The 57,671-nt window shown below is 39.4% G+C and carries 56 protein-coding genes and 1 pseudogene (1 of these 57 running past the window's edge); 27 read left to right on the top strand and 30 right to left on the bottom strand.

The window, feature by feature from the left end; translation table 11 throughout:
* The 4 genes from xerD to thrC all read left to right on the top strand — a co-directional run.
* A protein-coding gene (gene xerD, locus ACT53H_RS09370) for a site-specific tyrosine recombinase XerD (protein ID WP_151964605.1) crosses the window boundary here: on the top strand, positions 1 to 337 show its 3' end. It extends 584 nt beyond the left edge of the window; the window shows 337 of its 921 coding nt (coding positions 585–921); its start codon lies beyond the left edge, outside the window; the stop codon is at positions 335 to 337.
* A 146-nt stretch (positions 338 to 483) separates the two neighbouring features.
* Positions 484 to 1,296, top strand: a complete 813-nt coding sequence (locus ACT53H_RS09365) for a DsbC family protein (RefSeq protein ID WP_004795153.1) — start codon at positions 484 to 486, stop codon at positions 1,294 to 1,296.
* A gap of 243 nt (positions 1,297 to 1,539) precedes the next feature.
* Positions 1,540 to 2,841: a homoserine dehydrogenase gene (locus ACT53H_RS09360; RefSeq protein ID WP_005301642.1), complete on the top strand. Its 1,302-nt coding sequence runs from the start codon at positions 1,540 to 1,542 to the stop codon at positions 2,839 to 2,841.
* A gap of 54 nt (positions 2,842 to 2,895) precedes the next feature.
* On the top strand, positions 2,896 to 4,035 hold the full coding sequence (gene thrC, locus ACT53H_RS09355; RefSeq protein ID WP_004795157.1) for a threonine synthase: 1,140 nt from the start codon (positions 2,896 to 2,898) through the stop codon (positions 4,033 to 4,035).
* A 106-nt stretch (positions 4,036 to 4,141) separates the two neighbouring features.
* On the opposite strand, the gene pbpG is transcribed toward thrC, so the two are convergent.
* On the bottom strand, positions 4,142 to 5,188 hold the full coding sequence (gene pbpG, locus ACT53H_RS09350) for a D-alanyl-D-alanine endopeptidase PBP7/8 (RefSeq protein ID WP_476009141.1): 1,047 nt from the start codon (positions 5,186 to 5,188) through the stop codon (positions 4,142 to 4,144).
* Between the two features lie 212 nt (positions 5,189 to 5,400).
* Between pbpG and gacA the strand changes: the two genes are divergently transcribed.
* Genes gacA through ACT53H_RS09335 form a run of 3 tightly spaced genes read left to right on the top strand, consistent with a single transcriptional unit; the run spans position 5,401 to position 9,058 of the window.
* Complete coding sequence (gene gacA / locus ACT53H_RS09345; protein WP_003654436.1) at positions 5,401 to 6,036, top strand: response regulator transcription factor GacA; 636 nt, start codon at positions 5,401 to 5,403, stop codon at positions 6,034 to 6,036.
* Positions 6,037 to 6,046: 10 nt separating this feature from the next.
* Complete coding sequence (locus ACT53H_RS09340) at positions 6,047 to 7,615, top strand: sensor histidine kinase (protein ID WP_476009140.1); 1,569 nt, start codon at positions 6,047 to 6,049, stop codon at positions 7,613 to 7,615.
* Positions 7,616 to 7,639: 24 nt separating this feature from the next.
* On the top strand, positions 7,640 to 9,058 hold the full coding sequence (locus ACT53H_RS09335; RefSeq protein ID WP_476009139.1) for a sigma-54-dependent transcriptional regulator: 1,419 nt from the start codon (positions 7,640 to 7,642) through the stop codon (positions 9,056 to 9,058).
* A 2-nt stretch (positions 9,059 to 9,060) separates the two neighbouring features.
* Here ACT53H_RS09335 and ACT53H_RS09330 read toward each other — a convergent pair whose 3' ends face one another.
* The 4 genes from ACT53H_RS09330 to lptF all read right to left on the bottom strand — a co-directional run bounded on the left by ACT53H_RS09330 (position 9,061) and on the right by lptF (position 14,105).
* The gene (locus ACT53H_RS09330) at positions 9,061 to 10,245 is read right to left on the bottom strand and encodes a S41 family peptidase (RefSeq protein ID WP_476009138.1); all 1,185 of its coding nucleotides are present in this window, start codon (positions 10,243 to 10,245) and stop codon (positions 9,061 to 9,063) included.
* A gap of 15 nt (positions 10,246 to 10,260) precedes the next feature.
* Positions 10,261 to 11,808, bottom strand: coding sequence for a 2,3-bisphosphoglycerate-independent phosphoglycerate mutase (gpmI, locus tag ACT53H_RS09325; RefSeq protein ID WP_049838283.1), 1,548 nt, complete (start codon positions 11,806 to 11,808; stop codon positions 10,261 to 10,263).
* Between the two features lie 126 nt (positions 11,809 to 11,934).
* The gene (lptG, locus tag ACT53H_RS09320) at positions 11,935 to 13,005 is read right to left on the bottom strand and encodes an LPS export ABC transporter permease LptG (protein ID WP_151744796.1); all 1,071 of its coding nucleotides are present in this window, start codon (positions 13,003 to 13,005) and stop codon (positions 11,935 to 11,937) included.
* Positions 13,005 to 14,105: an LPS export ABC transporter permease LptF gene (gene lptF / locus ACT53H_RS09315; protein WP_013199136.1), complete on the bottom strand. Its 1,101-nt coding sequence runs from the start codon at positions 14,103 to 14,105 to the stop codon at positions 13,005 to 13,007. Before lptF ends, lptG begins: the two co-directional genes overlap by 1 nt.
* A gap of 143 nt (positions 14,106 to 14,248) precedes the next feature.
* Between lptF and ACT53H_RS09310 the strand changes: the two genes are divergently transcribed.
* The 4 genes from ACT53H_RS09310 (at position 14,249) to ACT53H_RS09295 (ending at position 17,122) form a co-directional block, all read left to right on the top strand.
* On the top strand, positions 14,249 to 15,697 hold the full coding sequence (locus ACT53H_RS09310; protein WP_476009137.1) for a leucyl aminopeptidase: 1,449 nt from the start codon (positions 14,249 to 14,251) through the stop codon (positions 15,695 to 15,697).
* Positions 15,690 to 16,097, top strand: a complete 408-nt coding sequence (locus ACT53H_RS09305) for a DNA polymerase III subunit chi (protein ID WP_005301618.1) — start codon at positions 15,690 to 15,692, stop codon at positions 16,095 to 16,097. Before ACT53H_RS09310 ends, ACT53H_RS09305 begins: the two co-directional genes overlap by 8 nt.
* Before the next feature lie 37 nt (positions 16,098 to 16,134).
* The gene (blhA, locus tag ACT53H_RS09300) at positions 16,135 to 16,773 is read left to right on the top strand and encodes a cell division protein BlhA (protein WP_107882356.1); all 639 of its coding nucleotides are present in this window, start codon (positions 16,135 to 16,137) and stop codon (positions 16,771 to 16,773) included.
* A gap of 130 nt (positions 16,774 to 16,903) precedes the next feature.
* Complete coding sequence (locus tag ACT53H_RS09295) at positions 16,904 to 17,122, top strand: hypothetical protein (RefSeq protein ID WP_005301614.1); 219 nt, start codon at positions 16,904 to 16,906, stop codon at positions 17,120 to 17,122.
* A gap of 61 nt (positions 17,123 to 17,183) precedes the next feature.
* On the opposite strand, the gene ACT53H_RS09290 is transcribed toward ACT53H_RS09295, so the two are convergent.
* From ACT53H_RS09290 to glnK, 6 genes are all read right to left on the bottom strand, one after another.
* Positions 17,184 to 17,843: a riboflavin synthase gene (locus ACT53H_RS09290; RefSeq protein WP_002121149.1), complete on the bottom strand. Its 660-nt coding sequence runs from the start codon at positions 17,841 to 17,843 to the stop codon at positions 17,184 to 17,186.
* Between the two features lie 43 nt (positions 17,844 to 17,886).
* On the bottom strand, positions 17,887 to 19,179 hold the full coding sequence (locus ACT53H_RS09285; protein WP_005301611.1) for a DNA adenine methylase: 1,293 nt from the start codon (positions 19,177 to 19,179) through the stop codon (positions 17,887 to 17,889).
* Positions 19,176 to 20,261: a bifunctional diaminohydroxyphosphoribosylaminopyrimidine deaminase/5-amino-6-(5-phosphoribosylamino)uracil reductase RibD gene (gene ribD / locus ACT53H_RS09280; protein ID WP_476009136.1), complete on the bottom strand. Its 1,086-nt coding sequence runs from the start codon at positions 20,259 to 20,261 to the stop codon at positions 19,176 to 19,178. Before ribD ends, ACT53H_RS09285 begins: the two co-directional genes overlap by 4 nt.
* A 15-nt stretch (positions 20,262 to 20,276) precedes the next feature.
* Positions 20,277 to 20,735 carry a transcriptional regulator NrdR gene (gene nrdR, locus ACT53H_RS09275; protein ID WP_004795187.1) on the bottom strand — a complete coding sequence of 153 codons (459 nt, stop codon included), beginning with the start codon at positions 20,733 to 20,735 and terminating at the stop codon, positions 20,277 to 20,279.
* A gap of 164 nt (positions 20,736 to 20,899) precedes the next feature.
* Positions 20,900 to 22,294 (bottom strand): ammonium transporter, encoded by a 1,395-nt coding sequence (locus tag ACT53H_RS09270; protein WP_474772375.1) that lies wholly within the window; start codon positions 22,292 to 22,294, stop codon positions 20,900 to 20,902.
* A gap of 56 nt (positions 22,295 to 22,350) precedes the next feature.
* A complete protein-coding gene (gene glnK, locus ACT53H_RS09265; RefSeq protein WP_000780326.1) occupies positions 22,351 to 22,689 on the bottom strand; it encodes a P-II family nitrogen regulator in 339 nt (112 codons plus the stop codon).
* Positions 22,690 to 22,967: 278 nt separating this feature from the next.
* Between glnK and ACT53H_RS09260 the strand changes: the two genes are divergently transcribed.
* The 3 genes from ACT53H_RS09260 (at position 22,968) to ACT53H_RS09250 (ending at position 25,395) form a co-directional block, all read left to right on the top strand.
* The gene (locus ACT53H_RS09260) at positions 22,968 to 23,195 is read left to right on the top strand and encodes an accessory factor UbiK family protein (protein ID WP_004795193.1); all 228 of its coding nucleotides are present in this window, start codon (positions 22,968 to 22,970) and stop codon (positions 23,193 to 23,195) included.
* A 65-nt stretch (positions 23,196 to 23,260) separates the two neighbouring features.
* Positions 23,261 to 24,748, top strand: a complete 1,488-nt coding sequence (locus ACT53H_RS09255) for a YifB family Mg chelatase-like AAA ATPase (protein ID WP_174738851.1) — start codon at positions 23,261 to 23,263, stop codon at positions 24,746 to 24,748.
* Positions 24,749 to 24,849: 101 nt separating this feature from the next.
* Complete coding sequence (locus tag ACT53H_RS09250) at positions 24,850 to 25,395, top strand: NADPH-dependent FMN reductase (protein ID WP_476009135.1); 546 nt, start codon at positions 24,850 to 24,852, stop codon at positions 25,393 to 25,395.
* 24 nt (positions 25,396 to 25,419) lie between these two features.
* On the opposite strand, the gene pdxR is transcribed toward ACT53H_RS09250, so the two are convergent.
* The gene (pdxR, locus tag ACT53H_RS09245) at positions 25,420 to 26,853 is read right to left on the bottom strand and encodes a MocR-like pyridoxine biosynthesis transcription factor PdxR (RefSeq protein ID WP_476009134.1); all 1,434 of its coding nucleotides are present in this window, start codon (positions 26,851 to 26,853) and stop codon (positions 25,420 to 25,422) included.
* A gap of 111 nt (positions 26,854 to 26,964) precedes the next feature.
* Between pdxR and ACT53H_RS09240 the strand changes: the two genes are divergently transcribed.
* Complete coding sequence (locus ACT53H_RS09240; protein ID WP_476009133.1) at positions 26,965 to 27,741, top strand: aldolase; 777 nt, start codon at positions 26,965 to 26,967, stop codon at positions 27,739 to 27,741.
* A 15-nt stretch (positions 27,742 to 27,756) separates the two neighbouring features.
* On the top strand, positions 27,757 to 28,635 hold the full coding sequence (locus ACT53H_RS09235) for a dihydrodipicolinate synthase family protein (protein ID WP_476009132.1): 879 nt from the start codon (positions 27,757 to 27,759) through the stop codon (positions 28,633 to 28,635).
* Positions 28,636 to 28,677: 42 nt separating this feature from the next.
* Here ACT53H_RS09235 and ACT53H_RS09230 read toward each other — a convergent pair whose 3' ends face one another.
* Both ACT53H_RS09230 and ACT53H_RS09225 read right to left on the bottom strand, forming a co-directional pair.
* Positions 28,678 to 29,490: a TorF family putative porin gene (locus ACT53H_RS09230; RefSeq protein ID WP_049838290.1), complete on the bottom strand. Its 813-nt coding sequence runs from the start codon at positions 29,488 to 29,490 to the stop codon at positions 28,678 to 28,680.
* A 56-nt stretch (positions 29,491 to 29,546) separates the two neighbouring features.
* Entirely contained in the window at positions 29,547 to 29,717 is a 171-nt protein-coding gene (locus tag ACT53H_RS09225; protein WP_476009131.1) for a hypothetical protein, read from the bottom strand.
* Between the two features lie 723 nt (positions 29,718 to 30,440).
* Between ACT53H_RS09225 and ACT53H_RS09220 the strand changes: the two genes are divergently transcribed.
* Positions 30,441 to 31,757 (top strand): OprD family outer membrane porin, encoded by a 1,317-nt coding sequence (locus ACT53H_RS09220; RefSeq protein ID WP_049838291.1) that lies wholly within the window; start codon positions 30,441 to 30,443, stop codon positions 31,755 to 31,757.
* Between the two features lie 107 nt (positions 31,758 to 31,864).
* Here the strand turns inward: ACT53H_RS09220 and ppa are convergent, their stop codons facing one another.
* Positions 31,865 to 32,389 carry an inorganic diphosphatase gene (ppa, locus tag ACT53H_RS09215; RefSeq protein WP_004795210.1) on the bottom strand — a complete coding sequence of 175 codons (525 nt, stop codon included), beginning with the start codon at positions 32,387 to 32,389 and terminating at the stop codon, positions 31,865 to 31,867.
* 127 nt (positions 32,390 to 32,516) lie between these two features.
* Complete coding sequence (locus tag ACT53H_RS09210) at positions 32,517 to 32,915, bottom strand: MAPEG family protein (protein ID WP_009392286.1); 399 nt, start codon at positions 32,913 to 32,915, stop codon at positions 32,517 to 32,519.
* A 106-nt stretch (positions 32,916 to 33,021) separates the two neighbouring features.
* On the opposite strand from ACT53H_RS09210, the gene ACT53H_RS09205 reads away from it, so the two are divergent.
* On the top strand, positions 33,022 to 33,411 hold the full coding sequence (locus tag ACT53H_RS09205; protein ID WP_151964589.1) for a hypothetical protein: 390 nt from the start codon (positions 33,022 to 33,024) through the stop codon (positions 33,409 to 33,411).
* Between the two features lie 40 nt (positions 33,412 to 33,451).
* Here ACT53H_RS09205 and ACT53H_RS09200 read toward each other — a convergent pair whose 3' ends face one another.
* The 6 genes from ACT53H_RS09200 to ACT53H_RS09175 form a co-directional block, all read right to left on the bottom strand.
* Complete coding sequence (locus ACT53H_RS09200) at positions 33,452 to 35,131, bottom strand: long-chain-fatty-acid--CoA ligase (protein ID WP_004795215.1); 1,680 nt, start codon at positions 35,129 to 35,131, stop codon at positions 33,452 to 33,454.
* A 296-nt stretch (positions 35,132 to 35,427) separates the two neighbouring features.
* Positions 35,428 to 37,647, bottom strand: coding sequence for a DNA topoisomerase IV subunit A (gene parC, locus ACT53H_RS09195; protein WP_476009130.1), 2,220 nt, complete (start codon positions 37,645 to 37,647; stop codon positions 35,428 to 35,430).
* Positions 37,648 to 37,799: 152 nt separating this feature from the next.
* Entirely contained in the window at positions 37,800 to 39,119 is a 1,320-nt protein-coding gene (gene niaP, locus ACT53H_RS09190; RefSeq protein ID WP_476009129.1) for a niacin transporter NiaP, read from the bottom strand.
* Positions 39,120 to 39,198: 79 nt separating this feature from the next.
* The gene (locus tag ACT53H_RS09185; RefSeq protein WP_004795225.1) at positions 39,199 to 39,843 is read right to left on the bottom strand and encodes a trimeric intracellular cation channel family protein; all 645 of its coding nucleotides are present in this window, start codon (positions 39,841 to 39,843) and stop codon (positions 39,199 to 39,201) included.
* 45 nt (positions 39,844 to 39,888) lie between these two features.
* Positions 39,889 to 40,353: a YchJ family protein gene (locus ACT53H_RS09180; RefSeq protein WP_476009128.1), complete on the bottom strand. Its 465-nt coding sequence runs from the start codon at positions 40,351 to 40,353 to the stop codon at positions 39,889 to 39,891.
* Between the two features lie 72 nt (positions 40,354 to 40,425).
* The gene (locus tag ACT53H_RS09175) at positions 40,426 to 42,018 is read right to left on the bottom strand and encodes a TerC family protein (protein ID WP_004795227.1); all 1,593 of its coding nucleotides are present in this window, start codon (positions 42,016 to 42,018) and stop codon (positions 40,426 to 40,428) included.
* Positions 42,019 to 42,344: 326 nt separating this feature from the next.
* On the opposite strand from ACT53H_RS09175, the gene ACT53H_RS09170 reads away from it, so the two are divergent.
* From ACT53H_RS09170 to dinB, 4 genes are all read left to right on the top strand, one after another.
* On the top strand, positions 42,345 to 42,968 hold the full coding sequence (locus ACT53H_RS09170) for an LOG family protein (RefSeq protein ID WP_049838293.1): 624 nt from the start codon (positions 42,345 to 42,347) through the stop codon (positions 42,966 to 42,968).
* A 171-nt stretch (positions 42,969 to 43,139) separates the two neighbouring features.
* A complete protein-coding gene (gene mdtD / locus ACT53H_RS09165) occupies positions 43,140 to 44,531 on the top strand; it encodes a multidrug transporter subunit MdtD (protein WP_111855757.1) in 1,392 nt (463 codons plus the stop codon).
* A 77-nt stretch (positions 44,532 to 44,608) separates the two neighbouring features.
* Positions 44,609 to 45,367 (top strand): glycoside hydrolase family 25 protein, encoded by a 759-nt coding sequence (locus ACT53H_RS09160; protein WP_476009127.1) that lies wholly within the window; start codon positions 44,609 to 44,611, stop codon positions 45,365 to 45,367.
* Between the two features lies 1 nt (position 45,368).
* Positions 45,369 to 46,424, top strand: coding sequence for a DNA polymerase IV (dinB, locus tag ACT53H_RS09155; protein ID WP_151989346.1), 1,056 nt, complete (start codon positions 45,369 to 45,371; stop codon positions 46,422 to 46,424).
* A 4-nt stretch (positions 46,425 to 46,428) separates the two neighbouring features.
* Here the strand turns inward: dinB and ACT53H_RS09150 are convergent.
* Positions 46,429 to 46,545 (bottom strand): annotated as a pseudogene (locus ACT53H_RS09150) (hypothetical protein).
* A gap of 106 nt (positions 46,546 to 46,651) precedes the next feature.
* Positions 46,652 to 47,470: a hypothetical protein gene (locus tag ACT53H_RS09145; protein WP_238612791.1), complete on the bottom strand. Its 819-nt coding sequence runs from the start codon at positions 47,468 to 47,470 to the stop codon at positions 46,652 to 46,654.
* Between the two features lie 161 nt (positions 47,471 to 47,631).
* Here ACT53H_RS09145 and ACT53H_RS09140 point away from each other — a divergent pair, with 161 nt between their 5' ends.
* Positions 47,632 to 47,985, top strand: a complete 354-nt coding sequence (locus ACT53H_RS09140; RefSeq protein ID WP_174730889.1) for a RidA family protein — start codon at positions 47,632 to 47,634, stop codon at positions 47,983 to 47,985.
* Positions 47,986 to 48,132: 147 nt separating this feature from the next.
* Here ACT53H_RS09140 and ACT53H_RS09135 read toward each other — a convergent pair whose 3' ends face one another.
* The 4 genes from ACT53H_RS09135 to ACT53H_RS09120 form a co-directional block, all read right to left on the bottom strand.
* Positions 48,133 to 48,633: a DUF2726 domain-containing protein gene (locus ACT53H_RS09135; protein ID WP_004795239.1), complete on the bottom strand. Its 501-nt coding sequence runs from the start codon at positions 48,631 to 48,633 to the stop codon at positions 48,133 to 48,135.
* A gap of 314 nt (positions 48,634 to 48,947) precedes the next feature.
* Entirely contained in the window at positions 48,948 to 51,329 is a 2,382-nt protein-coding gene (locus tag ACT53H_RS09130; protein WP_174740452.1) for a YgiQ family radical SAM protein, read from the bottom strand.
* 212 nt (positions 51,330 to 51,541) lie between these two features.
* Positions 51,542 to 52,801 (bottom strand): esterase-like activity of phytase family protein, encoded by a 1,260-nt coding sequence (locus ACT53H_RS09125; RefSeq protein ID WP_476009126.1) that lies wholly within the window; start codon positions 52,799 to 52,801, stop codon positions 51,542 to 51,544.
* A gap of 147 nt (positions 52,802 to 52,948) precedes the next feature.
* Positions 52,949 to 53,353: a helix-turn-helix domain-containing protein gene (locus ACT53H_RS09120; RefSeq protein ID WP_004795245.1), complete on the bottom strand. Its 405-nt coding sequence runs from the start codon at positions 53,351 to 53,353 to the stop codon at positions 52,949 to 52,951.
* A gap of 81 nt (positions 53,354 to 53,434) precedes the next feature.
* On the opposite strand from ACT53H_RS09120, the gene ACT53H_RS09115 reads away from it, so the two are divergent.
* From ACT53H_RS09115 to ACT53H_RS09100, 4 genes are all read left to right on the top strand, one after another.
* Positions 53,435 to 53,920, top strand: coding sequence for a DUF2938 domain-containing protein (locus ACT53H_RS09115; RefSeq protein ID WP_476009125.1), 486 nt, complete (start codon positions 53,435 to 53,437; stop codon positions 53,918 to 53,920).
* 18 nt (positions 53,921 to 53,938) lie between these two features.
* On the top strand, positions 53,939 to 54,499 hold the full coding sequence (locus ACT53H_RS09110) for a flavodoxin family protein (RefSeq protein ID WP_476009124.1): 561 nt from the start codon (positions 53,939 to 53,941) through the stop codon (positions 54,497 to 54,499).
* Positions 54,500 to 54,509: 10 nt separating this feature from the next.
* Positions 54,510 to 54,722 (top strand): DUF2798 domain-containing protein, encoded by a 213-nt coding sequence (locus tag ACT53H_RS09105; RefSeq protein WP_004795251.1) that lies wholly within the window; start codon positions 54,510 to 54,512, stop codon positions 54,720 to 54,722.
* A 291-nt stretch (positions 54,723 to 55,013) separates the two neighbouring features.
* Positions 55,014 to 55,622 (top strand): lytic transglycosylase domain-containing protein, encoded by a 609-nt coding sequence (locus tag ACT53H_RS09100; RefSeq protein WP_174730909.1) that lies wholly within the window; start codon positions 55,014 to 55,016, stop codon positions 55,620 to 55,622.
* Positions 55,623 to 55,674: 52 nt separating this feature from the next.
* On the opposite strand, the gene cysK is transcribed toward ACT53H_RS09100, so the two are convergent.
* Positions 55,675 to 56,673: a cysteine synthase A gene (gene cysK, locus ACT53H_RS09095; RefSeq protein ID WP_174730912.1), complete on the bottom strand. Its 999-nt coding sequence runs from the start codon at positions 56,671 to 56,673 to the stop codon at positions 55,675 to 55,677.
* A gap of 277 nt (positions 56,674 to 56,950) precedes the next feature.
* Positions 56,951 to 57,493, bottom strand: coding sequence for a GNAT family N-acetyltransferase (locus ACT53H_RS09090; RefSeq protein WP_476009123.1), 543 nt, complete (start codon positions 57,491 to 57,493; stop codon positions 56,951 to 56,953).
* Between the last annotated feature and the right edge of the window lie 178 nt (positions 57,494 to 57,671).

Raw genomic sequence — 57,671 nt, 5'->3', positions numbered from 1 at the left:
CTGTGAATGGGTAGAACGCTATTTGAGTAATGCTCGGCCTCAGCTCTACAAAAGCTCGACTGACTATCTTTTTTTGACTCAACATGGCGGAATTATGAGCCGTCAGAACTTTTGGTATGCTATTAAACGCTACGCGCTTCAAGCCAATATTCAAGCTGAACTTTCACCTCACACCTTACGTCACGCCTTTGCGACACACTTACTTAATCACGGCGCTGATTTACGCGTAGTACAAATGTTACTGGGTCATAGCGATTTATCTACTACACAAATCTATACGCATGTTGCACAAGTGCGAATGCAACAATTACATGAAAAACATCACCCTAGAGGATGATAAAGCTTTAAAGCCCCAAGCAAGCATTTCATATCAATCGTTTGATTTCGTTCACAAAGGTTAAGAAAGTTTTAACAATACACATTAGATTTTTTGTTATGCTTAGCAGCTTCTGACTATAAATACTGATGAAATAAGGGTTATCTATGTCTTTTACCCGCTCTCAAATTTTTCTTGCCTGCGCTCTGGCATCTAGCCTTTTGTTCAGTGCTTGTTCTAAAGAAAACAAACCACAAAAAGAAGATGCGCTCACAGCGACTGCACCTGCTACTGGGGAAGCTTCAACCATTATCGAACGTAATGATAAGCAACGTTTGATCGAAACTTTGCAGAAACAATTTAAGAATGCAAATATCAACGCCAAAATTTTAGATATCAAGCCGACAGAAGTTCCTAATTTGTATTGGGTAAATCTCGAAGGGATGACATCAATTTATACAACCAGTGATGGAAAATATTTAATTCAGGGTGATGTAATCCGATTAGGAGGCAAAGAGCTTCATAATATTGGAGATAATCTTCAAGCTTCGGAAAATAAAAAGCATCTTGCTGCTTTAAAAAATGAAGATCTCATTGTCTACCCTGCAAAAGGTAAGGCTAAACACGTGATTTATGTGTTTACCGATGCAAGTTGTCCTTATTGCCATAAACTACATGAACACATTCCTGAAATTAATGAAAAGGGTATTGAAGTACGCTATATCGCTTGGCCACGTGGTGAGCAATTTATGCCGACCATGGAAGCTGTATGGTGTAGTGCAGATCGTAAAGCTGCCTTTAGCCAAGCAGTACAAGGTGTCAATATTCCGCCTGCTCAATGTAAAAACCCTGTTCGTGAACAATATCAACTTGGCTTAAACATGGGTGTAAATGGTACACCTGCTATTTATAGTGTTGATGGCGAGTACTTAGGTGGATATCTAACACCTGATGAATTAATTAAACGTCTGAATAAATAATCCACTTAAAGTTGATGAATGATTAATCATCCATCTCTTACAAAAAGCGCTGCTCTCATTGCAGCGCTTTGTTTTTTCAACAAATAATGCTTTAACTATCTGTGTTTAAAGACTGATCTACTCTTCTTTTCCAAACATCGCACTCTAATTCATTGAACAGGTACTAAAAGCGCTAGAGTCTGGCGTTTTTTTTAGCTATGATCTAGCTTCAACTAAATGATTAAATGATGAATGGAGTGTGACGTGAAACCAGTTCGCCTGGCAATACTCGGTCTAGGAACCGTAGGTGGAGGAGCCCTTAAACTACTACAAGAAAATGCCGCTGAAATTAAACGTCGCACCGGTCGAGAAATTCAAATTACCCACGTTGGAACACGTCGTCCTCGTCCAGATCTAGAATTGGAAGGGATTAAACAAAGCGCAGATTTACTTGATATCGTTCGTCAACCAGACGTTGATGTGGTTGTAGAAGTAATGGGTGGTATTCATCCTGCTTACGAAGTTATCATGGAAGCAATCAAACACGGCAAACAAGTCGTGACTGCAAATAAAGCTTTGCTCGCTGAACATGGCAATGAACTATTTAAAGCAGCTGAAGATAATGCTGTACAAATTGCTTATGAAGCAGCAGTTGCTGGCGGTATTCCAATTATTAAAGTGATCCGTGAAGGTCTTGCTGCAAACCATATTGAATGGTTGGCAGGCATCATTAATGGTACAGGCAACTTTATTCTGACTGAAATGCGTGAAAAAGGTCGTGCATTTGATGATGTATTAAAAGAAGCTCAAGAACTTGGTTATGCAGAAGCAGATCCAACTTTTGACGTTGAAGGTATTGATGCTGCGCACAAGCTTACAATTTTAGCGTCTTGTGCGTTTGGTATTCCTCTTCAGTTTGATAAGGTCTATACCGAAGGTATCAGTAAAATCACTGCACAAGATGTGAAATATGCAGAAGAACTTGGTTTCCGCATTAAACACCTAGGAATTGCACGTCGCGCTGAAAAGGGTATTGAACTACGTGTTCACCCAACGCTCATTCCAGATGAACAGCTTATTGCGAATGTAAACGGCGTTAAAAATGCTGTTTTAGTTCAAGCGCATGCTGTAGGCCCTACACTTTATTACGGTGCTGGTGCTGGTGCTGGTCCAACAGCTTCTGCTGTTGTTGCCGATGTAATTGATATTGTTCGTGACATCTCTTATACCGAAGACGGTGCAGGAACAATTCCTCAGTTGGCTTTTGAAGCATTAACAAATGTGCCAATTTTAAGCCGTGAAGAAATGACTACCGGTTATTACATCCGCTTAAATGCAGAAGATCAAACTGGCGTACTTGCAGATGTTACTACCATCTTAAGCCGCGCTGGAATTAGTATTGATGCCATCATGCAACAATCCCGTTTAAAAGACCTTATTCCAATCGTGATTCTGACCGATCCAATCGTTGAATCTAAAATGGATGAGGCTCTTGCACAAATCCAAGCATTACCTGCTATTCGTGGCGAAATCGTAAGAATTCGTTTAGAATCGCTCGATAGTTAATCAGGTTGAGGGAAAGATTCCCTCTCCCGCTTCACCTCTAATTGGAACACCATCATGTCTAATGCCAATCGTTATACTGGTCTTGTAGATCGTTATCGTGACCGTTTGCCAGTTTCGGCAACTACTCGTGCTATCTCTTTGGGTGAAGGCAACACCCCACTCATTAAACTTGAGAATATTCCACGTATTATTGGCAAAGATGTTGAAATTTATGTGAAATATGAGGGTTTAAACCCAACTGGTTCATTTAAAGACCGTGGTATGACCATGGCTGTAACCAAAGCGGTTGAAGAAGGCTCTAAAGCGATTATCTGTGCATCTACTGGTAACACTTCTGCTGCTGCTGCTGCTTATGCTGCACGTGCAGGTATCAAAGCATTTGTTTTGATTCCAGAAGGCAAAATTGCAATGGGTAAAATGGCGCAAGCGATGATGTATGGTGCAATCACTATGCAAATTCGTGGTAACTTCGATGATGGTATGCGTCTTGTAAAAGAAGTTGCTGATCAAGCGCCTGTAACGATTGTAAACTCAATCAACCCTTACCGTTTACAAGGTCAAAAAACCATTGCTTATGAAATCGTTGAAGCTTTAGGCCGCGCACCTGATTACCACTGCTTACCTGTTGGTAACGCAGGTAACATCACAGCTCACTGGATGGGTTATACCGAAGCTGTAGCTAACCAACCTGCAGATCAGTTTGAACAAGTGATTTATGATGCAGCTACTGATCAATTCACTGGCCCAAAACCTGAAGGTTTACCAACAATGGTTGGTTACCAAGCTTCTGGCGCAGCTCCATTCTTACGTGGTGCTCCAGTTGAAAGCCCTGAAACAGTTGCAACTGCAATTCGTATTGGTAATCCACAAAGCTGGAACCATGCAAAAGCTGTAGTACGTGACTCTAAAGGCTGGTTCGATGAACTTCAAGACAGCGAAATTTTAGAAGCTCAACGCTTACTTTCTATGTATGAAGGTGTATTTGTTGAGCCAGCATCTGCTGCTTCTATCGGCGGTGCGATTCGTGACATTAAAGCAGGTAAGATTGCTGAAGGTTCTGTCATTGTATGTACAGTAACTGGTAATGGCTTGAAAGATCCTGATACTGCAATCAAACAATGTGCTGATGCAGTGATGTTGTCAATTGATGCGACAATGAGCCAAGTAAAAGATTCGATTTTATCTAATATGTAAAATCTGAGTTTTCAAAAAACGGCTGTTCAATACAGCCGTTTTTTTATGTCTTTTTTATAGCCATAAAAAAACGCTTCTTGAAAGAAGCGTTTTTAGAATATTTAAATTAAATACGTTTTGGTAAATTACTTAACCAACCCAATAGGTTAGTTGCATCGTTATTACGTGCCTGCGTACTTGGCTCGCCAAGTAATACAATCACTGCTGGACGCGAGTTTACAGTCGTATGCATGACAACACAGCGACCTGCTTCATTGATATAACCTGTTTTAGACAAGTTAATATTCCAACCACCATTACGCACTAAAGCGTTGGTATTGTTAGATTTCAACACACGATAACCCAAGTTAAAGTCATAGGTCGGTGTAGTTGAGAATTGACGAATCAAACCATATTGAGAAGCTGTACTCGCTAAAATTCCTAAGTCACGCGCAGAAGATACATTGCGTGGATCTAAACCAGTTGACTCATAATAATGCGTTGCATTCATACCTAAAGCACGTGCTTTAGCGTTCATTGCCGCTACGAATGCAGAACGTCCGCCCGGATAAGTACGCGCTAAAGCTGCCGCTGCGGGATTTTCAGACTTCATCAAAGCAAACAACAATACTTCTGCACGGTTCATTTTATCGCCAACACGAAGTGTTGAACTTGAATTTTTACCGTTTGCCCCAGCAAAATCGATTTGCTCAAGCATAATTTCTTCTGACATGTTTAAACGAGCATCTGCTGTTACCACTGCTGTCATTAACTTGGTAATAGACGCAATTGGCACAGAAGCATTGGTATTTTTACTAAACAGCACTTCACCCGTTTGCGCATCCATCACTAACGCAGCTCGAGCACTTACGCTCGGCTGAGCATTGTAACCACTCGTATCACGAATTGGAGCAAGCTTAGGAGCAGATGCTATAACTTTAGGTGCATTACTACCACGTAAAGTTGTAGTTACAGATGTTGATCCTTGAATAGTCGGCTCATCATCTTCATCATTCAACAGTTGACTAACGTCAGCTGAAGACCAATTTAAATTTGCAGTCCCAGTACTCCCTGAGGACGGGTTATTGACGAGTTCTGCAAAGCTTGTTGAACTCAAACTAAGCAAAATAGACATGCTTAGCACATGTATTAAAGACTTTTTAGAATTTTTCACGGCACAATACTCGACTCAGGGTGATACACATTTGCGCTTACTATAATTATGCCTTACATTTGAGGTATAAGGTATAACGCTTTTACCGACACAATTGTGCACAACTATTCGCTCACTATATAAGAATAGGATTGCTAATTTTGTCATTCCATTGCAAGCTAATTTTGCTTTATGTAACAAAAAACTTGTTTTTTGAAAGAAAGGAGGTCTTCTTGATTACAGTTTTAGTTGTGGATGACCATGAACTTGTACGTACAGGCATTTGCCGTATGTTAGAAGATCATGCCGATGTAGAGGTCATTGGACAAGCCGAATCGGGTGAAGAAGCAATTGCTATTGTTCGTCAGAAACATCCTCAAGTTGTGTTGCTTGATGTCAACATGCCAGGCATCGGGGGCGTAGAAACGACACGTCGTTTACTACAAACCGCACCAGACACAAAAGTTATTGCTGTAAGTGGTTTATCAGAAGAACCGTACCCTTCTCTTCTGCTTAAAGCAGGAGCTAAAGGCTATATCACTAAAGGTGCTCCAATTACAGAAATGGTTCGGGCAATCAACAAAGTCATGCAAGGCGGCAAATATTTCAGTGCCGATATTGCTGAGCAGTTGGCGAGTTCCTATCTATCTGACACGCAGCAATCGCCTTTTGACGCTTTATCCGAACGAGAAATGCAAGTTGCAATGATGGTTGTAAATTGTATTAGCGCTCAGGAAATTGCAGACAAACTTTTTGTAAGTGTAAAAACGGTTAATACTTACCGCTACCGTATTTTTGAAAAACTAGCTATCGATAGCGACGTTAAACTCACTCATCTTGCAATCCGTTATGGTTTGATCAAGCCATAATTAAACTTATATGCAATTTCCCTTAAACTCATCGTTGTCCCATACGATTTTTCGTTTGGGCACGTGGTATGGTTTATATCGTCTTATTATTGCGGTTAGCCTCAATATTATTTTGGTTTTAACCGATGCTCAAATCGACAATAGTCTACAACAACCCGCTTTATATTCTTATACCCTGCTCGGCTATTCCATATTAAGCCTTCTTCAGCTTTTGTGTTTTAAGTTTGTTTCAACTCAGGCAACTAAGCAGCTTATTTTATTTTTTGTAGTTGATGTTATCTGTCTGAGTTTACTTACATTTTCTGTAGGCGAACCAAATTTACAACTCAGCTTACTGTATGTTATTGCTATATTTACCTCGGCAATTTTACTCAGCGCAAGAATGTCTTTACTCATTACATTACTTGCTGTCATTGCCGTTATTTACCAACGTTTTGTCGGTAGTTTGTTTGACTACAATAATCTCAACACGATTGGTAATAGTGCTTTATTAGCCTTCTTATTTTTTGTGGTGCACGGCATCGGGCAAATTGCGGTACAGCGCTTTAAACTACTTGAAGCACTGACTTTCCACCAATCTATAGAACTCTATCAACTGCAAAATATTAACCGCTATATTTTGGAACAAATTGAAGAAGGCTATTTGGTTCTAGATGAAAACTACGACATTGTTTTAAGTAATCCAGCTGCCTGCTCTCTGTTAGGGATTCCTCCTCAATTTGCTAGTGAAAAATACCCTTTAGCGAAATGGCACCCCGATTTATTTGAAATTCTTAAGTTTGATAACCTACAAGAAGGTGATCGTTTTATTTTTGAGTCTCGGCTATCGGCATATTCTATTAACATTAAAGTGCAACATCTTGTGGTGCCGCAACAAGCATTGACGCTACTCATCTTACAAGATGCACAGCAAATTAATCAGCAAGCTCAACAACTCAAACTTGCCGCTTTAGGGCAACTCTCAGCAAGTATTGCACATGAAATCCGCAATCCTCTTGCAGCAATTGTGCAAGCAAATGAGCTACTTAAAGATAGTGATTCAGAACAGCAAAATACTTTACGTCGTATGATTGGCAAACAAACAAAACGCATCGATAGTATTGTTCAAGACACATTAGGACTGGCCAGCAGCGAAAGAACTTACCCAATCCAGATTGAATTAAACAACTTCATAAAGACGTTATTAGACGAAGATCTATTAGATGTTAAACACGCTATACAGCTTAAAATTTCTGATTCATCCTTAAAATTATTATTTGACGAAAAACAACTTAGGCAGGTACTCATTAATCTTGTCAGAAATGCTTTGCGACATAATGCACCCGATTCACCCTATGTTCTGATCAACATTCACTCACAAACAAATAAAATTTATATTGATGTGATCGATTACGGCGAAGGGGTTTCAAAACGTGATATATCTCAATTATTTAAACCATTTTTTAGTACCGAAATTAATGGAACTGGTTTAGGATTATATTTGTCTCATAGTTTTTGTGAGGCAAACCATGCAAAGCTCACTTATGTAGAGCAAAAACAAGGGGCATGCTTCCGAATGGAATGCCCAATAATATATTGATTTTTTTATTAGGTTTTTGGGGAAATGGCAGAACAGCAACCACTGGTTTTGCTTGTAGACGATGAAGAAGATTTGTGCCTTTTAATGCAAATGACTCTTGCACGAATGGGGATTAAAACACATCTTGCTTATCGGGTTGAACAGGCCAAACAACTCTTTACTCAGTTTCATTACGATGCTTGCTTAACCGATTTAAACCTACCCGATGGTAGCGGTTTAGAATTGGTTAAACACGTTTCTCAAACTTACCCACACACACCCATTGCAGTCTTAACTGCATACGGCAATATGGATATTGCAATTGCAGCGTTAAAGGCAGGAGCTTTTGACTTTGTAAGTAAACCTATTAACCAAATTCATTTAGATCAGTTATTAAAAAAAGCGCTAAGTCAGCCAAAACCAGAGCATGAGTTTGGTGAAACAACTTTGGAAAATGACCTATTAATTGGTCGTTCTCCCCCAATACAAAACTTACGAACAGCTATTAAAAAAATAGCCCGCTCTCAAGCTCCTGTGTTTGTTACAGGCGAATCTGGTACAGGTAAAGAGGTTGTTGCTAATCTTATTCACCGCTTGAGTAATCGGAGCGAAGGCCCGTTTATTGCGATTAACTGTGGAGCCATCCCAACCGAGCTCATGGAAAGTGAACTTTTTGGACATAAAAAAGGAAGTTTTACTGGAGCGACCCAAGACAAACAAGGCCTTATTTTGTCAGCTCATGGTGGCAGTTTATTCTTAGATGAAATTGCCGAATTGCCTTTAAGTATGCAAGTTAAATTGCTTCGGGCAGTGCAAGAGAAAAAAATTCGTCCTGTAGGTTCAGATCAGGAAATTGATGTTGATTTTCGAGTAATCAGCGCCAGTCACCAAGATTTAGATTTATTAGTCCGACAAGGTAAATTCCGTCAGGACTTATTTTTCCGTATTCATGTGATGGATATTATTTTGCCACCACTACGTGAGCGCGGTGGCGATATTTTGTTATTAGCCAATCATTTTATTCAAAAAGTTTGTATGGAATGGGAAATTCCAAGCAAACAATTAACTACAACTGGTGAAACTTATTTATTACAGCAAGATTTCCCGGGTAATGTTCGTGAATTAAGAAATATGATTGAACGAGCTATTACCTTAAGTGATGATGAGTTTATTGATTTAACACATCTAGCACCTCTTCTTAGAAGCAGTAGTGTTAACTCTCAAATCACCACTCAACCATTGAATGACACGTCAACTGCGATTGCCCAAACTCGACCAAAACTACCAATGGAAGGTTTAGAACGCTACTTAGAAAATATTGAAAAAGATCTTCTATTGAACGCATTGGACATGACTCATTGGAACCGAACATTAGCAGCTAAAAAGCTAGGAATGACTTTTCGTTCTTTACGCTATCGACTAAAAAAGTTTGGCTTAGATACCGAATTGGGAGAAGAAGTATAAAACTACTTTTTCTTTAGAAATAAGTCTGCAACGCGATCTAAATAGACGTCTTCTTTCATTTCTGGGGGCAAAGGATAGGTCTGATTAGGCTGAATACCTTGCCCTTCAATCATATTGCCGTTTGGCGTGTAATAGTGTGAGACTGTCATTTGTAGTGCCGCACCACTTGGTAAAGGAAATAGTTTTTGCACTACGCCTTTTCCATAACTTTTTTCACCCATGACCCATGCACGCTGGTGTTCTTTCATCGCTGCGGTAAAGACTTCGGCTGCTGATGCGGAGCGATGATTAATTAATATACCTAATTTTATATTCTGAAATTCATTGCCGGGCAAAGCCTGAAATTGTTGATTACCTTCCGAACGGCTTTTAGTTGAAACAATAATTCCATTATTTAAAAATAAATCTGCTGACTCGACTGCTGCTGATAACAATCCACCTGGATTATTTCGCAAATCGATTAAAACGGCTTTTAAACGTGGTGAACTATTTTCTTCAATTAACCGTTTAATTTCATTTGCCGTATCTTGCTGGAATACTCTAATTTTGAGTACTAAAACCTGATTATGTAGCATTACAGGTTCGATATCGGTTTCTATTTTTTTATTACGAACTAAGTTAATGTTTCCACTTAACTCTTCTGTCTGTACTTGAAGCGTACTTCCAATAGAACCGTAAAGCAGACCAAGTACTTGATCTTGGTTTAAATTTTTTAAGTCTTGATTATCAATCTTGAGAATCGTCTGACCATTTCTCAAGCCTAATTTATATGAGTCTGAACCTGTTTTAAGATCACGAATTATCCATTTATGGAGATGTAATTCAGGGCTTAAAGCAAAATCAACCGAGGCAAGGTCACCTTCGGTATATTGAATGAGTTGACGATATTCTTCTGCCGACAAATAACGTGAATAACGATCTAGCCCACTCACTAACCCTTTAATGGCTTGTTGAAATAAGGCATCGTCAGACTTCACGTCGACATAGTTATCTCGAACGATTCCATAGATTTGTACAAACTGTTGAATCGACTCGATCGGCACCTCTGCATAACTATGTTCTGGTTCTTCCGAATCAGAATGCAAAGGTGACAATTTCTCTTTTACAACTGGTGCCGCAAAAGAAAATTGGCTGCAACACAGCAACATACTTACAATAAGTTTTTTATATTTAATGTGTTGCAGCATCCAATCACCTTTGGTTTATGCAGATAATGTAATCAGGTTACGTCCTTGCATTTCAGCAGGAACAGGAATCTGCATTAAATTGAGAATCGTTGGTGCTACATCGGCAAGCACACCACCTTCTGCAATAGTTGCTTGTGTTGGCCCAACATAGATAAACGGTACAAGTTCCGTTGTATGTTGAGTATGAACTTGACCACTCTCGTAGTCTTGCATCTGTTCAACGTTACCATGGTCAGCAGTAATGAGCATGTGGCCTTTTTTCGCCATAACTGCCTCATAGACACGACCTAAACAAGTATCAACCGCTTCAACTGCTTTAACTGCCGCATCAAAAATACCTGTATGGCCTACCATATCACCATTGGCATAGTTCACAACCAATAAATCATATTCACCAGAATTAATGGCTTTAACCAATTCATCAGTTACTTCATAAGCACTCATTTCAGGCTTAAGATCGTATGTCGCAACGTTTGGAGATGGAATTAAAATACGTTTCTCACCTGGATATTCATCTTCACGCCCACCACTAAAGAAGAATGTTACATGCGCATATTTTTCAGTTTCGGCAATACGTAACTGAGTTTTTCCAAGAGAAGATAAATATTCACCCAATGAATTTTTGAGAGCTTCAGGCATGTATGCAACTGGCGCATCAATGCTAGCCTGATAACGAGTAAGCATCACAAATTTAGAAAGATTTGGAACAACTTTACGCTCAAAACCAGCAAAGTCTTTTTCTACAAATGCGCGAGTAATTTCACGAGCTCGGTCAGCACGGAAATTCATAAATACAACGCTATCGCCATCTTGTACTTTAGCAATATCACCAATGCGAGTCGCCTTTACAAACTCATCATTTTCATTGGCTGCATAAGCTAACTCTAATCCTTCCACTGCTGTTTGTGCAGTACGAAGTGCCTCACCTTCAGTTAACAAGCGATAAGCTTGTTCAACGCGATCCCAACGGTTGTCGCGGTCCATTGCAAAGTAGCGGCCAATCATGGTCGCGATACGGCCTTGACCCGGATATTGAGCAAATAATGCATCTAATTTTTCTAAAGATGGCTGAGCACTACGTGGAGGGGTATCACGGCCATCAAGGAAAGCGTGTAAATAAACTTTTGCACCGCGTTTTAATGCAAGCTCACACATCGCCACAATATGGTCTTCATGTGAATGGACGCCACCTTCTGAGAGCAAGCCCATAATATGAACAGCACCATTAGCAGCTTTGGCCTTTTCAACAGCGTCAATCAACACTTCATGTTTAAAAAAGTCGCCAGTACGAATATCTTTAGTAATACGGGTAAAGTCTTGATATAACACACGGCCTGCGCCAAGGTTCATATGACCAACTTCAGAGTTACCCATTTGTCCATCAGGTAAACCAACATCTTCGCCAGAACCAGAAATTAGACTATTTGGATGCTTTGCGGTCATTGCCGCTAAATTCGGTGTTTTTGCTGCAAGAAAGGCATTATCTTCAGTCGCTTCACGGTGACCAACACCATCCATAATGACCAGAACGTGAGGGATCTTGCCAGCAGTTGCATCCGTCATAATCTATTTCTCTTTTGTCTACAATTTCGTCACAATATCTTACCGAATTTTCGGTCAAGACTCTATTTTTTCCTATGGCTTTCACCAATATCTACGATTGATGAAAACCATAAATTTCAATTATTACTAGCGAGCGCGGTAAAGCAGATAACTTCCGGCACCAAACATTAACAAGATAGGTACGAGTACGAACCATGCAGGAGATGGGGCATAAACCAAGCTGGCATAACCCAAGAAATCCTGCAAATAATAGAAACTCAAACCAATAAACAATGCGATCACCAAACGGAAACCCATCGATTGTTGGCGTAGTGGCCCAAAAATAAATGAACATGCCACGAGAACCAGAGCAATCAACGAAAATGGCGAGGCAACTTTTTGCCAGAAAGCCAATTGATAGGTCTTTGGAACCTGACTATATTCATCCATATAGCGCATAAAACTGATGAGCTGGCTTGGCGATAAATCTTCAGGATCTAAAGTCACCATGTGCACATATTTAGGCTGCAATGCTAAAGAAAGCGATTGTTCGTCATGGTCGGTTTTGATGGCATTTCCTGCCGCCAAAATATCCATTTGTTGTGCTTTCTTCAAAGCCCATTGACCATCTTTTACGAACTGTCCTTGCTGAGCATTGATTAATGATTGCAAATAATAGTTCTGGTCAAAATCGACCACTTGAATATCTTTTAAATTGCCCTGAGAGTTAGCATAGTCGATATAGATAAATCGCTGCCCTTCACGTGACCAATAACCTTTTACTTCACCTAAAGCAGCTACAGAGCGGTGACTTTTAACACTTTCTGCTTTTTCATTTGTATATGGAATAACCCATTCACTTAAAGCAAAAGACAAAATAATAAGCAGTAAAGCTGAGCGCATCACCCAACCAACAATACGCCACAAGCTAATACCAGCAGAGCGCATAACAATAAGTTCACTGCTGGTTGCTAGTGACCCTAAACCAATTACAGCACCAATCAAGGCAGAAATAGGCAAAATTTCATATAGATAACGAGGAGCGCCCCATAATACATAGATGAGAGCTTGCCATGCGTTATAGTCTGGTTTGAGCTCACCCAACTCGCCCAGATACGTAAATAATATCTGTAAAATCGACAAAACAACTGTGGTGCCAAACATTGCAAGCGCAGTGGTTTTCGTCACATATTTGGCAACTATTCGACGTGCTAACATTATAATTTCACTCGCTTGATCTGTTTCTTGATTTTTGGTGCCAACTTCTGTTTACGTGAAAATAAGGCTGCTGCAACACCATAAACCACCAACACGGCAGGATAAGCCCAAATATCGAGTTCTTCTTTACTAATACGAGTCTTGATTGCAATCATTAATACGATCAGACTGGAAAAAATAAAAATCGCCGGAATAAGACGGTAATAACGACCTTGTCGTGGACTCACCTCAGACAATGCCACAGAAAGCATTAAAGCAATAATAATGGTGAATGGTCCAAACAAACGCCATCCCAACTCACTTCTTATGACTGGATCATTTGTTTTTGAAAAGAGTTTAGTCGTTGATAATGCTTCTACATCGCCACTTTCAAACTTAACATCTTTATCATTTTCTAAACGTAGACGATAAGACTGAAACTCTGCTTGTGTGTATTTTGGTTGTCCCGGGAATATTTCATAACGGCGGCCTTGCACCAGATCAACGACATTGGCTGTGTCATTTGCAACTTCTACACGAGTCGCTTCTTTTGCCAAGATCATGACATCTGGCTTATCTTCTTTGGTCGCACGTTGATAAAAGAAAATGTCCTTCAAGTTCTTTCGGTCTTCTGACAATGAACCTGCATAAATCGTATAGGGTCCAGAAGAGATAAATTCTCTTGGGCGAACCAAATCGAAGCCTGTCCTAACCGCTTGGGTGGTGGTTAATTTTTCAAACTCACGCAGTCCCCACGGCGTCATCCAGAGCATAAGCACAGACTGACAAACCATATAAACAAGCGTCATTGGAATGAGTAATCGTGCCAATTGGTGACGGCTCACCCCACTACCGTTCAGTACTGCCATTTCATGGTCAACATATAAACGACCAAACACCAACATTAAGCCAATGAAAAAACCCAGTGGTAAAATGAGTGTTAGAAATTCAGGTAAACGATATCCAATGATGCTAAATAAGATACTGGCATCTAAACGCCCCTGCGCCGCCACACCAAAGTATTTGATCAGACGACCACCCATCATGATTAAGGTCAATAAAGAAATGACCACCAATGAGGTAGAGACAACTTGCTTGACGAGATAACGCCGAATAATCAAAGTAATACTTCCAAAAGGCTAATCGGGACGACTGCTAGTTTACCCGAATGTTAAAAATATAAAACCGCACATTGCAACGCTATGCTTGAAAGTGTTTCAATGTTTTAATTCATCATAACTTTCTATAGGCAATCACGACAGCCATGAAATTTACAACTTATACAACTTTTCCCGAACAGACATCTAATGAATCTTTGTGGGTTTTAGTTGATTCAGAACAGCTACAAAGCAACGTCAACACATATCAAATCAATAACCTAGAAAGCGTTCTGAACGCTACCCAATTTAAAGGCAACTTCAATGAAACTCTGCCTTTATTTGGTCAGATTTCAAATCAGCCTCACAGCCAATTACTTGGCTTAGGAAAAACAGCTGAACTTCAGGCAGTCAAGCTCGCTAAACTTGCCCAAACGATTATCAAATCGACACAAAATAAATTTAAGCATATCGCAATTGATATTGCTGCGTTACCTGTCGAGCACCATTATTTATTTGCTTTAAGCTTAACTCAAGCAGCTTATGGTTATGATGAGTTTAAATCGAAAAAAAATGAATTTGTGTTACAACAGGTTGATTTAATTAGTTCAACAACTAGCCTAGATGAAAAACAACTGGCTTTAGTACATGCAGTACAGTCTGGTCAGTCTTATGCACGTGATCTTGGCAACCGTCCGGGGAATATTTGTTTCCCAGAATATTTGGCAGAACAGGCTCTAGCTTTAGCCGCAGAATTCCCTGACTTACTTAAAGTAACTGTTTTAAATGAGCAACAAATGGCTGATTTAGGCATGTATGCTTTTCTTGCAGTCAGTAAAGGATCTGAACGTCCGGGCCGTATTGTAACGCTCGAATATCAAGCACAGATTGATCAAGCTCCGGTTGTTCTCGTTGGTAAAGGCGTAACTTTTGATACAGGTGGTATTTCATTAAAACCAGGCCTTGGCATGGATGAAATGAAATTCGATATGTGTGGTGCAGCATCTGTACTTGGTACCATTCGTGCCCTATGCGAAGCAAAACTTCCTATTCATGTCGTTGGAGCGATTGCAGCAGCAGAGAATATGCCTTCTGGTAAAGCAACTCGTCCAGGTGACATTGTGACCACCATGAGCGGTCAAACTGTTGAAATTTTAAATACAGATGCTGAAGGCCGTTTAGTACTGTGTGACACATTGACCTATATTAAACGCTTTAATCCAGCAGTCGTGGTTGATATCGCGACCTTAACAGGTGCGTGTGTAGTCGCTTTAGGCAAAGTACTCAGTGGGTTGTTCTCACCAGATGATACTTTGGCAACAGAGCTCCAACAAGCTGGCGAACAATCATTTGACCGTGTGTGGCGTATGCCAGTGATTGATGATTATCAAGAATTACTTGATTCACCATTTGCGGATATTGCAAACATCGGTGGTCCATATGGCGGCGCGATTACAGCTGCATGTTTCCTTGAGCGCTTTACACGTGAATATCGTTGGGCTCATTTAGATGTAGCAGGAACAGCATGGTTATCGGGTCCAGCTAAAGGTGCAACAGGTCGTCCAGTACCATTACTCATGCAATTTTTAGCGAATCGTGTAAATACGAATGGCTAAAGTTAGTTTTTATCTGTTTGAAACCAGCGAAGAACGGCAAGTCGATAGTGCTTGCCGTTTATGTCGAAAAATATTACAGAAGCATCCTAAAATCTGGTGGTATTGCCCAGATGTGCAGCTACAGCAGATGCTTGATGAAAGATTATGGGACTTCGACCCTGTCAGTTTCATTGCGCATGGCATTGATCAGACTGATGCTGCTGTATGTATTTCGGCTAAACAACCACTTGAACAAGGCCTGTTAGTATTTAATTTTAACAATCATGCACTTGAACAAGTTGATCATTTTAGCCACATTATAGAAATTGTTGAAAATAATGAAACAGCCAAGCAAATTGGTCGAGAAAAATTTAAAATGTATCGCCGTTTGGGTATAGAACCGCGGACCTTTAAATTATAACGCGCTAAAATGTAAATACTGTTGATCAAGGAGAAACATGGTGGCATTAAATGTCGGGCAAGATTTTAAAAAAAGATGGTTAAATGCGCCTGAAGCTGTCCGTCATACCTATCAACAGGATCTGGCACGTATTTGTGACTTACTAGAGCCTCAAACGCCTATTCAGCTTTGGGTTTTAAATGATGAAAAAGCGCAATTAGAATCACAGCAAAAAATTGAACAAGCCTATGCAGATCTTAAAGCAGAGCTCATCGAGCAAGCACGTATTCGTCGTCAACTTGCTTTAGAAAAATCGCTTGCTGACAAACGTGCATCAGAAGCTGCTTATGCTGCGGAGTTGCAAGCAGACGAAATTCGAAAATTTAATGAACAGACTGAAACATTACACACATTACGTAGTCATTTAGAACAAGAGGTTGCAGAGCAAACTGCGCGTTATCAGAAAAACCCTGAAACACCAGCAGTCAATTATTCTGCTGGCGTAAAACTTAGTATTACCGATGATCAAATCTTATCTGAGCTTGAAAGTTTACGCATTCGTTTAGAACTTGAAGCTGAGAGCTTAATTGAACAGTCTGTAACAGCTTTCCGAGCCAAGCTAAATTCGGCAGCTCAAGAAGAAATTGAATACATTTTAAAGAATTCTAAGTTTTCTGATGAAAAAATAGAAAAGTAAAGTTTTTAAGACTCCCTTTGTCATAAAAATGACATTTAATTGTCACAGAATAGTCATGTACAATATTCTTTTAGTTCAAATAATTATTAGAATATCGGATCGTTATTTATGAAAATTAATGAGGGTAAAAATGGACATTCCGCATCAGATTTCAATGCAACTTGAGCAGCTTAATCAGGGTGAACAATGGACATTTTCAGCACAAGAACTTTATATGAGTCATAATGACTTTAACTCTTTATCTATCTTACTCACACGAGAGTCAGAAAAAGGCGAATTTTCAATTACACGCACCCAACATAATAAACCATGGGTCGGCACAAACTCGGTTACGCTAACCAAGCAATAAATTTTCAAAATAAAAAAACCGGAACAAGTGTCCGGTTTTTTTATTTTAACGATTTAGCTTTTTATTTTAAAAAACCATTCTCAGCTAAAAAAGCCATACTAATATTTGATTCTGTTTTTTGTTCAGCAGCCTTGTCACCAAGTAATAAACGCTCGATATAACGCGCCAAAACATCGACTTCTAGGTTTACTTTACTACCAACTTGCCATGTTCCAATGTTAGTACGCTCTGCTGTATGCGGAATTAAGTTTAAGCTTAAAATATTTCCACGTAAGTGGTTAATCGTTAAGCTAATCCCATCTACGGTCACAGAACCTTTTTCGGCTAAATATTTAGCAAGTTCTGTCGGTGCTGTAACTTCATAATAGATTGAGCGAGCATCTTCACGTACTACAGTAATTTCACCCACACCATCAACATGGCCACTCACAATGTGTCCACCAAAGCGTGTTGTCGGTAACATTGCCTTTTCAACATTGACACGTTGCCCAACTTTCCAGTTACCTAAAGTCGTACGATTCAAGCTTTCACGAGAAACATCCGCTGCGTACCAGTTATCGCCCCATTCAATCACGGTGAGACAAATACCATTGGTCGCAATTGAGTCACCCAAATGTACATCTGACATATCCAGATCAGTCTGAATACGTAAACGCACATCACCACCTACGCTTTGCAGGCTTTCAACTTTTCCTAAACTTTCAATAATGCCTGTAAACATGGCTCAATCTCCAAATCTTTTTACACTGCTTAAATTGCAGCGCTTACCAAAGTGCGAGCTGTGTACTATTACCTGAAGTATCTACACCACCTAGCTCGGCGAAGTGGTAAAGCTGGCCTAATAACTGACGTAATGGTGGTCCTGACTTAGCATGAGTATCAGTAATCACAATAAACTCAAGCACGCGTGCACGTTCAGACTGTCGTTGTTTACTTACTCGATAGCGCGGAACATCTTGTGTTAACAAGGTCACTTTGCCGCGCTCCAGATTAGCCATAAGCAAATCTTTAGGCTCGATATTACCATCAGTTGAATAACTGGTCAGAATATAGCGGGCATTGATGGTTGAAAGTAACTTTTCATACGCATCTTTCGCATATTTAGAAGAGTTATATGGACTCGGACGTTCTTTACGCCAAGCTCTATCAATTCCACTCTTATAACCTTTAGTATCTGGTGATGGTAAATCGACCTGATCCCATAAAGTTAATGCATTCAAAACATGGTAATTACTGCTATAAGCATGTTGGTTATACGGTGGATCAAGATAGGCAACATCGACTTCAAAACCACTCATTTGATTTGCGAGATGCTGTGAATCTACACACCACATTTCAGCAGCAGGACGCTTACGGTCACCAATCTCGCAAAAACGGCTTGGTGTTAACCAAAGCAATGACTCAATTCGTTCCAATGCAGTTTGTGTACGTCCGCCCCACCCTTGGTGGAAGCTTTTAAATACACCACTGGTGTTACTCACAAAACTTGCGGAATAGAGTAATGGTGCAAGCAAAGCACTCATCTCTACATCATTAATTGCACCTTGTGCCTGCCATGTTGCAATCTGCTGGCGAATCGCATCAATACGCATACCATTACGGCGTTTAAAGAATAAACGGTCACGAGTTGGATCGTATACATCATCGTTACGGGGGCAAAGGTTATGCGTTACCCAACCTTTAACTTCAGGTAAGCGATTTAAATAGTCAATTGCCTTCTGATAGCCACCTAGCTCTTTAAATGCAGGTGCATCGGTACAAGCTAAAATCGCATGATTTAAAGCATGGCTATAAGGTTCCCAGTCATTTGCAATGACACGGTAACCATTTTGACGTGCTAAACGAGACACGACACCACTGCCGGCAAAGAAATCGGCAAAAATCGGAGGATTCTTTTTCTTGCTATTCAGTGTCCCTGTAATTTCAAGGGCTTCTAAAATTAGATGGAGCAATCGGCGCTTGTTACCTAGGTAAGGAACAAGCTGATGGAAAAGATATTCGTCTGTCGTACGGGCCGCATGACGACGTTTGTGATAAACCGAAGGCTCTGAATTCATACTTTCTCTTGCGTAGGGATTAACCTTAAGCGTATATCTTGATCAAGTTGTGTCACATCAAGAAGTGTAAAACGAAGTTGTTGTGCCATATATTCAAACTCTGCATTGAACATGGCTCTTGCACTTTTCCCCAAAAATGTTGGGGCAATATAACTGATCAACTCATCTACCAAACCTTCTTGTAAAAAGGCAGTAGATAATGTCGCACCGGCTTCCACCAATACATCATAAATTTGATGTTGCTTAGGTAGGGTCTGTAACAGCATTTTTAAAGGCTGAATTTCTAATTGTATCACGCCTAAATCGGCAAGTTCTTCGCGATATGGTCCCATGACCATCACAGTTTCAGGGTTTTCTAAAATTTTAGCGTTAAGTGGCAAACGCCCCTGACGATCTAAAACAACCCGTTTTGGTTGAGCAACTGTCTCAATATCAATATGACCGAGTGAGCGCACATTAAGCTGAGAATCATCTGCAATCACAGTTTCAATACCTGTAATTACCGCGCCTGAAATGGCACGCCAATGCTGGACATCCTGACGTGCAACTGCACCGGTAATCCACTTCGATTCACCAGATGCCATTGCCGTACGTCCATCTAGACTTGAAGCTACTTTTAAGCGTACATAAGGCATGCCTGTAGACATCGCCTTTAAGAAACCTTGATTTAATTTCTCTGCTAAATCTTCACAAATGCCAACATCTACTTCAATTCCGGCATTTTTCAAAATCTGAACACCCTTCCCCGCAACAAGCGGATTTGGATCAGGGCATGCCACAACTACTCTTTTAACCTGTGCTTTAACCAGTGCTTCAGCACAAGGAGGCGTTCGCCCATAATGCGCACATGGCTCAAGCGTGACATAGGCTGTTGCACCTTGTGCTTGTTCAGCTGCCTGACGTAAAGCAAATACCTCTGCGTGTGGTTGACCCGCTTTAGGATGGAAGCCTTCACCAATTAACTGATCATCTTTGACAATGACACAACCAACATTTGGATTAGGCTTAGTCGAATATAGACCTCGTTTGGCAAGTTCAATAGCTTGCTGCATCCAATATTGATCTTTTTTCAACTCAGACATAAAAATCTCAAATAGTTATTGTTCACGTTGTTGCATTTGCTCAATTTGACGACGAAACGCCTCAACATCCTGAAAATCTTGATATACAGAAGCAAATCGGACATAAGCGACATGGTCAAGGGCAAATAGAGATTGCATGACGATTTCACCAATTGTTCTAGATTTTACGTCACGTTCACCTAAACGGCGAATCTGCAACTGAATATCACTTAAAACTGTTTCGATCTGCTCTTGTGTGACCGGACGTTTTTGCAAAGCATGCATTAACGAACGACGTAATTTGGCCTCATCGAAAGGTTCATTTTTTCCATTCGATTTGATCACACGGGGCATTACCACTTCATAGCTTTCAAAAGTGGTAAAACGTTCACCGCAACTTACACACTCACGACGTCGACGAATCTGACAGCCTTCGGCGGCTAAACGTGAATCGATGACTTTACTATCTGCGGCGTTGCAAAATGGACAATGCATAGCGGATTTATAGGGTCGATTACTTTGACCTAGTGTAGCAAAATTTCTACACTTACAGAACCAGCATTCTATAAGACAAAAAAACAGCCCTGAGCAAGATCAAAGTATCGCTTTGATCACAGCTCAAGACTGTTCTTTTAAGACAGCAGATATATTAATGATGATTATTCAATACGTTCGCCATGTTGGCTTAAATCCAGACCCATGCGCTCATCATCAGCGTTCACACGGATACCAATCACAAGATCAATCACTTTAAGAATAACGAAAGTCGCGATACCACTGTAAACCATGGTTGCCAATACGCCTTCAACTTGTACCCATAATTGGCCAGCGAATGTTGGAGCTAAGGTAACGTTAGCTGCTTTAATAATTTCGTCACTGTAGAATACGCCAGTTAAAATCGCACCGACAATACCACCTACTGCATGTAAACCAAACGCATCCAAAGCATCGTCGGCTTTAAGTAAGCGTTTAAGTGCAGTAATACCCCAGAAGCACACTACGCCACCGATAAGGCCCATGACTAAAGCACCGCCTACACCGACAAAACCTGCTGCTGGTGTAATCACAACCAAACCAGCTACCGCACCAGAAGCACCACCTAATACAGATGCTTTGCCACGGATCATACGTTCAACAACCAACCAAGAGAATGCAGCAGCGGCAGCAGCAACTTGAGTCACTAAAATTGCCATACTTGCACGAGCACCCGCGCCTAATGCACTACCACCGTTGAAGCCGAACCAACCCACCCAAAGTAAGCTTGCACCAACAACTGTTAGAGTCAGATTATGAGGAGCCATAGATTCACGGCCAAGGCCAATACGTTTTCCAAGCATGTAAGCAGCAACGAGACCTGCAACACCTGAGTTGATGTGTACAACTGTACCACCAGCAAAATCTAATGCGCCTGCTTTAAATAACCAGCCATCTGTTGCCCAAACCCAGTGAGTAATTGGTGCATAAACAACAAGTACCCAAATTGCAATGAATGCCATGAAAGCTGAATATTTCATACGGTCTGCAATAGAACCACTAAGGATTGCAACTGTAATAATGGCAAAAGTCATTTGGAAAATAACAAAGAGACTTTCAGGAATTGTCCCGCTCAATGCATCAAACGCCACCCCGTTGAGCATTGCTTTAGACAAATCACCAAAAAATGCACCTGTGCCAGAGAACGCGATTGAATACCCTGCAATCACCCACAGCAAACTTACTAAAATTGCAGCGGAAAGGCTGAACATCATAGTACTTAATACATTTTTCTTACGTACCATACCGCCGTAGAATAGTGCCAAACCAGGAATGGTCATTAATAGAACCAAAGCTGTTGAAACTAAAATCCAAGATGTATCGCCTGTATCAAGTTTTGGTGTTGGTGCTGGAGCTACTGGAGTTTCAGCAACTGGTGCTTCTGCAGTGGTTGCAGTAGCTGGAGATGTTGATGTAGCCGCAACTTCCGATGTAGGCGTTGTTACAGCATCTTCTGCCCAAACGGCAGTACCACCCAAAAGAGCGCCTGATAGACTCAGCGCCATAAGCATTTTTTTCATTCGTGTCCCCCAACCTCATTTGCGAGTTATTTTCTACTCAGCAAGCTTTGTGCCAATTAGACAGCATCTGGTCCAGTTTCACCCGTACGGATACGGATAACTTGTTCCAGGTTAGTCACAAAAATCTTACCATCGCCGATTTTTCCAGTGCTTGCTACACGAGTAATTGATTCAATTACCGCGTCAACCATTTCATCACTAATCGCAATTTCGATTTTTACTTTAGGTAAGAAATCAACCACATACTCTGCGCCACGGTAGAGTTCTGTGTGTCCTTTTTGACGACCAAAACCTTTAACTTCAGTTACGGTAATCCCTTGTACACCAATGTCAGAGAGCGCTTCACGCACATCATCCAATTTAAACGGTTTTACAATTGCAGTTACAAGCTTCATGTTTGTTTCCTTCGGCTTCTTTTCACCAGTAAGGTTTTATGTTCAATTTTCATGCCAATATTTCAAAGGTTGAGGGAAATGAATCTATTGCATGAACTTTCTTTATAACCTATTTAGTGATCAAGATGTAGATGAGCTATTAAAAATAAAATGAATTTTCAGTATCGTTGAGTGCTGATTTAATGTTCTATTTATACTAAAAGAATTGAAACCTATATCCCACGTTCAAGCAGTGTTAAACTATAAACCATAAGGTAATACAACACTTTGGATATCTCATGCTAGAAACATTATTACAGGCCATTTTGGAACAAATTGATGAGCCTAAAAAAGATTTGGAAAAAAATTTACGTGCTTTATTAAATGAAGCAGTCGAAAAGTTGGATCTTGTTTCCAAACAAGAGATTGACCGTCAAAAGACCGCACTTCAATCGGCCACTCAACGTTTAGAAGAGCTACAAAAACAAGTAAGTCTGTTAGAAGAAACTTTAAAGAATAAAAAATAAGCACCAACGTAGCGCACTTATACTTTACAACGATTAAAAATGAAGCACCATAATGGAACAATAAGATGTCTTTTTCTAAAATTTATACACGGGGACTTTTGGGTTTACATGCACCTCTAATTGAAGTTGAGGTCCATGTAAGTCAAGGCTTACCTTCTCTTACTATTGTCGGACTAGCAGAAGCGGCAGTTAGAGAAAGTAAAGACCGAGTTCGCTCAGCCATTATTAATAGTGGATTTCAATTTCCAACTAAACGGCTGACCATTAATCTTGCACCAGCAGATTTGCCCAAAGATGGGTCACGTCTGGATTTACCAATTGCTGTAGGCATTTTAATTGCTTCTGGTCAGCTTCCTGAAAACTGTGCCGAAGATTTTGAATTAATTGGTGAATTAGCGCTGGATGGGCATGTAAGACCAGTGTCAGGTACTTTAACTTTGGCAATGGCCTGTCAACAGGCCAAGCATAAAATGCTTTTACCTCTCGATAATAGTCAAGATATTAACCATTTACCGGACCTTGAGTGTTATCCGGTGGGCCATTTAAAAGAAGTCTGTGAACATTTTCTGGGCACGAAATCTCTATCTTCGATTGAACCTTCAACGGCATCAAATCAAATGCCCTATAAATTTGATTTGGCCGATGTAAAAGGTCAGCTACGCCCACGCCGCGCATTAGAAATAGCCGCAGCAGGCGGACATTCTCTGCTCTTTAAAGGACCACCGGGCACAGGTAAGACTTTACTCGCTTCACGTCTTCCTTCAATTTTGCCACCTCTTTCTAATCAAGAAACACTTGAAGTTGCGAGCATTTATTCGATTTCCAATACACCGCATACGTTTGGACAACGTCCTTTTCGTTCGCCCCACCATACGGCATCAGCAATTGCACTGGTTGGGGGCGGATCTCATCCTAAACCAGGTGAAATTACCCTATCTCACTTAGGCGTTTTATTTTTAGATGAACTTCCAGAGTTTGATAGAAAAGTGCTAGAAGTTTTACGCCAGCCGCTTGAGTCAAAAGAAATCATTATTTCACGAGCAGCTCGGCAAATTACTTATCCGGCTAACTTTCAACTCATTGCTGCGATGAACCCCTGCCCATGTGGTTATGCGTTTAACCAAGACAGCCGTTGCCAATGTTCACCTGAGAGTATTAAACGTTATCAGAACCGTATATCGGGGCCATTACTTGACCGCATCGATTTACATATTGATGTGCCACCGTTAAAAGCTCAAGAACTGCAAGATCCAACACCTGCTGAAGACTCCAGCAGTGTTCGACAACGCGTGATTTCTGCTTATGAACAACAAATGCAAAGACAAAATTGTTTAAATCAGGCGCTCTCACCAAAACAACTTGAGCAATATGCAGTACTTGATAGTACTTCACAGCGAATGATTGAAATGGCACAGCAACGTTTAAATCTATCAGCTCGTGCTTATCACCGTGTTTTACGAGTAGCGCGGACCATTGCCGATTTGGCTCAAAGCGAGATGATCCAAAGTCCGCATCTCACAGAAGCACTCTCCTATCGAGGAAATCATTCTTAAGGTACAACAGCGGATCGTGTATCCGCTTTTTTAATATGTATATGAGTTGTTCATTAGAGAATTTGTTAAAGCCTATATAAAAAGGCAAAAAAGAGGACGCTATGAAAATTTTGGCTATCTCGGGTAGTGCAAGAAAAGCATCTACAAATACCGCGCTATTAAAAGCAATGAAAGATATCGCACCGTCCAGTATTGAGTTTTCAGTTTTCGATCAAATTAATAATCTGCCTATCTTTTCTCCAGATGATGAGGGAGAAAAAACACCTGCCATAGTGGAAGAATTCATCAGGTCTGTTTCTAACGCAGATGGCATTATCATTTCAAGTCCTGAATATATTCGTTGTATTCCAGGTGGTCTTAAAAATGCAATTGATTGGATGGTTTCCCGTACTGAAATCATAGACAAGCCTATCGTTCTAGTTCATGCATCTAGCCGCGGTGACGATATGCTGGTTTCTTTAAGAAGAGTATTGTCGACAGTGAGTAGCAATTTTTTTGAAGATTTATTTTTACGCTTCTCTCTTCTTAGCAAATCGCCTGAACAAATTGTTGAAATGCTACAAACTGAACAATATAAGTCACAAATCACACCCTTTCTGCTTAGTCTTGTCTCAAAGATTCAAAAGTATAAAGACCAATTAGAGTGAACTTTCTTAAAATGGAACATCGGATTATGAGTCCGCTGTTCCTTGGTTAAGAACTTGATTTAAGGTCTCGATTAAAGAAGTAATTTCTTTCTCTGATAGGGCAGCAAAACCCAAGCGAATACAACGATTAGAAGACTCGTTTTGTTTAAACTTATGCTCTGTATCAATGTTGAGTTCTTTTAATTTTATAAGCTGATCTCGAGTAAATGGTTTCTGGAATTTTACCCATAACGCCATTCCACCCGCGGGTGGTTGTATATGAACACGCTCTGCAAAAACTCTTCTAAACTCAGCTAAGGCATGGTCTCGACGTAGTTGATATATTTTTTTCATTTTACGGATGTGTCTTTTAATTTCACCCCGTTGCATTAAATCTGCTAAGGCAAGTTCAGTAATATTATTACCTTGACGATCAATCAGTAAAATATCTTCAGTAATCGATTGAATGATTGGTGACGATGCCACGATGTAGCCTAAACGGATCCCTGGTGCAAAAACTTTAGACAATGAGCCAACATGAATAACCAACTCAGAATGAGGCAAACTTGCTAAGGGTGGCATAGGCCGACTGTCATAATGGAATTCATGGTCATAGTCATCTTCAATAATATAAAAGCCCCATTTTTTTGAAAGCTCTAAGAGTTGAAGACGGCGATTCATTGGCATGGTGACAGTTGTGGGATATTGATGATGCGGAGTTGTATAAATGGCAGCAACCGAATGTTCTTTTAAAAGACCTTCTAAATCCTCAATGACAATACCTTGTTCATCTAATTTGACAGAAACGACCTGAAAACCATTTGATTGGAATGCTTTAAAAGCAGATGGATAGTAAAGCTCTTCAACAACGATAACACCCTGCCGATTAGGTAATGCACGAGATGCAAGAAAAATTCCCATCTGGCTACCACGTACAATACAAATCTCATCTGCGGCAACATTCATAAAACGTTCCATCGACAACATTTGTTGTAAGGCTTGTCTTAACTCAATCATACCTCGTGGGTCACCATATCCCATGTACTGGTTTTGGGTAATCTTAATCAGTGCATGCCGATAGGCGCGTGAAAATAGTTCGTAGGGAATGAGCCGTGGATCTGGTACACCATCGTTATGTGGATATAAAGCAACTTCTTGAATAATTGGCTTCTCATTCACTTTTCGCTCAGATATCGACTCTATTTGGAGTTGTTTTTCTGGCAAAACATCTGCCACAAATGTGCCTTTTCGTGGACGAGTCACAAGCCATCCTTGTGCTTCTAATTCTTCATAAACCGCTTGTACCGTTTTCCGATTAACTCCTAATTCTTTTGATAGGCTACGAGACCCCGGCAGCATAGTCCCTTGAGCCAATCGGCCACTTAAAATTTCCTGACTAATCAAGTTGGTCAGTTTTAGAAAAACCGTCTTTTCTTCTCTTTCATCGATACGAAAATGTACTTGCCAAGGTCTTAGCATATTTGCCCCATCTGGACCATATAACTTATTAAAACTGGATGTATTGATTCATCCAGTTGTTTTCTATTCTGCCTTCACCTACTTAATTTGGTCAACTGGACTGGAGAAGAGATGAAGACTGCTTCTGTAAACAAACAAGACCTTATGCAACATGCACACCAAGACATGCAAAAGTGGATTAGTGACTCAGATTTAACTGACCGCCAAAAGCTTGCACTCACTTGTCGTATTTTATTTGATCATGGCCATGATGCTGGTTTAGCAGGCCAAATTACTTGTCGTAGTGAAAGTAAAGAATCCTTTATTACCCAACGTTTTGGTTTAGGTTTTGATGAAATTACTGCCTCAAACTTGCTTGAGGTGAATCAAGACTTAGAACCTATCAATCAAGAAGGTATGGCAAACCCAGCCAATCGTTTTCATACATGGATTTATAAAGAACACCCAGAGGTGAACTGCATTATCCATACGCATCCGACTCATGTAGCGGCTCTTTCCATGCTTCAAATTCCGCTCATAATTTCTCAAATGGATGTCTGCGCACTCTACGAAGATTGCTCATTTGTAGGCCATTGGCCAGGTGTTCCTGTAGGCAATGAAGAAGGTATTTTGATTTCTTCTGCTTTGGGTAAAAACCGTGCTGTTTTGTTGTCTCATCATGGTCAACTGGTCACAGGAAAAACCATTGAAGAAGCGTGTAACTTGGCTCTTTTAATTGAACGCGCAGCTCAACTGCAATTACTAGCCATGTCGGTCGGGCAAATTCAGCCGATCCCACACGATTTAGCTACAGAAGCTCATGACTGGGTATCTACCGATAAACGCAACAAGGTGAACTTTGCTTACTACGCACGTAAAGCTTTAAAAAAACATTCTGACTGTATTTAAAAAGAGATTTCGACCATGAAACTAAACGGCATTATTGGCTACCCTGTTACTCCTTTTTCTGATGACAACACCATTAACCTTCCTGTTTTAAAACAGATGCTGGATTTGCTTATTGAAAATGGCTGCGATGCAATTGCGCCTTTAGGCAGTACTGGCGAAAGTGCTTATCTTGAATGGGATGAGTGGTGTTTAGTCGCTAAAACTTCAATTGAAAGCATTAATAAACGTGTACCTGTCATTATTGGAATTTCAGAACTCACGACGGATCAAGCCATCAAAAAAGCGCAGATCGCGCAAAGCTATGGTGCAGATGCACTTATGGTGATTCCTGTATCTTATTGGAAGCTAACAGATCAAGAGATTTTTGAATATTATCAATCGATTGCACAAGCAACGACTTTACCGATTATGATTTATAACAACCCTGCAACTAGCGGTGTTGATATGTCTCCAGAATTAATCGTGCGTATGTTTAATAACATTACAAACATCACGATGGTAAAAGAAAGCAGCGGTGATATTCAACGTATGCATAAAATTCAAGAACTCTCAAAAGGAGAACTTCCGTTTTATAACGGCTGCAACCCTCTAGCTTTAGAAGCTTTATGTGCTGGAGCAAGTGGTTGGTGTACAGCAGCGCCAAATCTGTTAGGTCAACAACCTCAACAACTTATCGAACATGTAAAAAATGGTGAATTAGAACAGGCCAAAAAATCATTTTATCAGCAACTTCCTCTACTACGCTTTATTGTCACTGGGGGTTTACCCAAAACGATTAAAGCAGGTTTACAGCTAAAAGGTGTTACTGCGGGTTCACCACGTAAGCCACTATCTAAAGCTACGGATATTGAACTTAACCAGTTAAAACAGCTACTTTCTGAAATAGAAAACTAATAAAAAAGCGGGTCAATAAACCCGCTTTTTTACAGCATATACTTAGAATGTTTTAGTTAAACTAAACACTAAACCTGTGTCGTAAGGTTTTTTCTGAGCATCAGTCATGCCAGAAGTACTAATATCTGTACCAACTACATCTAGCTCAGCAACAATACCCAAGATGTTATAGTTTACGCCGACTTTATAATCGATATAGCTATCATCTTCACCTGGTCCACCCGCAACTACAAGTAAAGAGTCTTTATTTTTGAGCTTGTTATAACCAACTGAAGCAAGGCCTGTAAATCCTGTATCTGCAATTGGCGCTGAATAGCCGACGTTGAAGTACCAGAACTCATCAGAGTGACCCCAATAATCATCTGAGTAGCTTACGCCCACACTAAGTGCATCACCTTTAAATAAAGAATCAGCAAAAGTTAATTTTCCGTAAAATTCGTTAAAGTCAAAACCAGTATCCCCATTGTATGGGTTAGTAAATTTTGAGTCAGAACCAATATAGCCGTAATGAATTACACCCACGTCATAGGTTGGTGCCAGCTTATCTGACAGTTTTAAGGTATTGGTATAACCTAATGAGATATCAGTTTCAGTTGAAACACCTGGCGTATTAAAGTCAACGCTTGAACCCCAAAGCGCAACATAAGCACCCGACTTATGAGAAAAAGTAAAACCACCTTGAATCGCTGGATTATTTGATGATTGGGTAACTCCGCGGAAGCGGTAGTCTGTAGTTGCTGCGACGCTCCCTGTTGCGGTGATACCATAAAAAGATGGTGCATCTTCAGCCATAGCCATGGTTGAACCTGCTGCAAAGATACCAAGACCTAAGGCCTTAAGTGCAAATTTCATCATTCTGATCTCCCCCATAATGAATGCACGATTTATGTATATAAAACACATTGTGTTACTTAAGCTTTAGCAATTGCTGTGCCAAGTCCATTTTCTCCATCTTTAGACATCATTAATATTGAAATCAAAATATCTCTACAAGAAAAATTCCACTTTATATTTATGAAAATATATTTATAAAAAACAATATTATAAAAAAATAATTTCAACCATTGAGAAGAAATCAACATGAGTAAACACCTTGTCGGAAATAAATGAGCGACATCAGCAGTATCCATTTACTCCATGTAAAATTTCTATCTAAGCTTAAATAAGAGATATAAAAATTACGTAAATTTCTTAAAGCTGAGCTTTTGATGGTCTGTAAATGGGCATTTCTTTTAATGAGATTTTTTTATTTTTCTTGTTTTAAAACTTATGAACTATTTTAGGTCTTTTTTAAGTAGCCATATGAACGAAAAAAGTGATGCACAAAATTTACGCAGAATATTGCACTAAGTTTGACCATTTAAACTAAATTCTATTGGTCTTCTACAGTGATCTATTTTTGCACATTACTCTTCAAAATAATGTTATAAAGTAACATTTTAAAAAACATTAAAAATAAATTGTCGAAAAAATCAACTCAAGAGAAGATTAAAAAGTAAACATATCCATCAAAAAACAAACAGAAGAATCAACTATTTTTTGAGCTTGGAATATAAAATAAATGGTAAAAATACACTAAAAAATAAATTACTTTTTTTATTTTAAACAATACATTAAGTATAAAAGCTTAATAGTAAATTTAGTCAACAAGCAGTAGCACATTAATCAATTTCTGCATAGCATATATAAAATAAAATCAACAAAAATATATCTTTTTTATAGATTACTTATACAATTGATTGAAATCCTAGGCCCTGAACAATAACAAGGCACAGGATTTATCGTTTTTATGAGGTTCTTTAAATATGCTAAATGCACAAAAACTTACATTAGCAGTTCTCATTTCTGCGGCAATAATTTCCTCAGCTCAGGCAAGCGAGCAAAGCGAGGCAAAAGGATTTGTTGAAGATGCGAACGGTTCTATTCTCTTCCGTACAGGTTATATCAGCCGTGACAAAAAACAGGGCGCGAAAGATACTAGCTCATTTGCTCAGTCAGCAATTGTAAGTATCGATTCAGGCTTTACCCCTGGTATTGTTGGCTTCGGTGTTGGCGTTGTTGGCGACGGTTCATTTAAGATCGGTGAAAATAAAAATGCCGGAAACCAAATGATTCCTAAACATAATGACGGTTCGGCTTACGATCACTGGGCTCGTGGTGGCGGTAGCGTTAAAGCACGGTTCTCGAATACTACAGTACGTTACGGTACTCAAGTACTCGATTTACCTGTTCTTGCAAGTAATACTGGACGTATGGTTCCTGAATACTTTACAGGTACTTTATTAACCAGCCATGAAATCAAGAATCTTGAATTGGTTGCTGGTAAATTTACTAAAGACCAAATGTCTGATCAAATCAATACCGATGCTGATGCTTCTGGCAGAGGTCTTGATCGCGCCATTGTTTGGGGTGCGAAGTACAAGTTTGATGATAATTTAAATGCATCTTATTATGGCTTAGACAGTAAAAATGCGCTTGAACGTCATTATGTAAATGTAAACTTTAAACAGCCTTTAGCGAATGATAGTTCATTAACTTACGATTTTAGTGGTTATCACACTAAATTCGATGCAAGTGCACATACTTACTCAGCAACTGGGGCTGTAGCACCAAATTATGGTAATGATGGTATCGCAGGCGAAGAAAAGACTAACAATATTTGGGCAATTTCAGGCACTTATGCAACTGGCCCACATAGTGTGATGTTAGCATACCAGCAAAACAGTGGTAATGTTGGTTATGACTATGGTCAAAACGCTGATGGTTTCCAAAGTATCTATTTACCTAACTCTTACATGTCTGACTTCATCGGTAACGATGAAAAATCTGCACAAATTCAGTACAACGTTGATTTTGGTAAGTTAGGCGTATTGCCTGGTTTAAACTGGACGACTGCATTTGTATATGGTTGGGACATCAAAGTTAGAAATGTAACTGACAGTGCTCAAGAACGTGAGTTCTTTAACCAAGTGAAATACACTGTTCAAAGCGGTTTTGCTAAAGATGCAAGCCTTCGTATTCGTAACTCGTACTATCGTGCAAGTGATTCATACCAAGGTGCTTACATTGGTGACACCAATGAATGGCGTTTATTCCTTGATATTCCTGTGAAATTATTCTAATTCACAAATTTATCAAGCATAAAAAAACCTACATCTGGCAACAGATGTAGGTTTTTTATTAAGCTCAGAATATCAATTAAGGCATTCTGAGCCTTATCAATTAAAGCTTATTTAGCAGCTTCAATTGCTTTTAATACTTCAGCTTTAGCAACGTCAGCACCTTCCCAACCACTGATTTTTACCCACTTACCTGGTTCTAAATCTTTATAGTGACTGAAGAAATGCTCAATTTGGCTAATTAATAACGGAGGAAGATCTGTATATTCCTTAACGTCTTTATACAATGGAGACAATTTTTCGTGTGGAACAGCGATTAATTTCGCATCGATACCACCATCATCTTCCATTTTTAATTTGCCCACTGGACGGCAACGAATGACTGAACCAGCAGCAACAGGATGTGGAGTTACAACAAGTACGTCTAACGGATCACCATCTTCAGACAAAGTATTTGGAACATAACCATAGTTCGCTGGATAGAACATTGCTGTGCCCATGAAACGGTCTACAAACAATGCATCAGAATCTTTGTCGATTTCATATTTAATTGGTGCTGCATTTGCAGGAATTTCAATGATGACATAGATGTCATTTGGGGCATCTTTACCTGCTGGGATATTGCTGTAACTCATATCAATACTCTTTCGTTATGAAGTCAGATGTAAAATCCACTCGATTATAGCGTGGATATCATCAAAATGATGCCGATTATACAATGCGCACACGCGAAAGTTGATATGAATGATGACAGAATGACACTCAAGTCAGTTTAATCGTGACCACTAATAAGAAGATTGGGCACAATATAGATAAGAACCAGACAATCGAGCGTAAAGTTGCCCAGTTACTTAAATAACAGATCCCATAAATAACTCTTAAAATAATATATGCCCAACCTAATCTCAGAATAAAATATTCTGGGACGACCATATATTCGGCCATTAAAATAGCCGTTAAGAATAAAGGTAAGCTTTCAAAGCTATTTTGTTGTACGGCATTTGCACGAGCAGCCAGACCAGTTGTTTTGGCAAAAAAAGCTCTCGGGTTTTGATTATCAACAGGCTGAAAACCACCTGTAAACTTTGCAATTACGGTAAATGCGTATGGCAGCAAACATGCCACTAAAATAATATAGATAATGCCGCTGATGCCCTGCATAGTGCCATCCATCACTGAAAATACTGTTGATCATGCTATCATAACATTGCGTTTTTACCTGAAATTTTATGCAATCACTTGTCATCACTGATTAATAGGGCCATGTATGCAACAACCTGATCAAAAAGAATTGTTTGAAGTCTTGGATAAGCAAAAACAGAATCAACTTCAAATAGATCGCATATTAAAGATCGTACTCCCTATTATGGCTTTTTTACTTAGCGTGATTTGTGCAAATTTGAATTGGCAATCGACACTTGGCACCTTTGTTATTTTAACAATTACCTTTATTGCAGTCGGTATTAAACGACTTACTTTGTGGCATTGGCTCATTGTGATTACGATATATTGCTTCGCAGATAATTATTTAAGTTATGGTCAGCTTGATTTAACTCACCTACGCCTGCAACTCGGCACAATGCTTGTTTTTGTTGGGATGGTCGGAATTGGACGCCCTTATATAGACCGCTGGTTTATAAAAAGCCATAAAAACTAAAATAAAAAAAGCGCCCTAAGGCGCTTTTTTTATTAACTGATTAGGCTGGTTTACGTAAGTCTTTACGTAAAATTTTGCCTACATTTGATTTTGGTAATTCATCCATAAACTCAACATAACGAGGGCGTTTATAACCTGTTAAGTTTTCTTTAGCGAAGCTCAAAACTTCTTCAGTCGTTAAGCTTTGATCTTTTTTCACAATAAAGAGTTTTGGCACTTCACCTGATTTTTCATCTGGAACACCAATGGCTGCAACTTCCAATACTTTTGGATGCTTAGCAATAACTTCTTCGATTTCACTTGGGTAAACGTTAAAGCCAGAAACCAAAATCATATCCTTTTTACGGTCTACAATTTTTGTATATCCACGGCTATCCATCACACCAATGTCACCAGTACGGAAGAAACCATCTGCTGTCATGACTTTAGCTGTCTCATCAGGACGATTCCAGTAGCCCTTCATCACTTGAGGACCACGAATCGAGATTTCGCCTTGCTCACCTAAAGCAACTTCTTTACCGTCATCATCTAAAATAGCAACTTCAGTTAAAGGTAACGGAATACCAATAGTGCCGCTAAATTCAGTAGAAGCAGGTGGATTTGCAGTTGCTACAGGTGAAGTTTCTGACAAGCCATAACCTTCAATAATGGTTGTGCCAGTAATTTTCTTCCAAGCTTCTGCTGTAGAAGGTAAAACGGCCATACCACCGCCCATCGCCATTTTTAAATTGCTATGGTCAAGTTGTTTGAATTCTTCATTGTTCACTAAAGCATTAAACAATGTGTTTACTGCTGGGAAGAATGATGGTTGATATTTACGTAATTCGTTAATAACAGCTGGTAAATCACGAGGGTTCGGAATCAAGATATTTGCTTGACCTTTATACATACCGTACATCGCGCAAACCATGAACGCAAAAATATGATAAAGCGGTAAAGCACAAACAATACGGTCGCCTTTAGCCCCATCATTTGCACCAAATTTACTTTGGAAAATACCGTCGCACTGAAGTAAGTTTGCTACAAGATTACGATGAGTAAGCTCTGCACCTTTTGAAACACCTGTTGTACCACCAGTATATTGAAGTACAGCCGTGTCACTTAAAGTTAAAGTCGGACGCTTATAATTACTCGCATTTTCTTTATTTAATGCTGAGTTAAATTTAACGTGTCCTGGAATATTCCAAGCTGGAATTTGTTTACGTACTTTACGTAATACAAAATTCACCAGAGTACCTTTGAGTGTACCGAGCATATCTCCGACTGATGCAACTACAACATGCTTCACTGGAGTTTTACCTAAAATGCTTTGGTAAACACTGGCAAAGTTTTCGATAATCACAAGTACTTCTGCACCTGAGTCATTTAATTGATGCTCAAGTTCACGCGCAGTATAAAGTGGGTTAACGTTTACTAACACTAAACCTGCACGTAACACAGCTAATGCAACTACAGGATACTGCAATACATTCGGCATCATCACTGCCACACGAGTTCCTTTTGCTAACCCCAAATTTTGCAAATAGGTCGCGAACTTACGGCTTGCAAGCTCTAACTCATTAAATGACATCGCTTTATCCATAAAGATAAAGGCATCGCGAGAACCAAATTTTTGGAAATTACTCTCAAAAATATCAACAAGTGAGGTATTTTCCGCAGGCAATGCTACTGTTTCTGGAATCCCTGTTTTTTGGTATTCTGCAAACCAAATTTTTTCCATAATGCCATTATCTCCGATTCGTAATCCTTAGTAATAACTGTTATTCAATGCCCCAGCTATTCTTTAGCTTCTTGGTGCCAGAACATATTTAAAACTTATTGGCACATTCATGACACTTCGAACAAGATTATGAGACAGAAGTTTTGACAATTTAACCCTGCCAAATTTTTTGCATGGAGTACAAATTACGTACTCCAAATTGCTGTCCTTTTAATCGTTATTCAATACCAACAAGTTCAGTTCATTGCTTGAACATGTTGCCATATATAGCGTATTTATGTTGCCAGACGCTAGCTTTATCTCTGAATCAACAGTTTATTTGCTTTTTGATATCCACGTGGTAAGAGCTGACCTTTTGAAGCTCGTTTACCCATATATTTTTGTAGATCATCACCTTTTAATTTTAGATGTTGCTGACCTGCAACCACCTGAATTATTTCATCTAAGTTCAGGGTTGTCATGGATAAAATTTGCTCTTTCGCATCAAGTTGTATCAACTTATTACCTTTACCCTTATTTAGATTTGGTAGTTCTGCCAAATCAATAATCAAGAGTCGACCTGCTGAGCTGAGCACTGCTAAGTGCGTCATATTTTGAGCAGATATCAATGGTAAAGCTTTTGATTCTTCAGGAACAGACAAGAATGTCTTACCTGCCTTGGCATTGGTATCTAACTGTTTGGTTTTAGTTTTAAACCCATAACCAGAGGTACTCGCCGCGATAAGTTCAGACTCTTCGTCTTCTAGATAAACCTGAATAAACGACACACCACTTGCAGGAGCAAGTTTAGAACTTAAAGGTTCGCCCAAACCTCTTGCTGATGGCAAACTGCTAATAGGCAAGGCATAACTACGCCCTGTCTCATCAAGGAAATAGATCCGTTGATTGGTTTTACCCACAGCGTGACTTAAATATTGGTCGCCCGCACGATAGTTTAAATTCTCTGCATCAACATCCGCACCTTTTGCAGCACGAATCCATCCCGCTTCAGATAAAACCACCGTTACCGCTTCGGCTGGCATTAAATCCTGTTCTTTAATCTGAACAGCTTCAGCACGCACCACGATTGGAGAACGGCGTTCGTCACCAAACTTTTTCGCGTCTTCTTTTAATTCACCAATAATCAGATTTTTTAAAGATTCTGGATTTTCTAATTGCTCACGAATAATGGCAGCTTTTGCAGCAAGCTCATCTTGTTCATGACGGATTTCCATCTCTTCAAGCTTTGCCAAATGACGTAACTTGAGTTCTAAAATTGCTTCTGCCTGTATCTCATCAATATTGAAATGTTCCATCAATACAGGTTTAGGCTGATCTTCTTCACGAATAATACGAATCACTGTATCAATATCAAGATAAGCGATTAAAAGACCTGCCAAAATATGCAGGCGTTTCTCAATTCGGTTTAAATGATATTCTAAACGGCGAGTTACCGTTTTTTTACGGATCTCAATCCATTCAAGCAAGATACGACGAATCGATTTAACCTGAGGACGTCCATCCTCACCAATCATGTTTAAATTAACACGGTAGCTCGACTCTAGATCGGTGGTTGCAAATAAGTGGCTCATTACCGCTTCTGCATCAATACGGTTAGAGCGAAGTACAATCACTAATCGTGTTGGGTTTGCATGATCCGACTCGTCACGAATATCAACGACTAATGGCAGCTTTTTGGCCTGCATTTGGTCGGCAATTTGAGTAATCACCTTAGAGCCCGATACTTGATAAGGCAGTTCAGTAATCACGATTTCATTTTTTTCGATGGTATAAACCGCTCGCATGCGGTAACTGCCACGACCAGTGGTCTGGATTTTGAGTAATTCTTCTGGCGGAGTAATAATTTCAGCTTTTGTTGGTAAATCTGGCCCTGGAATATATTCAGCCAATTTTTCATCTGAAGTTTGTGGGTTACGAATTAAGGCAATCGTGCCTTTAATCACTTCACGTAAATTATGTGGAGGAATATCTGTCGCCATACCAACGGCAATACCGGTTGTGCCGTTGAGTAGAATATTAGGAATACGCGCTGGCAACGTAATAGGTTCTTTTAATGAACCATCAAAGTTATCTTGCCAGTCAGTTGTGCCCTGACCTAACTCATTTAACAACAACTCACTGTAAGCAGAAAGCTTTGCTTCGGTATAACGCATCGCAGCAAATGACTTAGGATCATCTGGTGCCCCCCAGTTACCTTGTCCTTCAATTAAAGGATAACGATAACTAAATGGCTGAGCCATCAATACCATCGCTTCGTAACATGCCGAGTCACCATGAGGATGGTATTTACCGAGCACATCACCTACTGTACGCGCTGATTTTTTTGGCTTGCCGCTATTTTTTAAGCCTAGCTCGCTCATGGCATAGACAATACGGCGCTGTACAGGCTTTAAGCCATCACTGATATGCGGCAATGCACGGTCCATAATGACGTACATGGCATAATTCAAGTAAGCCTGTTCAGTAAATTCGGCTACAGAGCGGTTTTCTGTCGCTTGATGCGCAAGGCTGGTCATAGTCAGCTTATCTTCCAAATCAGTCGTTATTTTAAATGAGTCTTATGCTAAGTGGGCTATGTTACAGACACAAGAGGGAGTCTGTCACCTGAGCGTCAAATTATGTCTCATCTCTCTATATTTTTAGTTACCTGCTATAAAGTTAGGCAAAACTACAAGCCTATCGACTCGAGTCTTTTCCCTTGGGTTTCTTCACCTAATATTAAAATTACAGCTGCGACCAAAAGTAAAACAACGGTAAACATCATAAAAACATGGCTAAACCCATGCTTTTCAACCATCATATGAGTAACCACAATCGGCGCCAAAATTCCGCCTAAACGCCCCATTGCCGATGCCCAGCCCGAACCGAAAGCCCGAATATTGGCTGGATATTGTTCTGGCGTATAGGTATATAACACGCCCCATGCCCCTAAATTAAAGAAAGACATGAGACAGCCCCAAAACATAATGCTATTTACGCTGTCGGCTTGTCCAAAGAAATATGCAGACAATGCACAAAACCCGATAAATGAAGCGAGAGTAATTTTTCTACCCAATCGCTCAACAAACCATGCAGCCGCCAAGTAACCGGGTAGTTGCGCCAAAATCATCAGCAAAACATATTCAAAAGATTTAACAATGTCATAGCCCTGTTTCACCAATAAACTTGGTAACCATGTAAAGATACCGTAGTAGGAATAGACGATCCCAAACCAGATGAGCCAAAGCATTAAACTACGGCGTGCAAAAGGGCCACTCCAAAGTTGTTTAAAAGATACCTTTTGTTGTATGGCGACAGGCACAACTTCAATGTGATGAACGATTTGGACACCCGCCTGAGCTTCTAGTTTTTGAACTAAAGTATGCGCTTCTTCGATACGACCACGGTTAATCAGGTACGGTATCGACTCGGGGAGTTTTTTCCAAATCACTAAAATATAAATCAGAGGGAGGCCGCCCATCAGAAATGCGATATGCCAGCCAAATTTAGGAATAATAAAATAAGAAATTAACGCAGCAACTAACCAGCCTAAACCCCAAAAACTTTCAAGTAATACAATAAAACGACCACGTACATGTGAGGGTATATACTCACTCACCAATGTCACCGCAACAGGTAACTGCCCGCCAAGCCCAAGGCCAACAATAAAACGGAAAATCAGTAACCATTTTAAATCTGGAGCAAAAGCACATAAGGCAGTCGCAATACTATAAATTGCCATGGTTGTAGCAAATATTGTCTTTCGGCCAAAACGATCGGCTAAAGCTCCCGAGCAAACTGCTCCAATCGCCATTCCTACAAAGCCAATACTGACAATCCAACCGCTTTCGGCTGGTGTTAATGCCCAGTCTTTAACAAGCGTTGTCATGATAAAAGCAATGATACCGGTGTCCATCGCATCAAACATCCAACCTAAACCAACCACCCACAATAATGTGTAGTGGAATTTGCCAATTGGAAGATTTTGTATACGTGAAACCAGATCCATAAGAAAACTCTACTGGAAAGAATAAGTGAGCAATACAATATTTAATTGTTATAGCATGCTCACATCGTATTCTGCATGATTAATGTTCATCGGTTGATGAAGCTGATTCTGCATCGTCATCTTTATAAATAAACTTAGGCATTTCTAAGCCGAAATAGATCGCAATCAAACGCAGAGTAAAACCGAAAATTAAGGTTGAAATAACAGTTAACTCTAAACTGAATCCCAAATCTAAGCATACCCAATAGCAAATGACCGCTACAAAAGAAATACTCGCATAAAGTTCGCGACGGAAAACGAACGGAACGTCGTTACATAAAATGTCACGCAAAATACCGCCAGAAACGCCAGTTAACACCCCTGCTACTGCCGATACGACAAAACCATGCCCCATTTGTAAGGCAATCTGACAACCAATAATGGTAAATCCAATTAGTCCTAAAGCATCGAGTACCAAAAAGATGTTATGTAAATGACGCATCCATTTGGCAATAATGATTGTGACAAAAGCAGCACAACAAGTCAGAACAAGATATTCAGGATGTTTTACCCAAGTTAAAGGATAGTGACCAAGTAATACATCACGTACAGACCCACCACCTAAAGCAGTCACACAGGCAATCAGTACGACACCGAACCAGTCCATACTCCGTCGCCCAGCAGACAGTGCGCCTGTCATGGCTTCGGCAGTAATCGCAATAATATAAATAACGGTGAGTAACATTGCCCTTTCCCTCAGGCCAAACGGTGCGCGTATTTTAAGATAAAGTTATAGGAATTGTGCACAGCATTGTTTAAATTTTTTTCCAGAGCCACATATACAAGGCTGTTTCATCGTGACATGCATATCTACCGTGGGATCAAGAAAAAACCATTGTTGTTGATATACAAAATGTGAAATCTCATGATGAACCTGAGCTTTTTGTCCATCATGATAATGTGCCTTGAATTCAACCTGTGCATGGGTTTTATCTAGTTTTTCTTTGGCATTAACGACTTCTAAACCCAACCATTGATTTTGTTTGCTCCAGTCTGCAATAGCCTCTTTATCAAGTTCAGTTTGCTGGCCTAAAGCGGTTGTTTTCACAATATAATCAATTTGCTGCAATGCAAAAGCACTATAACGCGAACGCATAAGCTGCTCTGCTGTCAGGGCTTTTGCTGTGCCTAAATGTAAAGGCTCACAACATTCTGCATAGCTGCCTTTTCCACATGGACAAGTGTGTTGAGTCATTCTGTGTTTCTCAAATAAAAAAATAGCTCAGAGTTGAGCTATTTTATGATGTTTCTAGGCTTAAAATGTCATTTAATCTTTTGATTCATCTTGTTCGATAGAAACAATATGAACTTTCTCGATTTTATGACCTTCCATCGTAATCACTTCAAAGCGATAACCATCTGCTTCAACAGCTTCACCATTTTCTGGTAAGCGACCTAAATGGAATAACAAATAACCTGACAAAGTTGAATACTGTTCACTCTCATCGACCAAATCACGGCCTAATAAAAGCGATACGTGGCGAATGTCTGTTGAACCTTCAAGTATTAATGAACCATCTGCCAAGCTTTCAGCTGCTGCGTCTAGCTCATCTTCATCAGGGAATTCACCCGCAATAGCTTCTAAAATATCAATTGGCGTTGCAATACCTTCAATTGAACCGTATTCATTTAAAACGATTGCCATTTGTAACGGTGCTTGACGTAATTGCTCCATCACCATAAGTACTTGAGCATTTTCATGCACAATGACAGGTTCGCGTAAATGCTTTTGGAAATCGACCACACCTGTTTCGATAAAGCCATTTAGAACTTTATGCGTAAGCGCAATACCTTCAATATTATCAAGCTCACCACGTGCAACAATCAAACGAGAGTGCGTCATTGACATTAAACGTTCTTTTAAAACGTCTGGTTCGTCGTCTAAATTAATCCACTCAAGTTCAGGTCGTGGAGTCATAACAGACTTTACAGGTCGCTCTGATAAACCAAGAACACCTTGCACAAGCACACTATGATAAGCGCCATTTTCTTCGTCAAAAACTTCATCTGCAAAAGCTTGTGTAGCCAATACGTCTTCTTTATCAGAAGATTGCGTATCTGAGCTAGAACCACTGCTTTTACTTCCTAGCATACGCAACACGGCGGAAGCAGTGCGATAACGTAAATCGGTGGTCGTAACCATCTTTTCCTGATTGCGACGCATACTCTGATTGATAATTTCCACCAAAATTGAGAAGCCAATTGCAGCATATAAGTAGCCCTTCGGAATATGGAAACCAAAACCTTCCACGACCAAAGAGAAACCAATCATCATCAAGAAACCAAGACACAGAATAACGACTGTTGGATGCTTATTCACAAAGTCCATGAGCGGTTTAGATGCCCATAACATGATTCCGACAGCAACAATCATTGCCAGCATCATGACACTTTTGTCTTTAACCATACCAACGGCGGTAATCACACTATCTAACGAGAACACGGCATCAAGCACAACAATCTGGACAATGACCATCCAGAACGCAGCATGAACCGGATTATCTTCTTTTTGCAGTTGTTTGCCTTCCATGCGCTCATGTAATTCCATGGTGCCTTTAAAGAGCAAGAACACACCACCGAACAACAAGATCAAATCACGACCAGAAAATGGATGATCAAAAATATGAAAGAGTGGATGAGTAAGCGTTACGACCCAAGCAATGGCAGCCAACAAAAGCATACGCATGCCTAAAGCCAATACTAATCCCAGTTTTCGAGCCTTACCACGCTGCTCTGGTGGCAGTTTTTCGGCCAAAATAGCGATGAAAACGAGGTTATCGATCCCCAATACAATTTCAAGAACGATTAATGTTGCTAAACCCACCCAAGCAGATGGATCAGACATCCATTCAAAGATCATCGATCCTGCTCCTGTGCTAATTGGATTTTATCTTTATTTGGCAACACAGCAGGCATGCCCATACAAAGGAGGGAAAATGTTTTTTTAAGACAAGAAATTAAAACGGAGCGACTACAACCACTACCCATATTTGTTCATATGTTGTTAAACGAATTTTTAGTATAGGCAAGATTTAACATAAATTCATCATTTTTATTTGTTCATGACAGGCATTCACCAAACCCATACAAAACATGAGTCTTTACTATAAATCTGCTTATAAAGTTGTCATATCTTTTGCTTAGTGTAGACAAGAAATATGAACGTGATAAGGTGAAAATAAAACAATGAATAGCGTATTAACAATGGCAGTAAATGATTCACCAATAACAGCTGTAAAAACAAAACAACCTCTTATTGCATTATATTGTGGTTCACGTGCGGGAAATAACCCGATCTACCGAGAAAAGGCGATTGAACTCGCTCATGGAATTGCTGACCAAGGTTTCGGTTTAGTCTACGGTGGTGCCAGTATTGGTTTAATGGGACAAGTTGCTGAAAGCGTTCTTGCAAACGGCGGAGAAGCTGTCGGTGTCATTCCTGAATTTATGCTCGATTATGAAGTAGCCCATGCAGGCTTAACCGAATTACATGTCGTAGAAACCATGCACGAGCGCAAAGCCATGATGGCAGAGCGTGCAAGTGCATTTATTGCATTACCCGGCGGTTTAGGAACATTCGAAGAAATATTGGAAATAGCCACGTGGGGCCAACTTAACCAACACCAAAAACCCATGATTTTGTATAACGTAAATGGCTTTTATAATGCATTGATTGCCCAACTAGACCATGCGGTTCAAGAAGGTTTTCTTCCCCTTCAGCACCGAGCTAAATTAATTGTATGTGATGATGTCGATCAAATTTATAACGTCATTAAAAATTTAAAAATGCCGAAAAGATTTGTTGTTTAGTTACCCACCTACTCTCCATAAAAAAGCGGTTCTGCCGCTTTTTTTGTTTTAACTATTTTCACCGCTACCTTCAAAAGCACTTAGATTTATTAAAGGGGTAATCAACATTGTCTTACTTTTTTTACTTTCAATTTGTTTTACACTAGATCAAAACGTTAACTTTCAAATGTTATGAATGCCACGCCGACTCACCAAGCCTTGCAACCTGAATATCGCTTACTCGTACTTTTGGTTTCCATTGGCTTTTTTATGCAGGCTTTGGACACAACAATTGTAAATACAGCTATTCCTGCAATGGCTCACCATTTAAATGAAGACCCTCTACGCATGCATAGCGTAGTTGTGGCCTATGTTTTATCAGTAGCTGCCTGCATTCCTTTAAGTGGATGGTTAGCAGACCGCTTTGGTGTTAGAAATATTTTCTTATCGGCAATCGTTATTTTTACTTTAGCCTCTTTAGGTTGTGGTCTTTCTCAGAGCCTCAATGAACTCTTATTTTTCCGAGTCATCCAAGGCGTAGGCGGAGCCTTACTACTTCCTGTTGGCAGACTATCACTTTTAAAGATTATTCCCCGAACTCAGTTCTTAGCTGCAATGAGCTTAATGAGTCTTGCAGGTTTACTCGGACCTTTGGCGGGTCCTACTTTGGGTGGTTGGTTAGTTGAAGTTGCAACTTGGCACTGGATTTTCCTCATCAATATTCCCATGGGTATCTTAGGCATCTTAATGACATTAAAAGTCATGCCTAATTTAAAAGAACCTTCAGTCAAAACATTTGATTTAGGCGGCTTCATCTTATTAGTGGTAGCCATGATTGGATGGTCTTTGGGTATCGAGCATTTAGCCTCACCTGAATATTCAAAATGGTTCAGTATTTCGCTATTAGTCGTCGGCATAATCGCAACGCTTTGGTATGCCTATCACTCTCATACTCATCAAAATGCGTTGTTCCGTAGCCGACTTTTTAGAAACAAAATTTATGCGATTGGTATTTTAGGTAATTTCTTTGCCCGCTTTGGTGGTAATGCTTTACCTTTTGTTTTACCGCTCATGCTACAGGTGGCTTTTGGCTTTGAACCTTTCATAGCAGGTTTAATGATGATTCCATTAGTCTTGGGTTCATTATTTTCAAAGCCAATTGTCAGACCGATTATTCAAAAGATTGGCTACCGACGTTTTTTACTCATTAATACAACGCTGGTCGGGCTATGTATCGCCTCTTTCGCCATCATGACAGTTGACACTCCAACTTGGTTTAGAGCCTTACACTTTTTCTTATTTGGCACATTAAACTCACTGCAATTTGTGGGTATGAACACACTCACCTTAAAAGATCTACCTCAACAAGATGCAAGTAGCGGTAATAGTTTTTTATCGATGATCATGATGCTATCAATGAGTATTGGCGTGGCACTCGCTGGCACACTCATTAATATCTTTACTGATTATTATGGAGCTGACCATGTGACCACTGCATTCCACGTCACTTTAATTTGCCTCGGCTGTATCAATGTCATTACAGCGCTTATTTTCTGGCAAATTCCAAAAAATACCCCCGTATAAGCCGTTGCATTTTTAGCGTAGTTTCTCCCTCTTGAATCACGTTATGATGTCAGCTTCAAATCTGTAATGAGTTTTGCATGACCAAACTGGCTAAAACCTTTTTCACAGCACGGTACAATACCTTTATCGGAATTGGCTTGGGATGTGTTATGGGAGTTCTGGCTTATTTTGGTCTGTTCTATCAGCAAAAAGCCGTTGCACAAGATTATCCAGTTCAAGGCTTTGATATTTCTCATCATCAAGGTGATATCAACTGGAAAAAAATATCACCGGAAAAATTCCAATTCGTTTATTTGAAAGCGACTGAAGGTGGTGATTACAAAGATTCAAAATTTCAAGAAAACTGGCTCAAAGCTCGTGAACATGGGCTTCATGTAGGGGCTTATCACTTTTATCGTCTATGTCGTGATGGAAAGACACAAGCAGATAACTTTATTGCGACTGTGCCTAAAAAATCAGATGCGCTTCCACCCGTCATTGATCTGGAATATGACGGTAACTGTATTAATTCACATACCAAAGAACAATTACTTAAAGAAATAGGCATCATGCATGATCGTCTAAAACAGCATTATGGCAAACAGCCTATATTTTATATTTCTAAAACTTTTTATCACATTGTGTTAATCGGTAGTTTTCCTAATACACCACTTTGGGTTCGTGATTATGAAGGTAAACCCGAACTTAAAGACAAGAGAAAATGGCTCTTTTGGCAGCATAGTAATCAGGGTAAAATTGAAGGGATAATAAAACCCGTAGACTTAAATGTTTATGAGGGTTCACTCAAAGAATGGCACCAATTCTTACAGCAGCAAGGCATCGTGAAAGCACAATAATATGCGCAAAATCATTCATATCGATATGGATGCCTTTTATGCATCAGTCGAATTGCGAGAGCGTCCTGATCTAAAGCATCTCCCTGTGGTTATTTCTTCGCATCATCCGCGAGCTGTCATTGCTGCTGCATCCTATCCTGCCCGTGAATTTGGTTTGCGTTCAGCTATGTCGATGAGTCAGGCACGAAAACTATGCCCTCAAGTCGTTATTATTGAGCCAAATTTTGAAAAATACCGCACAGTCTCTGCTCAAATTCACTCTATTTTTCAGCAATATACTCTGCTTATTGAACCTTTATCGCTTGATGAAGCTTATTTAGATGTCACTGAAAATCTAAAACAGATTGCGAGTGCAACCGAAGTTGCGATGCATATTCGGGAAGATATTTTTCGGTTAACTGGACTGACTGCATCAGCAGGTGTAGCCCCTAATAAATTTTTGGCAAAAATTGCTTCAGATTGGAATAAACCGAATGGTTTGTGTGTAATCAAACCTTCGCAAGTCGCTAGTTTTATTCAAGACCTGCCCCTTAAAAAGATTCCTGGCGTCGGCAAAGTCACTCAGGAAAAATTGCAGCAACTTCAACTACATACTTTGGGCGATTTACAGAAAATTGAAGAGGCTGTTTTAGTTCACCACTTTGGTAAATATGGACAACAACTTTATCTATATGCTCAAGGGATTGACCATAGACCTGTTCAAGCTGAAAGAGCCCGCCAACAAATTTCCAAAGAGACAACTTTCGATAGTGACTTTACTTTGGTTCAATGTCAGCCCTATTGGCAAGGACTAGCCGAGAAAGTCTGGCAAAGCTTAGAGAAAAAACAACTCAATGCACGTGGTGTGAATATTAAGCTTAAACTCAAGAATTTTCAGACTTTACAACATAGTAAAAGCTTTAAAAGACCGATCCAATCGCTGCAGGACTTAATCCAAGTTTTATTTTTATTATTAAATGAAATGCAGATTCCTGAACATTTTCAGTTTCGCTTAATTGGTATAGGAGTTTATCAATTACAAACCCAAGCGGATGACTTCCAGCTTAACCTCTGGTAGTTGATTAATTTTCACTCAAAAGAGCAACTTTTAAACAAAATAGACTCCCTTTTACTGAAACTTTAGAGTAACCTAATCAACGCATATTCATTACCCATGTATTTGCAACATGCCAAAGCAACCTTTACTTTCGGCATATCGTCCTGTGATTGGCGTGACGACCAAATCCGAATATTACAGGGCACAAATGTGCCCTTTTATTATAATTTATTCTTTAATAAAAACATTTATATATTACAGTCCTGTTTGGTCATTTTAATTTTAGTTAATGGTACATTATCTTTATATAAATACTTTAAATTAAGTTGCGCTCCTTTATTTAATAATTCTTTCATTTTTATATTATTGCAAACACCTTTAACAATTTCAGGAACACCATTAACTTCCATTGCTTGTACCCATTCAGTAGGCATATCCACAGACGTTATATGAATCAGACGATAATTCAACGTTAATTCTTTCCCTTGAGCCTCAACATGCTCTAAATTTGTTTCTCGATCTACTTGCATAGGCAAGTTTTTATTGATTATCTTGGCCCCAAAAGTTAACTGTAGCGGCAAATCATCCTTAATACTTTCTTTACACAAATTCTGAGGGACACTTGTAGAATATTCCTCTGTAATATATAACTGTTTATCCACCCCACGAGAAACCACCATATAGTAATCACGATCTGTAAAACAGTTATTAGTGCTATATCTCGTCGCTGAAATCTTTGCAGAATTTTGACTTCTCGTCACTTTCACATCACTATAGTTAGATGTATATCCCAGCTTTTGAAGCATTTCTTGATTTTCTAAAAATAGTTCTTTTAATTTTTTCCCAGACATACTCATGCTTTGTTCAATACCATCTGGTGTGATTTGTTTTTGATGAAGTTTGGCATTGTCTGCATAGAGTTCCATTCCTTTCGGATCACTCTCATTCGACAACTGTTTATATTTTTCAAAGAACAATATATATTCTTGATCAGGATTTATAGCATGCGTTATTGTTGTCATTCCCACTAATCCTCCCAATATAATAATCTCTATTTTTTTTCGCATGGTCATGTCCAATATATTATTTTATTCAATGCAGATATTAGCAATTTATAATAAATCTTGTCATTAATTAATTATAGCCACCAATATCAACTAAAAAAATTCCACTGCTTAATTCAATCAAGTACAATCTTTTCTATTGTTTTTTAAATCAGGTAAAGCTTATGTCCGTGCAGCGTTTACACGTGACTTCACGCTACTGCGAAGTTGCGATTTCAGGTAATTTAGTACACTTAGCTGGCCAACTCGCAGATGATACAAGCGTCGATGTTACAGCACAGACTCAACAAACTTTAGATAATATTGACCGTCTATTGGCAGAAGCTGGAACAGATAAAACCCATATTCTTTCTGTTATGATTTTTCTAAAAGATATCGACAAAGATTATGCAGCAATGAATGCTGTTTGGGATGCATGGATTAGTGAAGGACATCCACCAGCACGTACTTGTGTAGAATCCAAACTTTATGCACCAGACGTGCTTGTAGAAATGACGGTAGTTGCAGTACTTCCATAATTTTTATAAATATAAAGTGAAACTAAATTGAGCAATATCTCTAGTTATATTGCTCAATTTTTTAGTAGTTTTAACATTTTTAATGTCAGCATGTTATTAAGATCCTCTTTAATGAGTTCTCTAATCAATTGCTATAATCTCTAATTTTTAAGACTTCACAAACGCATTTGACATTCGTTCTAGTTGCGGCGTTGCATGTAAAATTGCCATCTCTGTTTCTGGAGTCAATAAGTCCCTTCTTAGATCGTGATAATCAGGCACCTCACTGTAATGAAGCACACGATAGCCAGCCAGTTGTAATAGACGACGTTCATATTGTTGATGCGCTCGGCGTAAACCACTTTCTCCAAGAACAACCACTACAACAACCTGATAATTTTGATCAAGCACAACAAAATCAGCCGCCATATTTTGATATTTTCGACGTGTATGCGCATATTTTGTAGTTAATAATGCATCAAACGATACATGTGCCAACACGGTAAATTTAGGCAAAACTGTTTGTAGTCTGGTTAATGTCATTTGCTCATGACTGGTTAAGACTGCACGGCGCTTCAAGGCACTATCATGTTGATGCCTTCGCGAAAGACTTTTCACTGCCATTACAACAGCCAGAAATAATAATAAGATCGTGATTAAATAGTACATGGGTCCAATCCTTTAGGTTTTTTATAATGATTTTGCTAGATCACACTTTGTTTTAATTGATAACGACAGAGCCGTTTTTTAAAAGGTTCACTTAGTAATTTCACTTGTAGTTATCAAGCTTGGCTTAAATTTAGCCACCCTCACATTATTTATAATCATAGAATCTACAACAATCAAGTGCAGCTCGTCAGATTTTTGCTATTTATCATTATTCGTTACGTTTTTTGTACTTTTAATCTTCAAAAATCTCACTATACGATTTAAATAGACACTTTAAAAACAAAACAGGCTCTATTTAAGAGCCTGTTTTATCACTATCCACGAACCTTGCTTTTAGGTTTACTTTTTCCACCAAATGGTCTTTTCTCACCGGTTTCACGAGGAGGCAAACCAGTGTGTTGGGTTAGAACTTGTCCTTTTTGTGGACGTTTTTGCCCTGTTCCTGAACGAGATTGCCCTTGACCACGTTTTGCTGAATCGCCCGCTACAGAAGAGTTCTTCTTACGTGCCGACTTATATTCACCTTCAGCAGTACCTTGTGGCTGATAGGTCGGGATCAAGTGCTGCTTTGAATTACCAATTAAATCTGCACGGCCCATTTCTTTTAAAGCTTCACGAAGCAATGGCCAGTTGTTTGGATCATGGTAGCGTAGGAATGCTTTATGCAGACGACGGCGTTTCTCACCTTTTACAATATCAACTTTTTCAGTATAGCGAGCTACTTTAGCAAGCGGGTTTTTGCCCGAATAATACATGGTTGTTGCAGTTGCCATTGGCGATGGATAGAACGTCTGTACTTGATCGGCACGGAAACCATTCTTTTTCAACCAAATTGCAAGGTGCATCATGTCATAATCTGAAGTACCCGGATGTGCTGCAATAAAGTAAGGAATTAAATATTGCTCTTTTCCTGCTTCTTTACTGAAACGGTCAAACATTTGTTTGAAACGATCATACGTACCAATACCCGGCTTCATCATCTTAGATAAAGGACCATTTTCGGTATGTTCAGGAGCAATTTTTAAATAACCGCCAACGTGGTGTTGTACCAGCTCTTTGACATATTCAGGGTTGAGTACGGCAAGGTCATAACGTAAACCTGAACCAATCAGAATCTTCTTCACGCCTTTAATTGCACGTGCCTTACGATAAAGCTGCACTAAAGGGGCATGATCGGTATGCAAGTTTTGACAAACGCCTGGATATACACAAGAAGGTTTACGACAGTTCTTCTCAATTTCAGGATCTTTACAATGCAAACGGTACATGTTTGCCGTTGGACCACCTAAATCTGAAATAATACCTGTGAAGTTTGGTGCTGTATCACGGATTTTTTCAATCTCACGTAAGATCGAATCTTCCGAACGGTTTTGAATAATACGACCTTCATGTTCTGTAATCGAACAGAATGTACAGCCACCAAAACAGCCACGCATAATGTTGACCGAGAATTTGATCATATCAAATGCAGGGAAACGAGCATCGCCATAAGTAGGATGTGGCAAACGTGCATACGGAAGATCAAACACATAGTCCATTTCCTCAGTCGTTAGAGGAATTGGTGGTGGATTAATCCAGACATCACGTTCACCATGGCGTTGAACCAAAGCACGGGCATTACCCGGATTAGTTTCAAGATGCAAAATACGGTTTGCATGCGCGTAAAGTACGTGATCATTCGCCACCTCTTCAAAAGAAGGTAAACGAATTACCGCTAACTCGCGTGGTGGTAATTTGTGTTTAATTGCTTTTGACGGTGCTGGCTTTAATTGAACGATTTGAGTGTCGTCATCTAGTTTGTCGCCTTCACGCACAATCGGATTTGCAACAATCTCTTTCTGGAAATCTTGATACTGAGCTAGGGAGTTACCTTTTTCTTTTTCAACTTCACAGCCATCAATATCTTCAGTCATGACATATGGGTTAATAATTGGATCAACACGCCCAACCGTATCTACATCATTACTCGCAACCTCAACAAACTTTGCTTTTGATGCTTTGTTATGTTTATTAATAATAAATGCTGTACCACGAACATCCGTAATCTCGTGGATTTTTTCACCTTTAGCCAAACGGTGCATCACATCAATAATGGCACGCTCACCATTACCATACATGAGCAAATCAGCTTTTGAGTCCATCAAAATTGAACGACGGACTTTATCTGACCAATAATCGTAATGCGCAATACGACGTAAACTACCTTCAATACCGCCTAATAACACAGGTACATCTGGAAAGGCTTCACGACAACGCTGGCAATATACCGTTGCTGCACGGTCAGGACGTTTATTTGGTTCATTGTTTGGAGAGTAAGCATCATCAGAACGGATTTTACGATCTGCCGTATAACGGTTAATCATCGAATCCATATTACCTGCGGTCACCCCCCAAGCAATTGTTGGCTTACCTAAAACGCGGAAGCTTTCAACATTAGTCCAGTCTGGCTGCGCAATAATTCCGACACGGAAACCTTGTGCTTCAAGCACACGCCCAATTACACCCGATACAAACGATGGATGGTCAATATAGGCATCGCCACAGACTAAAATAAAGTCACATGCATCCCAGCCGAGTTGGTCCATTTCTTCTCGTGACATCGGCAAAAATGGTGCGGGTTCAAAACACGACGCCCAATATTTGTCGTAATCAAACAGCGCTTTTGGCGCAGTCTGCATGGTGTAGGCAGTAGACATGGCTTGCGAATCTCGGCTAGCAGATGGAGGAGAGACATCTAAAGATGAAAGCCGATCATTTTAACATGAATTTCATTCATTTTCCCTGTTTATAAAACATGCGAAAACAATAATATAGAAATTAATTTGATTAAAGTTTACTCAATATTTTATTCTTGGAATAAATACGGCGGAATAAAATCCGCCGCAGTTTTAATTTTTATTTATAGAGCTTAAAACAAATCTTTTGGTAAACGAATCTGAATAATCTCATTATCATCAGCCAGTTTTGCGTTACGCCCTGTCGAACCAGGGAAGTTATTATCATTGAAAACGGTAAGCGTTGTACCATTTTCAATAATCACATCTTCAATGGTTTCAAATGGGAAAGCAAAAACCTGTCCCGTACCGATATCCCCTGCTCTTGCTGTGCTATACAATAAATTCGGGTTAGCAATTTTAATTAAATCAACCAAATCTTCACGGCTTACTAGCTGACCGGACTCATGTAATTTAATACGGATTAATTTTTTATAGCCGCCTAAATTATTCTGAGTCGCATCACGTTCAATAATGATCCCTTCTTTATCATTAAAGAGTTGGAAGTCACCAATATTGGTTGCCTTGCTGTCTAACTGGAACCAATAATATTTTCCTGTATACACTTTTTTCTTCAGGTCAAATTGAGAAATCAGTAGTTGTCTTTCTGTTTCCCGAATTGATTTAATTGGCTTTTCTATAAGAGGGTAAAGATACTGCCCGTCTGGCGAAATCGCCATTCCTTCAAAACCACCACTTTGCTGAACTAGAGGTTCTACAAAATTAATTTGTGCTTTATTAAACTGATTTTGTGGCGAACGTAATTCTTGAGTCGGATTTAACGGATTTAGCAGAGCAATCGGTGCATCCAGTAATACTCCATCTGCTGAAAAATGAAGTAAATAAGGTCCAAATTCATCGCCAATCCAGTAAGTACCATCGCTAGTACGTTGCATTGACTCTGGATCAAAATCAGCGCCCGTTAATAATCGATCAGCTGTATCACCATTCACGATATTAAAAGGAATTAACTTATTTGGATCACGCAGCTGGATAAAGCTTTGCACAGTCACTTGCCCCGTGCCTTTAGCTTTAGTTTTGAAATCAGGCTTTAGTTTATAAATACGAAGTAAAAAATCTGCTGAATTATCTTGAGTCCCAAAACCATTATCAGCCATTGCCATATAACTGCCATCTTCATTTTTTAATGCAGCAGAAAAGCCTTGTACAGGTTGACCCTTAAATGGAGGATAAATTCCATTTGCACCTTTCACATATGCGCCAGAGTCTGGACCAGCTGCATAAGTTTCTACAGGTAACTTGGCAAAAGAAATTAAGGTCGGTTCGGTAACTTTTTCAGTAGGTGAAGTTTGTTCTTGATCATTATCATCATTACATGCCGTCAATCCTAAACTGGCGCAGCATAATAATGCGACTAAAGTTTTTTTGCTCATAGTTTTATACAGTTGGTAAAAAATTAAGCAAATTTAATCAATCTTATATGAAGTTTTTACTTCAAAAAGATGAAATCTTTATGGCGAAAATATGACAAACTCAACTGTTCAATACAAACACAAACTAAATGACCTCATCAAAAATAATTAAAGTTTCGTTGGCTGATATTCTCCAGCAATTGCTGCTTTCAAAAAGTTCTGGAAAGTTGGACATTCCATATGATTTTCAGCAGGACATACCGCAGCATGTTGTAATCCTTGGCTGATAAAATGCAATCGTTTAGCCATTTGCTCTAATTGTTCAGCTTTATCTTTTAGTTTTTGCCGATTGAGCTCTGGTTTACCATCTTGCCCAAACATTGTTGCGATTTCATTTAAAGAAAAACCTGCAGCACGACCTAAAGCAATGAGTGCCAGTTGATCAAGCACTTGTTTCCCATATTGCCGACGTAAACCTTGCCGCCCTATCGATTTAATTAATCCTTTCTCTTCATAAAAACGTAATGTAGCGGTTGTGACTTTTGCCTTTTTAGCGACTTCACCAATATCCATAACAATCTCTTGACTTCAAGTGAACTTTAACTTGCACAATAAATTTATCACGTTTCAGACGTATAAAAGCAAGGTTTCAAAATGAATCTCTCCACATTGTTCTTTCAGGCTTTATGTCTCGGCATTGGCGCAACAATTATGATGGATATCTGGCTGTTAACATTAAAGATATTCAAAATTCCGACCTTAAACTTCGGCTTGCTTGGACGCTGGGTCGGTTGGATATTCCACGGAAAAATCATCCATCAATCTATAGCTCAAAGCCCTCAAATTAAGGGTGAATATTTATTAGGTTGGGTTGCTCACTATAGTGTCGGGCTAATCTTTTCATTTAGCTTTCTTTTAATTGTTGGCTCAACTTGGCTTAGCCATCCTCAGTTTTATTCAGCACTACTGTTTGGTGTAGTCACCGTTCTCATTCCTTTTTTTATTATGCAACCTGCGATGGGTAGTGGTTTTGCTTCTTCAAAAACCCCTCGTCCTTTTTTGAACTGCCTAAAAAGTTTGATGAACCATAGTGTTTTTGGTTGTGGCTTATATCTCACTGCAAAATTATTTCAAATTTAAATAAAGAGGAAACTGCTCATGAAAACCGTTGCCATTATTTACTATAGTCGCCAAGGCCACACCCAATTTATTGCTCAGCAAATTCAAACTGGCATCTTGAATCATAAAGATATTAAAGTAGATCTGCTCAATGCCGAAGATCTTATCGAAAACCCAGAAGTTCTTAACCAATATGACGGCTTAATTTGGGGTTCTCCTACATATTTAGGTGGCGTTTCTTCCAAGTTAAAACAACTCATGGATGCAACAGGTCCTTTATGGAAAAAACAGAGTTTTAAAGGAAAATTAGCAGCTGGATTTACCGTTTCCTCTCTTCCTGCAGGTGATAAACAATCGACGTTAATTTCGATTTTTACCTTTTGTATGCAGCACGGCATGCTCTGGGTAGGCAATCCAATTCTGCCAGAACAACATCAAGGTGTTACCTATACAAAAGCAGCTAACCGTCTTGGTTCATGGTCAGGCTTAATGGCTCAAGCTGAACATGGCAGTAATGCCGATAGGTTTGATGAAGGAGATATTAAAACTGCTCAACAATTTGGAGAAAATTTTGCATTGACCTTAAATGCTTATCAATGAATATAAGGCCATGAAAGCACAGAAGCTTTTATTTCTGTTAATTTTATCTGGAATGATGTCTTTTATAGTTTCGGGTATTTCAACTTTTAAAGTAGTGGAGCTAAATCATCATTTCCTTTCATTGTGGGTATCGGCTTGGATTATTGCATGGATATTGGCTTTTCCAAGTGTATTGATTTGTGCGCCTATAGCTCAGAAACTTGTCGACATTGTATTTAAGTAAGTTGATCTGTAAGTTAAAACGTACGAAACTTGCGGCGATTTGCGGATATTCATCTTTAGTATTTTTTCATAATATATGAAGCATAGAGAGACAGGATGTCTCATTGAAGAAGAATAAGAACGCAGGAAGCGGTAGTTGACAGGAGTTAGCTACATAAGCTGAATACGAAAAAACCTCGACAGGATGTCGGGGTTTTTTCATTTTAATTATACAAAATTCTCACTCTTTGCTTGTGCTGAGCAACAGAACTTATATTGATCGATTAATTACAGCTGAATACCATGATTTCATTTGAAATTTGATTATTGGTTTTGTATTTTGCTTACCTCATCTTTATCTAACAATTATTTTAAACCGACTCAAATACACATTTTGAGTCTCAAATTTTTCGTAATTGCTTTAATGACAATAATGACTGGGTGTACAAGCTTAGGCCCGAATAGTGGTTCATTTTCATGGCGTTCAAATAAGCTCTCGTCTGGTCTACAAAAAGCTTATGCTGTTCCACAAAGCACAGCGAATCGGTTATCTCCAATAATTATTCAAAGTGCTGACCAATATAATGTGCCCCCTCTTTTACTTGCCGCGGTCATAAGACAAGAATCGAGTTACAATACTAATGCCCTCTCGCCTACGGGTGCAGTAGGTTTAACTCAAATTATTCCCAGCTATTGGCAACAAACTTGTACTGGTAATTTGTATGATGAATCTACAAATATTCAATGTGGCGCATATATTTTAAATCATTACTATCAGTCAGCGGATAGTTGGTTCAAAGCAACGGCTTATTATAATGTTGGGCCAACTGGATATGAGAGAAGTTTCTGGACACGGCACAAAGCTAAAAAATATGCTCGATCTGTTAAACGTCATCAAAAAGCTTTAAAAAGTGCTTTATAAATAAGTTTAAATAAAAGCCCATCTATTGATGGGCTTTTTTATACAGTTAATTTTATTCGTCAAATAAACCGTCAAACAGAACAGAAGATAAATAACGTTCTCCGCTGTCTGGCAGAATAACAACAATAGTTTTACCAACATTTTCAGGGCGTTCTGCAATTTTTGCTGCCGCAGCCAAAGCTGCTCCACTTGAAATACCCACTAAAATCCCTTCTTGAGTTGCACAGTTTCTTGCCCACTGAATTGCTTCTTCGCTAGTCACGGGTAAAACTTCATCCACAAGATCTAAATCAAGATTCTTTGGAATAAAGTTCGCACCAATACCCTGAATTTTATGTGGTGCAGGTGTAATGTTCTCTCCATTTCTAGTTTGAGTAATAATTGGAGACTCAGCAGGTTCAACGGCTACAGAATACAAAGGTTTATTTTGAACTTGTTCGAAATAACGAGAAATACCAGTAATTGTGCCGCCAGTACCTACACCCGCAACCAAAATATCAACTTGTCCACCTGTTGCTTGCCAGATTTCAGGACCAGTTGTATCTACATGGATTTGTGGATTCGCTGGGTTCTCAAATTGCTGAGGTAAGAAATAAACATCTGGCTGTTCAGCTGCTAATCGTATAGCTTCATCAACTGCACCTTTCATTCCTTTCGCTGGTTCAGTTAAAATCAAATTGGCACCGAGAGCTTTTAATACTTTTCTACGCTCAAGACTCATGCTTGCAGGCATAGTTAAAGTAATTGGATAACCCTTAGCAGCTGCAACAAAAGCTAGTGCAATCCCCGTATTACCACTGGTTGGTTCAACAATTTGCATGCCTTCTTTTAACACACCGCGCTTTTCTGCATCTGCAATTAGTGCCGCTCCAATACGACATTTCACAGAGAATGCAGGGTTACGGCTTTCCACTTTTGCTAATACGGTTGCACCAGTTTTAATCAAACGGTTAATGCGAACTAAAGGAGTATTACCAATAGCTTCTGCATTATTGGAATATACCGCGATCCCTAAATTATTGGGTGTTGGAAATTGCTGATCAGTAGACATGTTATATCCTTATTAGATTTGGAATGATTCTGACTCATTATAAGCTTCTATAATAAACAGGAAAGTAGAAAAGCTAAGTAATGCCTGAATTCTCAAGTGAACAGTGTCTCTTGTCATAGATTTCTTTCTAATAAACAAAAAATTAATAATTATTTTAAAAATCAAATTATTAGATTAAATAATTTTATTTTACCATCCATATCTTACATTATTAACACTACCCTAATCTTCTAGTTACACGCTAAAGCTAATGTTTTCCAAAATTTTATATAGCGAGTCACCAAAGTTCACCCTCTCTCCAATCGGCACAAATACTATCATCTTCTAAATTATGAGTTAGTCGCTCTTTCAGCTGAGCGCTCAACGGAAATAACATAATTTGATAATCATATGTTAGATAAGTGGAAGCATCTTGTTTGATGTGTAAATCCCCCCACCACGAAATCCAATCTAATTTTTTATAGAATGTATCATCTTCAGGCTGTAATGCCGCGAGTTCATAGCCTAAAGGAGTTAAAACATCAGTTAAATATCGTAATAATTTAGATGCGAGTCCTTTTCCACGCATTTTGACATCAGTAGTCACATATTCTATATAAGCAGTTTTTACAGTGATACCATCTTTTAAGGTAAAAATTCGATCTGTCCATAAAGCATGTGACACAATATTATCATTCAATATGCCTATTATATGCACAGCGGTTTGCATGAAGGTATATTGACTCCAAGGATCTTCATCAAAAGCAGCAAAACATAGCTCAGTAATTTGTTGCCGTTGTTGTTTATCTAAGTCATGAGCCGCGATGATTTTAAACTGCATAGGCAGAAACTCTATTTTAATTGTTTAAATCATAAGCAAAGCTCGAAATAATATGAAGTTTTTTAGTTAAAACCCCTTAATATTTATTACCCGCATGCAAAAAACACCCCGGCCTCTTTCGGGGTCGGGGTGTTTGAATAATGAGCTGGCGATGACTTACTCTCACATGGGAAACCCC

Source organism: Acinetobacter sp. DMC2 (assembly GCF_056314305.1).
The sequence above is the reverse complement of the archived record's forward strand: the minus strand, read 5'-3'. Positions and strand labels throughout refer to the sequence as shown.

Bases quoted from the DNA above. Each gene is read 5' to 3' on its own strand.
- ACT53H_RS09365 (WP_004795153.1), top strand. From the start codon at position 484: ATGTCTTTTACCCGCTCTCAAATTTTTCTTGCCTGCGCTCTGGCATCT.
- thrC (WP_004795157.1), top strand. From the start codon at position 2,896: ATGTCTAATGCCAATCGTTATACTGGTCTTGTAGATCGTTATCGTGAC.
- ACT53H_RS09340 (WP_476009140.1), top strand. From the start codon at position 6,047: ATGCAATTTCCCTTAAACTCATCGTTGTCCCATACGATTTTTCGTTTG.
- ACT53H_RS09335 (WP_476009139.1), top strand. From the start codon at position 7,640: ATGGCAGAACAGCAACCACTGGTTTTGCTTGTAGACGATGAAGAAGAT.
- ACT53H_RS09330 (WP_476009138.1), bottom strand. From the start codon at position 10,245: ATGCTGCAACACATTAAATATAAAAAACTTATTGTAAGTATGTTGCTG.
- gpmI (WP_049838283.1), bottom strand. From the start codon at position 11,808: ATGACGGATGCAACTGCTGGCAAGATCCCTCACGTTCTGGTCATTATG.
- lptG (WP_151744796.1), bottom strand. From the start codon at position 13,005: ATGTTAGCACGTCGAATAGTTGCCAAATATGTGACGAAAACCACTGCG.
- ACT53H_RS09310 (WP_476009137.1), top strand. From the start codon at position 14,249: ATGAAATTTACAACTTATACAACTTTTCCCGAACAGACATCTAATGAA.
- ACT53H_RS09305 (WP_005301618.1), top strand. From the start codon at position 15,690: ATGGCTAAAGTTAGTTTTTATCTGTTTGAAACCAGCGAAGAACGGCAA.
- blhA (WP_107882356.1), top strand. From the start codon at position 16,135: ATGGTGGCATTAAATGTCGGGCAAGATTTTAAAAAAAGATGGTTAAAT.
- ACT53H_RS09295 (WP_005301614.1), top strand. From the start codon at position 16,904: ATGGACATTCCGCATCAGATTTCAATGCAACTTGAGCAGCTTAATCAG.
- ACT53H_RS09290 (WP_002121149.1), bottom strand. From the start codon at position 17,843: ATGTTTACAGGCATTATTGAAAGTTTAGGAAAAGTTGAAAGCCTGCAA.
- ACT53H_RS09285 (WP_005301611.1), bottom strand. From the start codon at position 19,179: ATGAATTCAGAGCCTTCGGTTTATCACAAACGTCGTCATGCGGCCCGT.
- ribD (WP_476009136.1), bottom strand. From the start codon at position 20,261: ATGTCTGAGTTGAAAAAAGATCAATATTGGATGCAGCAAGCTATTGAA.
- nrdR (WP_004795187.1), bottom strand. From the start codon at position 20,735: ATGCATTGTCCATTTTGCAACGCCGCAGATAGTAAAGTCATCGATTCA.
- ACT53H_RS09270 (WP_474772375.1), bottom strand. From the start codon at position 22,294: ATGAAAAAAATGCTTATGGCGCTGAGTCTATCAGGCGCTCTTTTGGGT.
- glnK (WP_000780326.1), bottom strand. From the start codon at position 22,689: ATGAAGCTTGTAACTGCAATTGTAAAACCGTTTAAATTGGATGATGTG.
- ACT53H_RS09260 (WP_004795193.1), top strand. From the start codon at position 22,968: ATGCTAGAAACATTATTACAGGCCATTTTGGAACAAATTGATGAGCCT.
- ACT53H_RS09255 (WP_174738851.1), top strand. From the start codon at position 23,261: ATGTCTTTTTCTAAAATTTATACACGGGGACTTTTGGGTTTACATGCA.
- ACT53H_RS09250 (WP_476009135.1), top strand. From the start codon at position 24,850: ATGAAAATTTTGGCTATCTCGGGTAGTGCAAGAAAAGCATCTACAAAT.
- pdxR (WP_476009134.1), bottom strand. From the start codon at position 26,853: ATGCTAAGACCTTGGCAAGTACATTTTCGTATCGATGAAAGAGAAGAA.
- ACT53H_RS09240 (WP_476009133.1), top strand. From the start codon at position 26,965: ATGAAGACTGCTTCTGTAAACAAACAAGACCTTATGCAACATGCACAC.
- ACT53H_RS09235 (WP_476009132.1), top strand. From the start codon at position 27,757: ATGAAACTAAACGGCATTATTGGCTACCCTGTTACTCCTTTTTCTGAT.
- ACT53H_RS09230 (WP_049838290.1), bottom strand. From the start codon at position 29,490: ATGATGAAATTTGCACTTAAGGCCTTAGGTCTTGGTATCTTTGCAGCA.
- ACT53H_RS09225 (WP_476009131.1), bottom strand. From the start codon at position 29,717: ATGTTGATTTCTTCTCAATGGTTGAAATTATTTTTTTATAATATTGTT.
- ACT53H_RS09220 (WP_049838291.1), top strand. From the start codon at position 30,441: ATGCTAAATGCACAAAAACTTACATTAGCAGTTCTCATTTCTGCGGCA.
- ppa (WP_004795210.1), bottom strand. From the start codon at position 32,389: ATGAGTTACAGCAATATCCCAGCAGGTAAAGATGCCCCAAATGACATC.
- ACT53H_RS09210 (WP_009392286.1), bottom strand. From the start codon at position 32,915: ATGCAGGGCATCAGCGGCATTATCTATATTATTTTAGTGGCATGTTTG.
- ACT53H_RS09205 (WP_151964589.1), top strand. From the start codon at position 33,022: ATGCAACAACCTGATCAAAAAGAATTGTTTGAAGTCTTGGATAAGCAA.
- ACT53H_RS09200 (WP_004795215.1), bottom strand. From the start codon at position 35,131: ATGGAAAAAATTTGGTTTGCAGAATACCAAAAAACAGGGATTCCAGAA.
- parC (WP_476009130.1), bottom strand. From the start codon at position 37,647: ATGACCAGCCTTGCGCATCAAGCGACAGAAAACCGCTCTGTAGCCGAA.
- niaP (WP_476009129.1), bottom strand. From the start codon at position 39,119: ATGGATCTGGTTTCACGTATACAAAATCTTCCAATTGGCAAATTCCAC.
- ACT53H_RS09185 (WP_004795225.1), bottom strand. From the start codon at position 39,843: ATGTTACTCACCGTTATTTATATTATTGCGATTACTGCCGAAGCCATG.
- ACT53H_RS09180 (WP_476009128.1), bottom strand. From the start codon at position 40,353: ATGACTCAACACACTTGTCCATGTGGAAAAGGCAGCTATGCAGAATGT.
- ACT53H_RS09175 (WP_004795227.1), bottom strand. From the start codon at position 42,018: ATGATCTTTGAATGGATGTCTGATCCATCTGCTTGGGTGGGTTTAGCA.
- ACT53H_RS09170 (WP_049838293.1), top strand. From the start codon at position 42,345: ATGAATAGCGTATTAACAATGGCAGTAAATGATTCACCAATAACAGCT.
- mdtD (WP_111855757.1), top strand. From the start codon at position 43,140: ATGAATGCCACGCCGACTCACCAAGCCTTGCAACCTGAATATCGCTTA.
- ACT53H_RS09160 (WP_476009127.1), top strand. From the start codon at position 44,609: ATGACCAAACTGGCTAAAACCTTTTTCACAGCACGGTACAATACCTTT.
- dinB (WP_151989346.1), top strand. From the start codon at position 45,369: ATGCGCAAAATCATTCATATCGATATGGATGCCTTTTATGCATCAGTC.
- ACT53H_RS09145 (WP_238612791.1), bottom strand. From the start codon at position 47,470: ATGCGAAAAAAAATAGAGATTATTATATTGGGAGGATTAGTGGGAATG.
- ACT53H_RS09140 (WP_174730889.1), top strand. From the start codon at position 47,632: ATGTCCGTGCAGCGTTTACACGTGACTTCACGCTACTGCGAAGTTGCG.
- ACT53H_RS09135 (WP_004795239.1), bottom strand. From the start codon at position 48,633: ATGTACTATTTAATCACGATCTTATTATTATTTCTGGCTGTTGTAATG.
- ACT53H_RS09130 (WP_174740452.1), bottom strand. From the start codon at position 51,329: ATGTCTACTGCCTACACCATGCAGACTGCGCCAAAAGCGCTGTTTGAT.
- ACT53H_RS09125 (WP_476009126.1), bottom strand. From the start codon at position 52,801: ATGAGCAAAAAAACTTTAGTCGCATTATTATGCTGCGCCAGTTTAGGA.
- ACT53H_RS09120 (WP_004795245.1), bottom strand. From the start codon at position 53,353: ATGGATATTGGTGAAGTCGCTAAAAAGGCAAAAGTCACAACCGCTACA.
- ACT53H_RS09115 (WP_476009125.1), top strand. From the start codon at position 53,435: ATGAATCTCTCCACATTGTTCTTTCAGGCTTTATGTCTCGGCATTGGC.
- ACT53H_RS09110 (WP_476009124.1), top strand. From the start codon at position 53,939: ATGAAAACCGTTGCCATTATTTACTATAGTCGCCAAGGCCACACCCAA.
- ACT53H_RS09105 (WP_004795251.1), top strand. From the start codon at position 54,510: ATGAAAGCACAGAAGCTTTTATTTCTGTTAATTTTATCTGGAATGATG.
- cysK (WP_174730912.1), bottom strand. From the start codon at position 56,673: ATGTCTACTGATCAGCAATTTCCAACACCCAATAATTTAGGGATCGCG.
- ACT53H_RS09090 (WP_476009123.1), bottom strand. From the start codon at position 57,493: ATGCAGTTTAAAATCATCGCGGCTCATGACTTAGATAAACAACAACGG.